The organism is Chlorogloeopsis fritschii PCC 6912, assembly GCF_000317285.1.
In the GTDB taxonomy this organism is placed as follows: domain Bacteria; phylum Cyanobacteriota; class Cyanobacteriia; order Cyanobacteriales; family Nostocaceae; genus Chlorogloeopsis; species Chlorogloeopsis fritschii.
The window spans coordinates 1-57671 of the sequence record NZ_AJLN01000040.1; the positions used below are offsets into that span (position 1 = coordinate 1).

Annotated in this window: 41 protein-coding genes and 2 pseudogenes (1 of these 43 running past the window's edge); 24 read left to right on the forward strand and 19 right to left on the reverse strand. The window is 42.9% G+C overall.

Translation table 11 applies throughout. From position 1 onward, the window contains the following. Nucleotides 1-466: 466 nt before the first annotated feature. Complete coding sequence (locus UYC_RS0103355) at nucleotides 467-940, reverse strand: hypothetical protein (RefSeq protein ID WP_016879249.1); 474 nt, start codon at nucleotides 938-940, stop codon at nucleotides 467-469. A 140-nt stretch (nucleotides 941-1080) separates the two neighbouring features. After that, nucleotides 1081-1731: a Uma2 family endonuclease gene (locus UYC_RS0103360; RefSeq protein ID WP_016873227.1), complete on the reverse strand. Its 651-nt coding sequence runs from the start codon at nucleotides 1729-1731 to the stop codon at nucleotides 1081-1083. Nucleotides 1732-2180: 449 nt separating this feature from the next. On the opposite strand from UYC_RS0103360, the gene UYC_RS0103365 reads away from it, so the two are divergent. From UYC_RS0103365 to UYC_RS0103380, 4 genes are all read left to right on the forward strand, one after another. Further along, nucleotides 2181-2864 (forward strand): Dps family protein, encoded by a 684-nt coding sequence (locus UYC_RS0103365; protein ID WP_016873228.1) that lies wholly within the window; start codon nucleotides 2181-2183, stop codon nucleotides 2862-2864. A 335-nt stretch (nucleotides 2865-3199) separates the two neighbouring features. Next, nucleotides 3200-3565 carry a Rieske (2Fe-2S) protein gene (locus UYC_RS0103370; RefSeq protein WP_235082870.1) on the forward strand — a complete coding sequence of 122 codons (366 nt, stop codon included), beginning with the start codon at nucleotides 3200-3202 and terminating at the stop codon, nucleotides 3563-3565. A gap of 62 nt (nucleotides 3566-3627) precedes the next feature. Then, nucleotides 3628-4572, forward strand: coding sequence for a pentapeptide repeat-containing protein (locus UYC_RS0103375; RefSeq protein WP_016873230.1), 945 nt, complete (start codon nucleotides 3628-3630; stop codon nucleotides 4570-4572). A 224-nt stretch (nucleotides 4573-4796) separates the two neighbouring features. Further along, nucleotides 4797-5072: a protoglobin domain-containing protein gene (locus tag UYC_RS0103380; RefSeq protein WP_016873231.1), complete on the forward strand. Its 276-nt coding sequence runs from the start codon at nucleotides 4797-4799 to the stop codon at nucleotides 5070-5072. A 2-nt stretch (nucleotides 5073-5074) separates the two neighbouring features. Here the strand turns inward: UYC_RS0103380 and UYC_RS0103385 are convergent, their stop codons facing one another. Beyond that, nucleotides 5075-5974: an alpha/beta fold hydrolase gene (locus UYC_RS0103385; protein WP_026087345.1), complete on the reverse strand. Its 900-nt coding sequence runs from the start codon at nucleotides 5972-5974 to the stop codon at nucleotides 5075-5077. Between the two features lie 123 nt (nucleotides 5975-6097). On the opposite strand from UYC_RS0103385, the gene UYC_RS0103390 reads away from it, so the two are divergent. The 5 genes from UYC_RS0103390 to UYC_RS0103410 all read left to right on the forward strand — a co-directional run bounded on the left by UYC_RS0103390 (nucleotide 6098) and on the right by UYC_RS0103410 (nucleotide 12692). Further along, the gene (locus UYC_RS0103390; RefSeq protein WP_016873233.1) at nucleotides 6098-6580 is read left to right on the forward strand and encodes a GNAT family N-acetyltransferase; all 483 of its coding nucleotides are present in this window, start codon (nucleotides 6098-6100) and stop codon (nucleotides 6578-6580) included. A gap of 704 nt (nucleotides 6581-7284) precedes the next feature. Continuing rightward, a complete protein-coding gene (locus UYC_RS0103395) occupies nucleotides 7285-8664 on the forward strand; it encodes a CmpA/NrtA family ABC transporter substrate-binding protein (RefSeq protein ID WP_016873234.1) in 1380 nt (459 codons plus the stop codon). Between the two features lie 61 nt (nucleotides 8665-8725). Continuing rightward, on the forward strand, nucleotides 8726-9568 hold the full coding sequence (gene ntrB, locus UYC_RS0103400) for a nitrate ABC transporter permease (protein WP_016873235.1): 843 nt from the start codon (nucleotides 8726-8728) through the stop codon (nucleotides 9566-9568). A gap of 101 nt (nucleotides 9569-9669) precedes the next feature. Next, nucleotides 9670-11673: an ABC transporter ATP-binding/substrate-binding protein gene (locus tag UYC_RS0103405; RefSeq protein WP_016873236.1), complete on the forward strand. Its 2004-nt coding sequence runs from the start codon at nucleotides 9670-9672 to the stop codon at nucleotides 11671-11673. A gap of 149 nt (nucleotides 11674-11822) precedes the next feature. Beyond that, on the forward strand, nucleotides 11823-12692 hold the full coding sequence (locus tag UYC_RS0103410; protein WP_016873237.1) for a nitrate ABC transporter ATP-binding protein: 870 nt from the start codon (nucleotides 11823-11825) through the stop codon (nucleotides 12690-12692). A 78-nt stretch (nucleotides 12693-12770) separates the two neighbouring features. Here UYC_RS0103410 and UYC_RS0103415 read toward each other — a convergent pair whose 3' ends face one another. The 7 genes from UYC_RS0103415 to UYC_RS0103445 form a co-directional block, all read right to left on the reverse strand. Continuing rightward, entirely contained in the window at nucleotides 12771-13508 is a 738-nt protein-coding gene (locus UYC_RS0103415) for a hypothetical protein (protein WP_016873238.1), read from the reverse strand. A gap of 521 nt (nucleotides 13509-14029) precedes the next feature. Then, nucleotides 14030-14407, reverse strand: a complete 378-nt coding sequence (locus tag UYC_RS0103420) for a response regulator (protein WP_016873239.1) — start codon at nucleotides 14405-14407, stop codon at nucleotides 14030-14032. A 1-nt stretch (nucleotide 14408) separates the two neighbouring features. Then, nucleotides 14409-19481 carry a PAS domain S-box protein gene (locus UYC_RS0103425; RefSeq protein WP_016873240.1) on the reverse strand — a complete coding sequence of 1691 codons (5073 nt, stop codon included), beginning with the start codon at nucleotides 19479-19481 and terminating at the stop codon, nucleotides 14409-14411. Continuing rightward, on the reverse strand, nucleotides 19478-21901 hold the full coding sequence (locus UYC_RS0103430) for a response regulator (RefSeq protein ID WP_016873241.1): 2424 nt from the start codon (nucleotides 21899-21901) through the stop codon (nucleotides 19478-19480). The genes UYC_RS0103425 and UYC_RS0103430 overlap by 4 nt, the downstream gene beginning before the upstream one ends. A gap of 369 nt (nucleotides 21902-22270) precedes the next feature. Next, nucleotides 22271-22447, reverse strand: a complete 177-nt coding sequence (locus UYC_RS38755; RefSeq protein ID WP_016873242.1) for a hypothetical protein — start codon at nucleotides 22445-22447, stop codon at nucleotides 22271-22273. 33 nt (nucleotides 22448-22480) lie between these two features. Then, entirely contained in the window at nucleotides 22481-23305 is an 825-nt protein-coding gene (locus UYC_RS0103440) for a GerMN domain-containing protein (protein ID WP_016873243.1), read from the reverse strand. Between the two features lie 86 nt (nucleotides 23306-23391). Beyond that, nucleotides 23392-24072 carry an Hsp20/alpha crystallin family protein gene (locus UYC_RS0103445; protein ID WP_016873244.1) on the reverse strand — a complete coding sequence of 227 codons (681 nt, stop codon included), beginning with the start codon at nucleotides 24070-24072 and terminating at the stop codon, nucleotides 23392-23394. A gap of 461 nt (nucleotides 24073-24533) precedes the next feature. Here UYC_RS0103445 and UYC_RS0103450 point away from each other — a divergent pair, with 461 nt between their 5' ends. After that, the gene (locus tag UYC_RS0103450; protein WP_016873245.1) at nucleotides 24534-24800 is read left to right on the forward strand and encodes a helix-turn-helix domain-containing protein; all 267 of its coding nucleotides are present in this window, start codon (nucleotides 24534-24536) and stop codon (nucleotides 24798-24800) included. Further along, entirely contained in the window at nucleotides 24797-30688 is a 5892-nt protein-coding gene (locus UYC_RS0103455) for a PAS domain-containing protein (protein WP_016873246.1), read from the forward strand. Before UYC_RS0103450 ends, UYC_RS0103455 begins: the two co-directional genes overlap by 4 nt. Nucleotides 30689-30692: 4 nt before the next feature. On the opposite strand, the gene UYC_RS0103460 is transcribed toward UYC_RS0103455, so the two are convergent. Further along, nucleotides 30693-31073, reverse strand: coding sequence for a response regulator (locus tag UYC_RS0103460; RefSeq protein WP_016873247.1), 381 nt, complete (start codon nucleotides 31071-31073; stop codon nucleotides 30693-30695). Further along, nucleotides 31070-35665 (reverse strand): response regulator, encoded by a 4596-nt coding sequence (locus tag UYC_RS0103465; RefSeq protein WP_016873248.1) that lies wholly within the window; start codon nucleotides 35663-35665, stop codon nucleotides 31070-31072. The genes UYC_RS0103460 and UYC_RS0103465 overlap by 4 nt, the downstream gene beginning before the upstream one ends. Before the next feature lie 340 nt (nucleotides 35666-36005). Here UYC_RS0103465 and UYC_RS0103470 point away from each other — a divergent pair, with 340 nt between their 5' ends. The 8 genes and pseudogenes from UYC_RS0103470 (at nucleotide 36006) to UYC_RS0103500 (ending at nucleotide 44659) form a co-directional block, all read left to right on the forward strand. Continuing rightward, nucleotides 36006-37301 carry an HlyD family secretion protein gene (locus UYC_RS0103470; protein WP_016873249.1) on the forward strand — a complete coding sequence of 432 codons (1296 nt, stop codon included), beginning with the start codon at nucleotides 36006-36008 and terminating at the stop codon, nucleotides 37299-37301. Nucleotides 37302-37431: 130 nt separating this feature from the next. Next, nucleotides 37432-39414 carry an ATP-binding cassette domain-containing protein gene (locus tag UYC_RS35280; RefSeq protein WP_051049977.1) on the forward strand — a complete coding sequence of 661 codons (1983 nt, stop codon included), beginning with the start codon at nucleotides 37432-37434 and terminating at the stop codon, nucleotides 39412-39414. 176 nt (nucleotides 39415-39590) lie between these two features. After that, nucleotides 39591-40172, forward strand: a pseudogene (locus UYC_RS40150) (ABC transporter permease); the annotation flags it as partial. Nucleotides 40173-40302: 130 nt separating this feature from the next. Beyond that, nucleotides 40303-40419, forward strand: a pseudogene (locus UYC_RS40155) (ABC transporter permease); the annotation flags it as partial. 45 nt (nucleotides 40420-40464) lie between these two features. Beyond that, nucleotides 40465-41751, forward strand: coding sequence for an ABC transporter permease (locus UYC_RS37465; RefSeq protein ID WP_321164236.1), 1287 nt, complete (start codon nucleotides 40465-40467; stop codon nucleotides 41749-41751). A 606-nt stretch (nucleotides 41752-42357) separates the two neighbouring features. Continuing rightward, nucleotides 42358-42840, forward strand: a complete 483-nt coding sequence (locus UYC_RS0103490) for an adenosine-specific kinase (protein ID WP_016873252.1) — start codon at nucleotides 42358-42360, stop codon at nucleotides 42838-42840. Between the two features lie 51 nt (nucleotides 42841-42891). Beyond that, on the forward strand, nucleotides 42892-43845 hold the full coding sequence (locus UYC_RS0103495; RefSeq protein ID WP_016873253.1) for a YihY/virulence factor BrkB family protein: 954 nt from the start codon (nucleotides 42892-42894) through the stop codon (nucleotides 43843-43845). 220 nt (nucleotides 43846-44065) lie between these two features. Further along, nucleotides 44066-44659: a DUF3611 family protein gene (locus UYC_RS0103500; RefSeq protein ID WP_016873254.1), complete on the forward strand. Its 594-nt coding sequence runs from the start codon at nucleotides 44066-44068 to the stop codon at nucleotides 44657-44659. Nucleotides 44660-44668: 9 nt separating this feature from the next. On the opposite strand, the gene UYC_RS0103505 is transcribed toward UYC_RS0103500, so the two are convergent. Together UYC_RS0103505 and UYC_RS0103515 are read right to left on the reverse strand one after the other, a co-directional pair. Further along, a complete protein-coding gene (locus UYC_RS0103505) occupies nucleotides 44669-46306 on the reverse strand; it encodes an alpha-amylase family protein (RefSeq protein WP_016873255.1) in 1638 nt (545 codons plus the stop codon). A gap of 965 nt (nucleotides 46307-47271) precedes the next feature. Then, a complete protein-coding gene (locus UYC_RS0103515; RefSeq protein ID WP_016873257.1) occupies nucleotides 47272-48111 on the reverse strand; it encodes a hypothetical protein in 840 nt (279 codons plus the stop codon). Nucleotides 48112-49005: 894 nt separating this feature from the next. Between UYC_RS0103515 and UYC_RS0103520 the strand changes: the two genes are divergently transcribed. Together UYC_RS0103520 and UYC_RS0103525 are read left to right on the forward strand one after the other, a co-directional pair. Continuing rightward, nucleotides 49006-49734: an AIM24 family protein gene (locus tag UYC_RS0103520; protein WP_016873258.1), complete on the forward strand. Its 729-nt coding sequence runs from the start codon at nucleotides 49006-49008 to the stop codon at nucleotides 49732-49734. Nucleotides 49735-49813: 79 nt separating this feature from the next. After that, entirely contained in the window at nucleotides 49814-50203 is a 390-nt protein-coding gene (locus UYC_RS0103525; protein ID WP_026087346.1) for a 6-pyruvoyl trahydropterin synthase family protein, read from the forward strand. A 26-nt stretch (nucleotides 50204-50229) separates the two neighbouring features. Here the strand turns inward: UYC_RS0103525 and UYC_RS0103530 are convergent, their stop codons facing one another. Continuing rightward, nucleotides 50230-50994, reverse strand: coding sequence for a hypothetical protein (locus UYC_RS0103530; RefSeq protein ID WP_016873260.1), 765 nt, complete (start codon nucleotides 50992-50994; stop codon nucleotides 50230-50232). Between the two features lie 362 nt (nucleotides 50995-51356). On the opposite strand from UYC_RS0103530, the gene UYC_RS0103535 reads away from it, so the two are divergent. After that, nucleotides 51357-52661 carry an HhoA/HhoB/HtrA family serine endopeptidase gene (locus UYC_RS0103535; RefSeq protein ID WP_016873261.1) on the forward strand — a complete coding sequence of 435 codons (1305 nt, stop codon included), beginning with the start codon at nucleotides 51357-51359 and terminating at the stop codon, nucleotides 52659-52661. Nucleotides 52662-53120: 459 nt separating this feature from the next. On the opposite strand, the gene UYC_RS0103540 is transcribed toward UYC_RS0103535, so the two are convergent. Both UYC_RS0103540 and UYC_RS0103545 read right to left on the reverse strand, forming a co-directional pair. Then, on the reverse strand, nucleotides 53121-53699 hold the full coding sequence (locus tag UYC_RS0103540; protein WP_016879255.1) for a DUF1997 domain-containing protein: 579 nt from the start codon (nucleotides 53697-53699) through the stop codon (nucleotides 53121-53123). An 86-nt stretch (nucleotides 53700-53785) separates the two neighbouring features. Then, nucleotides 53786-54268, reverse strand: a complete 483-nt coding sequence (locus UYC_RS0103545; RefSeq protein WP_026087347.1) for a thiol-disulfide oxidoreductase DCC family protein — start codon at nucleotides 54266-54268, stop codon at nucleotides 53786-53788. 156 nt (nucleotides 54269-54424) lie between these two features. Between UYC_RS0103545 and UYC_RS0103550 the strand changes: the two genes are divergently transcribed. After that, nucleotides 54425-55441, forward strand: coding sequence for an NAD(P)/FAD-dependent oxidoreductase (locus UYC_RS0103550; protein WP_016873264.1), 1017 nt, complete (start codon nucleotides 54425-54427; stop codon nucleotides 55439-55441). A gap of 146 nt (nucleotides 55442-55587) precedes the next feature. On the opposite strand, the gene UYC_RS0103555 is transcribed toward UYC_RS0103550, so the two are convergent. Then, the gene (locus UYC_RS0103555) at nucleotides 55588-56448 is read right to left on the reverse strand and encodes an alpha/beta fold hydrolase (protein ID WP_016873265.1); all 861 of its coding nucleotides are present in this window, start codon (nucleotides 56446-56448) and stop codon (nucleotides 55588-55590) included. 207 nt (nucleotides 56449-56655) lie between these two features. Here UYC_RS0103555 and UYC_RS36300 point away from each other — a divergent pair, with 207 nt between their 5' ends. Next, a complete protein-coding gene (locus UYC_RS36300) occupies nucleotides 56656-56859 on the forward strand; it encodes a hypothetical protein (protein WP_071588418.1) in 204 nt (67 codons plus the stop codon). A 251-nt stretch (nucleotides 56860-57110) separates the two neighbouring features. Here the strand turns inward: UYC_RS36300 and UYC_RS0103565 are convergent, their stop codons facing one another. Next, nucleotides 57111-57671, reverse strand: partial view of a tetratricopeptide repeat protein gene (locus tag UYC_RS0103565; protein WP_016873267.1) — the 3' end only. 2022 nt of this gene lie beyond the right edge of the window; 561 of the gene's 2583 nt are visible here — the last part of the coding sequence; its start codon lies off the right edge, out of view; it ends in the stop codon at nucleotides 57111-57113.

Here is a 57671-nt window from a genome sequence, read left to right on the forward strand (position 1 = left end):
CCTCCTTGCGGCAGAGGTGATTTTGAAGGTGAACTTAGGGGCAATTTGGCTTTAGCGATGAAGACATTGAAAACTTTCTGAAGTAAATTCAAGAGCGCGATCGCATTACTGAAGTATTCATCGGTTCTTGGATCATTGACATCTTACACCATTCTCAAGAAGAGCCAGAGGCTCTTAATTCTCGTTACCAGGTTCAACCTGGTAACGGGGGAAGACAAGCTTTCAGGATAAAATGCTTCTACGATCGCCTTCTCAACTTCACCCTTCAACCTTTGAACTCGGAATTTTGTCTTCAGAACTCGAAACGTCAGGTTTTTTACTCGGAGCTTCAGCTTCAGAACTCGAAATGTCGGGCTTTTTACTCCAATAATAAAGTTCAGAACTCGGAACGCCGAGCAATTTACTCCAACATCTGAGTTCTGAACTTCAACTTTGCACCTCAAAAGTGCAATTACCGAGCTATTTTCTACAAAACTGGCTCCTGAGACTTGCCCTTTCGAGATTTACGGGCGAAACGTTGCCCCATTTCCTCAACTACTGTATCTAATCCCGATCCTTGTCCACTGGCTTTAGCATAGTTATACACTTGCAAGGCTGCTGCATATGCTTCACTGCCAACTGCCAGAAAAGTATCATCTACTAATTCTTGCAACTGTGTCAGCGATAGTAATAGTGGATACAACGCTTCAAACAATTGCACATCCTTCCGCATTTCTTCCAAATCAAACGATCGCGGCAAAAAATCAGGATTCTGTGTTGCTGCCTCTAATGCCTTACTAACAAAAGCTCGACTCTTGTCTCCCATTTTGGGTAAAGCTTTACGCTCCTCGGCACTCAAATCAATTAAAAATGGTAGCTTTTCTTTAATTGTGGCGATCGCTTGCAACACAGCGTCTCTATCTTTTGTTGCCAGTGTTGCACTCACGGTAGTTCTGGACATAGAAGTAAATCTCTAGTATGGTTCTCTACACTAGAGTGCCCATATATACAAATAAAAGTATTATGTTCCAAACTCATCATTTATGCAGATCTGGTTTTGGTAAAAGGCGATCGCACCCTCACCCTACAATTAAACAACGCTCAACCCTCATTGTGCTGAAACTGGCTCAATAACCAAGTCCCAACTTCGGATTGGCTCATTTGACGGCTAAGACGTAAAGCTTCCTCTAAAATAGCGATCGCCAATCCAGGCAATACTTGAGATTCACGTATACGTTTACTGCCCTGATCTGCCATAGCATAGGCGATAATTTGGGCATTTTGTACATCTACTACCCAATATTCAGCAACACCAATATCTTCGTATAGCGATCGCTTTGTACCTAAGTCATCAAGCAGAGATGTTTTAGCAATCTCAATCACTAAATCTGGTGCAGGGTAGCGATCGAGGTTAACAATCCCTGTACCAGTTGGGATAGTTTGAGCGCGTTCTTTAAGATAATACGCCACATCAGGCTGACAGTCGTGAACACCAATTTTACGAAAAGTTGTGGTGTCTAAACCTGTGGCTAAAATCCCTTTCAGTGTCGCAAATAGAGTTACAGCAAAAATAATTACCACATGATCTTTACCATGATCAAAACTCACTGGTGGCATTTCCAGCCTCATATGTCCTTTGTAGTAGTAGCTTTTTCCCTTCTCGTTGAGCAAGTTGGTGACTATCTGCTCATACTCATCCCAACAAGTGTAAATCCATGTATCTGTGGGTAACTGGGTTTGTAACTCACTCATTTTCTAACCTTGTTTCTCGGCAAACTCTAAAAATGCACTTGCAATCTCATCTAAATCGCGAGCAATAAATGGTAGCTTTTCTTTAATGGTAGCGATCGCCTGAGACTCGACAATTAAACAACGCTCAACCCTCCTTTTGCTGAAACGATAGACTCTACAACTTTCTTTAAGATCTCTTGTAAGGCATACTCATATCGACTATGAATATTTATAAAATCTGATGATACTTTCTGGTTGATTCTTACAAAATTAAAGTAGGCAACACGATGGAGAAGGTAATTGACCTAATGTTGCCCAACTACGGTATATGTTTTTCTACGTAACCTGCGGTTTACCCAAATTGCCACTCTTAGGAGAACAGTGTATGGATAGGAGCGGTTACGGGGATGAGATTTACTACGTAGTAGTTTAGTTTAAAAAATGACTTTGAAAAAATAAGGAGGTTCACCATGGCTAAAGTTGCACAGCAGATGGTGGAGCAATCCGGAATTGATGTGAAGGAACTGGTAGAAAAGCTTGTCCGGGCGGCAGCAGCAGAATTTACAACATACTACTACTACACAATCTTGCGAGCCAATGCCATTGGCTTTGAAGGTGAGGGATTGAAAGAAATTATTGAGGATGCTCGACTGGAGGATCGCAACCACTTCGAGGCTCTGGTTCCGCGTATTTATGAGTTAGGTGGTGAACTGCCGCGAGACATTCGCGACTTTTCCAATGTCGCAGCCTGTCCTGATGCTTACCTACCAGAACGCGATCGCGGTAATGGTAATGAAAGTACATCAGCACGAGTCGGCTTTACCGGTGGCGGAACTGAGGAGGCAAAGCAAGCCATCTCAGAGGTCAAGCAGGGAGTAGAGCAAGGTAATATTAGGCCGATGTTGCAGGTATTGGTAGAAGCCGAGCGCTGTGCAATCAGGGTTTATACTGACATTTGCAATCTGACTTTCGGCAAAGATCATCGTACCTATGAACTGTCTCTAGCGATCTTGAATGAAGAAATAGAGCATGAAGCTTGGTTTAGCGAATTTCTCGGTGAAGGGCCATCAGGACACTTCCGTCGAGGCGTGCCAGGTGAATCACCTTATACCTCCCGGTTCTTGGTTGTGCCTAACGGTCATAACGGCAAATAAGTAGTTGGGCAAAATAAAATCATTCGTAGAGACAGGGAAAAGGGAACAGGGAACAGTTGACAGGGAATAGGGGGATTATTTCTCTCCCCACGCCAGGTGCTACAACCGAGCGGAGCCGGAGACTCCGAAAGCTCCGGGGAACCTCCCAAAGTTCTGAGCGGCGCAAGCCGTACCTACTTCTATCCGCTCCGCGTCTACCGCGTCTTTTGACTTCTCTTTGCAACGCACTGGCTCCTCTCCCCCTCCTCTTTCTAGCCCCTAGCTCCTATTTCCCCCTGTCTTCTTCTCATAAACAAACTTGATGTACAGGAGCAGTCAAGTTGGAGTCAGAGGCAGTGTCTTATGTAACAGTGGCAAAGGTAGAGGAGATTCCACCAGGACAAACACGGATGCTACAGGTAGGCTCATGTTCGATTGTACTTGTAAACGATTTAGGTGAATTCCACGCTTTACAAGGTCTGTGCGGACACCAAAATTTGCCATTAGCAGGAGCTAAGGTTTGGCAAGGAGTACTGGATTGCCCTTGGCATCATTTTCAGTATGATATCCGCACGGGAGAGAATCTTTACCCTAAACGCATCTATCCACTCAATGCTCTCCCCAAACTACGAGAGCAAATCTCCTCCCTACGTATCTATCCTGTGCAAATAGTCGATGGCAAAGTGCAGGTGAGAGTGCCGCAAAGCTGTGAGTTAGGCTAATAATATAGCCGATGAGGTGGAGAAGTATATCAGCCCAGAGGTAACGTTGAGAGGCAAATCATATGGACGCCGAGGATCTTCTGAGGCGCTATGGGATTGGAGAAAGGGATTTTCACACTGTAGATTTACGTGGAGCAAAGCTGCAAGAAGTAGATCTGAGTGGGATAGTTCTGAAGAAGGCTATCTTGTGTGAAGTAGACCTAAGTGGAGCAAACCTAGTCGGGGCAGATCTAAATGGGGTAGTTTTGCAGCGAGCTAACCTAAATAGAACACGTCTAAATGAGTCTCACTTAGTTGGGGCAGATCTATATAAAGCAAATCTAACTAATGCAGATTTAAATGGAGTTATTTTGTGGAGAGCAGTGCTAGAGAAAGCTATCTTGTCTCAAGCTGACTTGAGTAGGGCAAATTTGGATGATGCGAATCTGACTGGAGCAAACTTGAGTAAAGCAAACTTAAAGGCGGCAAAGTTAAGTAAAACAAACCTGAGCAAGACAAATCTAACCGAGGCAAACCTTTGTCGGGCAACTCTGATTGAGACGAAACTGATTTTGGCAGACTTACGTGGAGCAAATTTAGAGTTGGCAAATCTGACTAAGGCGAACCTCACAGAGGCAGACTTAAGTCGAGCTAACCTAGAGGGTGCTAACTTGAGTGGAGCAAATCTAAGTGGGGTAAACCTAAGTGGGGCGAAACTAACTGGAGCAAATTTACACAAAGCAAATTTAATTGAGGCCAAATTAATTTTGGCTGGTTTGCGTGGGGCAAATTTGGAACGAGCAGAGCTGACTAAGGCAAACTTAACAGAGGCAGATCTGAGTTGGGCACGTTTGAATGGTGTCAATCTCAGTGGAGCCTGCCTGCACCGAGCAATTCTCACAGATGTAAATCTGGATTCAGCGATTCTGCGTGGTGCTGACTTAATTGAGGCAAAGCTGGATCAAGTTGAGATGAATAACTTAGATCTAAGTTGGGTAACAATGCCTAATGGAGTAGTCTACTTCTGAGTTAAAAAGGAAAGAAAGTTTTTTCATGTGTTCTGGTGTACGCAGTTCATGGTGGCTACTTACATAGAAAATCAGGTGTTACTGATTTAAAGTATGATTTGCCTCACGCAGAGGAGCCACTGCGGTGGACGGGTTTCCCGGCATAAAGCAAGTGGCGTCCGCAGAGGCGCAGAGAGTAAGAGTTTGAAATGCCTGATTTTTAAATTTCATACCTCAATTCACTAATGCCGAAAATAATCTGGTTGCAACTGTTCGTGGAGGTTTCAATGGTATTGCAACTGCTCAAGCAAACGGTTTTGTTCACCGAAGAGGACGAAAAGTATCTGCGTCAGGCTGGTGAAGTGTTGGCAGATCAAATTACAGCAACAATTAAACCTTTCCTCGCAAAGAAAGGCCATAGTCTTGATGATGTGGAGAAAATGTATCAAGCTTGGTTTAAGTCGGTAGTCCTGCAAGTCACTTTGTGGTGTTACCCTTACGTGAAGGACGGTGATTTTTAAACTCACTGCTCAAGTAAAGGTAAAAATTTCCGAATCAAACCAATTGTCACGGCAGGAAGCTCCAATTGGGGAGTAAAACCTACATCATCTAAATGTAGAAAAATCCGAATCGCTTTAGGGTTCATTTCAGCGAAACGACGTCCTACATCAGGCCCAGTATACTTTGACTTTTGCCCCCATATGATAGCAGTGGGAACAGTTAATTGAGGAATGTATGTGGACAAATCAAAGGATAAATCTCCGCGCACAAAAGCAAGAGCAGCATACTCAGCATTAAACTGTTGGGCAGATTGCAGGTATGCTTCGACAATTTCGGGGTAAATTCTTTCTGGGCGGGCAAACTGGCGTTGTTCTAGAAAACTGCGAATGCCAAAGCTTGTGGAAACCCCAGTCATGTATAGTAGACGATCCAGCATCGGGATTTTGATGATTTGAGCAGAAAAGCTATTTTTGTAGTCTTCGCCAAATTCTTCAAGAGCTGCTGGTGTAACTAAAATCAATGACTTGAATAAATCAGGACGAGCGATCGCCGCACGAATGGTAAAAGCAGCCGTCAATCCCGAAGCGATCGCCACAGTCGGAATGCTATAGGTATTTTCGATAAACTCAATAATGGTTGTAATGTAGTCTTCAATCTGATAGCTGTGGGCTGGATGATCCGAGTGTCCCCAACCAATCAAATCTGGTGCCAAAACTTGATAATCTGGAGCAAAAGCCGGGTAAACTTTCGACCATTCATAGGCAGACGAACCACCACCAAAGGCGTGTAAAAAAACTAATTTGCGATCGCTTGATTTGGGGACATCCAGATCTACCCAAGGCTTTTCGTCAGCAGTATAGTAAACCATTCTGCCTAGCTTAGTCATCACGGAATTTTGGCTAAAGCCTGGTGGCACAAACATAAATTCAACCCCTATACGCACAATCAACTATAGGTCTATTATTTCGATCCTGCTGGCGATCGCCATAAAAGTGCATCATTCTCAAGTTGCATCCCATTCAATGAAGTGCGATGCTGCATAGACATGAGACTCACTTTTGATATCATTGACGAACAAACCGCTCGGTATATACTCACTTGGCGCTACGAACCACCTTATGACTTCTATAACTCAGATTCTGAGAAACTAGAGTCTGCTCTTACAACGTTGCTGAATCCAGAAAACTGTTACTACAGTATTTGGGATGAAAGCCGGGCTGTAATTGGATATTGTTGTTTTGGAAACGAGGCGCAGGTTCCAGGAGGAGACTACAGTCAGGGAGCGTTGGATGTTGGCATGGAATTGCGCCCAGATCGAACAGGTAAAGGACAAGGTACTCAAATTATTCAAGCGGTAATCGTATTTGCTCGGCAAAACTTCCAGGCTAGTAAGCTACGGGTAACGATCGCTGCCTTCAATCAACGGGCACTGCGGGCGTGGCAGAAGGCTGGCTTTGAGATTGTCAAAGAGTTTGTCAAGGCTGCGGATAGCCAAAGGTTTTTCATCTTGATGGGATATTTCGTTTAACTCAAAGCCGATCCAAACAAGAGCGATCGCCATTTCCAATCACAACCCCTGAAATCTGTAAAGGGGAATTGGGGACTAGGTACTTGTGACTAGGGGAAAGGAACCCTCAGGAAATTTGATTCCTCTGCGTCGCGCACCTCGACTCAAGGTCAGTAATACTTATTTATCTCTTATTTATCTCTTATTCATATCTTATTTGTCTTTGTCAACTAGCTTTATTAAGTTATATTGCACAGCTTCTTAAATACATAGAAATATGCTTGTAATTGTCATCATTTTTATCAATGCTTAAATCAAAAATCTGCTTTAGAAATGCAGAATTGAGAGCAAGCATAGATTTTTAATGATAGTCATGATAGTCATTTGACTATTGCATAATCATCCCAAGTAACATTTAGCCATTTATATAAACTTTTCCTTATATCAGTAATCTAATATTTATTTAATAATCACTGGTTTAGAATGAACTTTTTTGACTTAAAAGCTGTAAGCTATTGAAAAGAAACAGCGTAAATGATTTTTTTAAATACAAAAGCGTGATTGCAAATACAGAATTTTTATGATGTTTGCCATCTCCTTTGTTGATATCGGCTGATGGTCAACCTTACATAGCGTGAAATACGCCCTAGTAGAGCAAGAAACACCAATTTTTTCTTGCCCAGAATTGTCATATCTAAAAAACAAATTTACACACAGAGGTTATCATGTCTGAGCTTTTTAACCAATTTACTCGTCGGAAATTTTTGTTAACAGCAAGTCTGTCTGCAAGTGCTGTTTTACTCAAGGGTTGTTTGGGAAATCCACCAGAACCAGGGGGTGGTAGCGCTCAAACTCAGTCAGCAGTGCAGCCGGTTGCTAATATTAGTCCAGAACAAAAACCAGAAATTACTAAAGTTAAGCTGGGATACGTTCCGATTGTTGAAGCAGCGCCTTTAATTATTGCTAAAGAAAAAGGCTTTTTTGCGAAGTATGGCATGACTGATGTTGAACTTTCCAAGCAAGCTTCTTGGGGTTCGGCAAGGGATAATGTTGAAATTGGATCTGCTGGTGGTGGTATTGATGGCGGACAGTGGCAGATGCCAATGCCACATTTAATTACAGAAGGTTTAATTACCAAGGGCAATCAAAAAATTCCCATGTATGTTTTAGCGCAGTTGAATACTCATGGGAACGGAATTGCGATCGCAAGCAAGCACCAAGGCAAGGGTATTAGTTTGCAACTTGCTGGAGCTAAATCTTTATTTAGCCAACTCAAATCAACCAACACACCTTTCACAGCAGCTCAAACATTTCCCGCAGTCAACCAAGATTTTTGGATTCGCTATTGGTTAGCTGCTGGTGGTATAGATCCAGATGCAGATATAAAGTTGCTGACGGTACCGGCAGCGCAAACAGTCGCCAACATGAAGACAGGAACAATGGACGCCTTCAGTACTGGTGACCCTTGGCCTTATCGTATTGTTAAAGACAAAATTGGCTTTTTAGCAGCATTAACAGCAGAAATTTGGAAGAATCATCCTGAAGAATATCTGGCGATGAGAGCGGATTGGGTTGATAAAAATCCCAAGGCTACCAGAGCACTTTTAAAAGGAATCATGGAAGCGCAGCAATGGTTAGATAATTTTGAAAACCGCAAAGAAGCAGCAGAAATTCTCGGTGGACGCAACTATTTTAATCTCCCAGCAGAAATCCTTGCAGGCCCATTTCAAGGCAATTACGACATGGGCGAGGGTCGCACAATAAATGATAAATCAATGGCACCTTACTATTGGAAAGACGGAAAAGGTAGCGTTTCTTATCCTTATAAGAGTCATGATTTATGGTTTATTACAGAAAGTGTGCGTTGGAATTTCTTGCCAAAAGATTACATAGCCAATAATGGTGCTAAGGCTAAGGAATTAATTAATAAAGTCAACCGTGAAGATATTTGGAAAGAAGCAGCTAAAGAAGCAGGAATAGCAACTGCTGATATTCCCACAAATACATCTCGTGGTGTGGAAGAATTTTTTGATGGCATCAAGTTTGATCCAGAAAAACCAGAAGCATACTTAAAGAGCCTCAAAATCAAGAAAGTCAGTGTGTAGAACCACAACTCACAAGCAATCAACAAACCCCAAAAATCACCAGTAGAGGAGAGCAAAATCAATGACAGTAGCCAGCAGACGACGTCCTAACCCTAGTTTTGACAATAGCTTTATATCCCGCTTGCAAAAGCAATTTCCTGACCTTTTCCCTCCTGTTATTGCGATTATTATATTTCTAGCTGTATGGCAGCTGTTTTCTTGGCTTCCAGGGGCAACCCTACCAGGGCCAATTCAAGTTGTTCAAGACACTTGGATATTGATTTTATATCCCTTTTATGACAGAGGTGGAATTGACAAGGGTTTATTTTGGCAGATTTTAGCTAGTCTCAAGCGAGTAGCAATTAGTTACACCTTAGCTGCAATTTTCGGTATTGCTTTGGGCATTTTAATTGGTACTAATAAAACGATGTCCAAAGCGTTAGATCCTCTTTTTCAGTTATTGCGAACCGTACCTCCCTTGGCTTGGGTTCCTATTTCCCTAGCAGCTTTGCGACAAAATGAACCAGCAGCATTATTTGTAATTTTCATCACTGCAATTTGGCCAATTTTAATTAACACTGCTGTAGGGGTAAAAGAAATTCCTCAAGATTACAACAACGTTGCCAAAGTTCTACAACTTTCCAAAAAAGAGTATTTCTTTAATATTCTTATTCCTGCCGCATTGCCATACATTTTCACAGGCTTGAGAATTGCGATTGGTTTAGCTTGGTTGGCAATTATCGCAGCAGAAATTGTGATGTCAGGTATTGTCGGCATTGGCTTTTTCATCTGGGATGCTTATCAAAATAACAACGTCAGCGAAATCATCTTAGCCCTCATTTATATCGGTGCCGTTGGTTTGCTGTTAGATAAACTGATGGCTTGGATTCAAACATTAATTTTGCCACCTGCAGATCAAAAATAGTCAATAGCTAATGGCTAATAGCTAATAGTAGAAGTGCAATTAGCTATTAATTATTAGCAAGTCTTCTTTTCCCACTCCCTATTCACTATTCCCAAAGTGCCATGTCTGTATTTGTTGCAATTGACCAAATTGATAAGGTTTTTAATCTCAGCAATGGTGGACAATACATTGCCCTCAAAGGTATTGACTTACAAATTAAAAAAGGCGAATTTATTTCCCTAATTGGTCACTCCGGTTGTGGTAAATCTACATTATTAAATATGATTGCTGGTTTGGATTTACCAAGTGATGGTTTGGTTACTCTTGAGGGTAAACGTATCACCAAACCAGGGCCAGACCGAATGGTAGTTTTCCAAAATTATTCGTTGCTGCCTTGGCGAACGGTACGAGAAAATATAGCTTTGGCTGTAGATTCAGTCATGACGCATCTGCCAGCAAGCGAACGTCGCACCATTGTCGAACAACATATTGATATGGTGGGGTTGCGTCCTCATGCCGAGAAACCTCCAGCAATGTTATCAGGTGGACAAAAGCAAAGGGTAGCGATCGCCCGCGCTTTAGCAATTCGTCCCAAGTTACTGTTGCTAGATGAGCCATTTGGTGCTTTGGATGCACTAACGCGGGGTAATTTGCAAGAACAGCTGATGCAAATCTGCGAACAGAACGAAGTCACCGCTGTGATGGTTACCCACGATGTTGATGAAGCAGTGCTGCTTTCCGACAGAATTGTGATGCTCACCAACGGCCCAGAATCGAAAATTGGTGGCATTCTAGAAGTAGACATTCCCAGACCTCGCAAGCGGATGGAGGTGGTAGAACATCCCAGTTACTACAGCTTGCGCAGCGAGATGATTTACTTCCTCAACCAGCAAAAACGCATCAAAAAAATTCGGGCACGCAAAACCACAATTGTCTCGAAGCACGGTTTGGAAAAAGTCAATTTGGAAATTGGCTTTGTACCCCTAACTGCCTGCGCTCCCCTGGCAGTAGCAAAAGAGAAAGGCTTTTTCGCCAAGCACGGTTTAGATGATGTCAACTTGGTGCGCGAAACTAGTTGGCGCGGGATTGTTGATGGCATTGCAGGCGGATATTTAGATGCAGCCCAAATGCCCTCTGGAATGCCGATGTGGCTAACTTTGGGAGGCAATGAAAATCGACCTCTACCCATTGTTACCTCCCTGACGATGACGCGCAACGGTAACGCTATTACTCTTGCCAAACGCTTTTACGAACAAGGGATACAAACTGTCGCCGAATTCAAGCAGTATCTGAAAAGCACCCGCGACAGAGGGCATATTATGGGGGTAGTGCATCCTTCCTCAATGCACAGCTTGCTGCTTCGTTACTGGCTAGCAGCTGGTGGTGTCGATCCCGATCAAGATGTGGATATTAAAACCATCCCCCCCGCCCAGATGGTAGCTGACTTGCAAGCTGGGACTATCGATGGTTACTGTGTAGGTGAACCTTGGAATATCCGTGCTGCGGCTGAGAACGTTGGCTTTACAATTGCTACCGATTTAGAGGTTTGGTTGGGACATCCGGGTAAAGTTCTCGGTGTAAGAGAAGATTGGGCAACAGCTTATCCCAATACCTACATTGCATTGACCAAAGCTTTGTTGGAAGCTTGTTATTACTGCTCGTTGCCAGAACATGCTGAGGAAATTCGGGAAATTTTGGCGCGACGGGAATATGTCAGCACCAATATTGAGTATATCCAAATCGAAGATCCAAATAATGTCACTTGTGACTTAGATCATCCGATGCAGGAATATGCCCATCACCAATTTTTTGCGGAGTCTGCCATTAACCGCCCCAGCCGTACCGAGCAAATATGGATTATGACGCAGTTAGCACGTTGGGGTGAAGTGCCTTTCCCCAGAAATTGGGTGGAAATTGTAGAACGGGTATGTCGAGTCGGTATATTTAGCACCGCCGCACGAGAATTGGGTATGGATACAAGTTATACTCGTCAGCCAATTAAATTGTTTGATGGTACCGTCTTTAACGCTGACGATCCTATTGCCTATCTCAACAGCTTGAAGATTAAGCACGATTTTTCTGTTGCAGAAGTTATTCTCGATGCACCGACAAGACGAGCTGCCTAATTCCTCGTTAAAAAAGAAAGGCAGAAGGAATAATCAACAGAGGATTGTTAGCACTGAAGCCCCTAGCACGCCAGTCGCCTTAACGGAGCGGAGCCTCCGCACGGCGCTGGCTCCCCTAGTCCCTAGTCCCTTCTACTTCAAAAATCACCATGCAAAACCGCAGTTTTAAAGTTACCAACCCAACTATGCAGAGATTAGGAGTGCCTTTAGCCACTGCAACTTCCAATCGCAAGCCTTATTTGCAAATTCAAGACGTAACTAAAGTCTATCCAACAAAGAACGGGCCTTTTACTGTTCTGGATGGGGTAAACCTCAATGTTGGTGAAGGAGAATTTATTTGTGTCATCGGTCACTCTGGCTGTGGTAAATCTACTCTCCTAAATATGGTATCGGGTTTTAACTCTCCCACCTCTGGGCAAGTCTTGCTAGAGGGAAAACCCATCACTAAACCAGGCCCCGATCGCATGGTTGTGTTTCAAAATTATGCTCTGCTACCTTGGCGGACTGCTTTTGAAAATATCTATTTGGCTGTAAATGCCGTTCATCCTAGTAAACCAGAGGCAGAAAAGTCGGCGATCGTTCGCGAACACCTAGCAATGGTGGGGCTGGGGGATGCAATGGATAAAAAGCCCACCCAAATGTCGGGTGGGATGAGACAACGGGTTTCTATTGCCCGCGCTTTGGCAATTCGTCCCAAAGTTCTAATTTTAGATGAGCCTTTTGGGGCGTTGGATGCAATTACCAAAGAAGAATTACAGGAAGAGTTGCTGAAAATTTGGAACGAAAACCGCTGCACGGTATTGATGATTACTCACGATATCGATGAAGCGTTGTTTTTGGCAGACAAGTTAGTGATGATGACTAACGGCCCTCATGCCAAAATCGGTGAAGTCATGGAAATTCCTTTCTCCCGTCCACGCGATCGCGCTCGAATTATGGAAGATCCACAATATTACAAGTTGCGTAATTACGCCCTTGACTTCCTCTTCAACCGCTATGCTCATGATGACGTAGGTTAATCATTCGAGCTCCGTTAGATCCCCGACTTTTTAGAAAAGTCGGGGATTTGTGTTTTTAGGGCAAATATGAGCAGTAAACTAACTATCGAATAATTCAAATGAACTCAAAAAACCGTTTACAGCCTGTGTCGGTGCATTTGTCTTTGGATATTGAACTCCCAAAGTATAAACTTTTCCTTCAATCAAGTATGTTCGTACAGCGATCGCCTGATTCTTGTTTTCAAAAAGGAATTCCTTACCCGGATATTTGGACAACTTCAGGACATTTTCCTGCTTGAGGCGAAACTGATTTGCAGATGTGATCTTGTCCTTGATAGCGTTAAAGATTAGCTCTGGGGAATTGCGTTGTGCTTTTGTTAAGTTAGGGGCGTATGCTGCCATATAACGCCCTTGATTAGAGCTAGAAGACAGAGTGCGAAAACTTAGTTGCTCGGCTTGAGTATCCAGAATTAGTGTTTCCTGACTCAGAACTCCTGGTGGCATCCAGAATGAGCAGTTACCTTCTCGAAAGACGACTAGCTGCCAACTCCTGCCTTTTGGATCGATGCTGATGGCTGGATGAGAAGGGCGGTTGAATTGCAACCGATTCTCCGATCGCAATCGCCCTTCTTCAAAGAAGCTGGCAAAGTCATTTTGTTGAGCAATAATTATTTCTGGATTCGGGATATCTACTTGCATCAGGCGCATCCCGGCATCGAGTTCTGTTAATACGTTCAGTGCAGATAGTGCCGCTTGGTTAGTCAATGTTGTTGTCAAAACAACAGCAACACTAAACAAGACGACTATTGTACTGCTTTGAGACTGAGATTTATTCACAAGCAATTCCAGAAGAAGGATTTAAAAGAACCTCGGATAGAGAGAACAGGGTTGAGGAACGGAGAAAAGCTTGAAGCATTAATGAAGTGATAGCTTAAAGAAATAAGGAATTAATAAGAAAAAAATATGATATAAGTCAACTATAAGTAATACCGATTCAAAAAATGTTTGCAATACATCTTGATGTAGAGACGTGCCATGGCACGTCTCTACAATGTCTATCTGTCGCATTCTTTTTTCAAATTGGTGTAATTGCAGCAAATACTTCATTCTTTGCAACAAATGCTCTTCCATTGATAAGAAATGCTTAAATCATTGCAGCAATTATGCCGCTGAATTCATAAGTAGCCTCCGTACACCAAAACACATGAAAAAACCCTTTCACCTGTTCCCCGTTCCCTATTCCCCCAACCCTATTTTCAAGCTAGACGGTCATGTAATAAATCACACAACGCTCGTCATGAAAATCTCTCTTCTCTAGCCCCTAGCCCCTAGCCCCTAGCCCCTATTTTCAAGCTAGTTCACACCTGCCAGTCCAAAATTTTAGCTACTTGACTCCAAACTGTCATGGGATCAAATGGTTTTGTAATCACACCAGCAACCCCCATCTGTGCAAAGCGTTGGCGATCGCTTGGCAATACTTTTGCCGTCAGCAGTACTACTGGTATTGATTGGGTAGCTGTATCAGCTTGAAGTTGTTCAAAAAACTGAAACCCATCCATATCAGGCATTGATACATCTAAAAGAATCGCATCTAAGCTTTCGTTTTTAACTTTGAGTAATCCTTCTTGCCCCGATTCAGCCATGATTGCTTGCCAGCCAGCAATCTTTTCCAGAGAAATTTGAACAACTCTGCGAATATCTTTTTCGTCATCTACAACAAGTATACGTTTAGTCATCCTATTTCCTAGTAATTGGCAATGTGAAATAAAACGTGCTTCCTTCTCCTACACGGCTCTCTACCCAAATTTTGCCGCCGTGTTGTTTGACAATACTTTTGCAGATAGCTAATCCTAGCCCAGTGCCTCCTTTAGAACGCGAATCGGAGACATCCACTTGTTGGAAACGTTCAAAAATAGTTTCGAGCTTGTCTGAAGGGATGCCACGCCCTTGATCGCGGACAGTAAATAAGATGCAGGGGGAGCGGGAAGACGCGGAGAAATTATCAAAAATCTTCTCCTTGTCCCCTATTCCCTGTCCCCTATCCCCTGTCACCTGTTCCCTATCCCCTATCCCCTCCTCTGCGCTTAACCAAACAGTACTGCCAGCAGGCGAGAATTTAATAGCGTTGCTTAACAAATTGATTAGTGTTTGCACGATCGCATCGGGAGCTACCCAGATTTGAATATTTGAAAATTTTACAGAAAGTGTGATATTTGCTTCGTCGGCTATTGCCTGTACTGATTCTGTTGCCTGCTTCACCAAATTGGCAACCTCGCACGCTTCCATCACAAGTTTGACTTTGCCTGACTCCAGCCGTTCCAAATCGAGGATATCGTTAACAAGACGCATTAGGCGATCGCTGTTGTTGAGTGCAATTTGCAGCAATTCTTTGATTTGTTCAGGATCGTGATCTAAAACACCCGTTTCCAAAATTCCCAAAGAACCGCGAATTGCCGTTAATGGAGTACGAAGTTCGTGAGAGACAATCGAGACAAACTCATCTTTCATGCGATTAATCTTGTAGCGATCGCTAATATCCTGAATTTGAGCAATGAAATAAAGGGGTTGTCTTTGTTGATCTCTGACGAGCGATATTTTGAGCAGAACGTGAATCGTATTGCCTGATGAGTGTAAGTATCGTTTTTCCGCTTGATAGACACGAATTTCACCTGCCAAAATCTGTCGCCGACTTTCCAAATCAGGTTCGAGATCATCAGGATGAGTGATGTCCGCAAATGTCAGTGCCAGCAGTTCTTCCCCGTTGTAGCCAAGAATTTCACACAAGGAATTGTTCACTTTGAGGAATTGTCCTTTGAGTGACACCAATGCCATGCCGATTGGTGCATTGTCAAATGCCTTGCGGAACTGTTCTTCGCTACGGCGCAGTGCTTCCTCTGTTTGGCAGTGCTCAGTTAGTTCAATTTGTAACTGATTGTAAAAGTTTGCTTGTTGAATTGCGATCGCCAGTTGATCTGCTACTGCTATTGTCAAATCTACTTCAAACTGCTGCCAAGCAGAGGGCGGATCTTTAACTAAGGTTAGGCTTCCCCATATTTGCTGTTCAACTTTGAGAGGAACTATCAAACAGGCTCCTTGATATGTTTGGGCTATTTCCTCTTCTGAAGCAACATCGTTAATAATTTGGACAATCTCAAATTGCTTGATTTTTGTTGCTATGGGGTTACTTGTATCAGGGATTTCAAAGCCGACGGTGTTTCCTAAGCTCGGATCTTGGACATAATCTGCTGCACTCACCCAGATGCCACGCTCTGGTAGATACTGCATAATATTCACCCGCATTACTTGGAGAAGCAAACCCACTTCCGAGACTGTGGTTGCAAATATAGTATCCAAATCTAGAGAATTTCTAATTGCTTGCACTACTCGGTTGAGTGTTTGCTCTCGTTGGGCTTGCTGGCGAGTTTGCTGATATAGCTGACTTTGCTGGATTGCAATTGCTAATTGGTTGCTGATTTGCTGTAAAAAGTCTGCCTCTGATTGTTGCCACTGCCGATGCTGGGAACAGGCATGAACAATCAACAGCCCCCAAACTTTAGTTGATGAGTTTTCTGTTGTTTGCACAATCGGTGCAACTATTTTAGATTTAACTCCAATTTTTTGCATAAATTCTACGAGACAGGAGCTAAAATCCTCTGCAAACACATCACTAACAATGCGAGGTTGTCCTTGGCAGTAATACTCATAGCATTCCTGAGGAAAACACTCATCAGGAAAAAGCATTTGCTCGGTAACTGGGTATTCTGGACGTACAGCCTCCTGAATTACCTGCCCTGTGCCATTTCCGTGCAGGCGGAAAATCAATGCTCGATCCGATTGGAGTGTTTGCAGCACTTCATTCACGGTTGTAGCTAGAATTTGTTCCAAATCGAGTGATTGACGAATGCGTTGAGTAATTCCTCTGAGCAACTGCTCTCGTTTAGCCTGTAGCCGTACTGCTTCTTCAGCTTTTTTGCGTTCTGTCAGATCGCGAATTACTACTAAAACCTCATCGACATCCAGCGGCATCACTCGCACTTCTTGCCAGAGAGATTGTCCTTGAATTACGAATGGAAACTCGTAAACTTGAATTTCTCCTGTTTGCAGGGCATTTTCGATCGCAGCTATTCTTCGTTGTGCTACTTGAGGAGAAAGAACAGCTTGCACGTTTAGCCCTACTACTAGGGGTGAGGCAGAGGTGAGAAATGCAGTTGTTGGCTTGACATCTAAATAAGTTCCATCTCGGTGCATCCGAATAATTAAATCGGGTAGTGCATTGACAATGGCTCGATTCAAGGCTTCACTTTGACGCAGGGCTTCTTCTGTCCATTTGCGATCGCTAATGTCAACTGATGTACCAATGAGCTTGATAACTTGTCCTTGGGCATTAAACAAAGGCTCACCTCGATAATCGAGGTAGCGAATTGAACCATCAGGTCGTACAATTCGCAAATCTAAGACATAAGGAATTCCTTGGGCGATCGCTTGTTCAAAAAAGTAGTTGAGAATTTCTCGATCCTCAGGATGAACTCTTTTTAGCAGTTCGGTATAACTTGGTTCCTCTGGAGTGGAATCGAACCCCCAATGATAGAATGTTTCTTCTGACCAAGTCATCTTTTGGCTGTTTAAATCGAATTCCCAACTACCTACTTGGGCTACACGTTGAGCCATCGTCAAGCGGGCTTCGCTTTGACGCAGAATTTCTTCAATCTGCTTGCGATCGCTAATATCAAACGTCATTCCTAATATTTGCTGAATCTCGCCTTGTTCATCCAATAAAGGTACGTACTTGACAATAAATGTGGAGGGCTTCTGTTCAGGCAACTTAATCGTACACTCTCCGATTTGCAGTGTTTTTGTAGAGATAGTTTTTTGCAGAATCGGCAAATAAGGTGCAGTTACTTCCGGTGGGAACAAATCGTCGTCTCGATAACCGATGAAGTGATCAAGTGTCCATCCTGTTAGTTCTCGCGCTTTTTCGTTGACGTACAAAAAGCGGCGATCGCGATCGTAAATGACAAACACATCAGGGGCATGATTTACAGCCAATCGGAACCGTTCCTCGCTTTGGCGCAGGGCTGCTGTTTTTTCAGCAACCCGGCATTTTAGTTCCTGTTCGTAGTCTGTCCATAGTTTTTCTGCTTGGCGTCGTTGCGTAATATCTCGGAAGGCATTAATAGCATAGATGACATTGCTATCATCATCAAATACTGGAATCGTATGTACCTCTAAGGGTATCCGCCTGCCATTTACCTCAATTTCCATGTCATCAATCAACGCGGTTTCTCCCCGCAGCCCTCGTGTAGCTGGTAACTGCTCTGTGGGGTAAAGTTGGTCGGTTCCTGCCACGTAGATCTGATAAACTTCAGAGTGTTGAGCAAACGATATGTCAGATACTAGTCCACGTCCCAAAATTTCTTCACCGACTTTGTTGATCAAAACCGGATTTTCTTTGGCATCAAAAACGCTAATTCCAATTGGGACATTACTCAAAAGGGTTGCAAATTTTTGTTCGCTGGCTTTTAGCGCTCGAAACGAACTATCTAGTTGATTTGCCATTACTTGGAAACCTTGGGCTAGTTGGGCAACCTCACCAATGCCACCTGTTGCGATTGGATAATTCAATTGTCCTTTAGTAATAGCTTGGGCTGCTTTTTTTAAGCGACGAATTGGGCGAGCAATCCAACAAGCTGTGAGAATTCCCGTCCCAATTGCTAATAGTAGTGTAAACCCTGACAATAACATCATCCGCTGGGTGTTGCCATCAAGGTCTGCTATCAAATCAGACTCTGGCAATACTGTTACAATTAACCAATCAAGACCAAACCGATCTGTGAAGGGGTTGACTTGTAGAAATAATCTTTTACCTTTGACTTCAAACTGAAGTTGCTCTGGTGTTTTAATCTTGGTTAAGTCACCAAAGTAAGAAACCAAATGTTGGGCTGTAAAACGAATCAGTGGTTCTTGACTTTCAGTTGCCTTGAGTCGTATGGTTTGTCTTTGATTGCTACTGATAAAGAATGGTTTTTCAGAGGTTGAAGAAGCTACAATCAGCCCAGAGCGTTCTAAGATCAGAACTTTTCCTTGCGTGCCAATTTTCAGATTACTGAGGAATTGATTAATATTTGCCAGTGTTAAATCAGTTGATAAAACACCTTGGAGCCGATTTAGTTGATCGTAGAGAGGATAGCTAGCGGCAATCCCTAAACCCGTAGAAGCAGGAATGTAGACATAAATCGGAGTCCATATCGGTTTGCTTGCTTTGGCAGCTGCTTGATAAAAGGGTCGCTTAGTAGCATCATAATTTTGTTGATGAACAAATTGCTGTGTGCGCTTGCCTTGATTATCTACACCATATACATGAAGAGTGCCTCGGACAAAATTTTCTGTGAATGCAACTGACAAACCGCGTTCATCATTGCCGGCAGAAATGTATCCGCCTTGGGGGTTGCTAAAATGAATCCTGCTGACAGAATTAAAGGCTTGGATTTGTTGTAAAAAATGGCTTTCTAAACTATTGGGATCGTTGATATCTATCTGATTCAAGTCGGTGGCGTTAGCGTTGAGGCGATTAATGAGTTGGGGAGTTTCTAAATAATCACTTAGATAGTGCTGTACGCGATCGCCCACTTCTTTCATTACCTGGTTTGCGACTTTGTGCGTTGAGCGCTGCCAAGCTTCATAGCAAAGATAGCCAATTACTCCAACAGTCGCCAGAAGTTGCAAGACAAAGGGAACCACTAGCAGTAGCCACAGCGGAATTTTGGCAAAATATTTTTGCAGGCGTTGAGACGAATTTGCCGAGTCGATCATGATGGATACAAGCAGTAAGTATTGCCTCCTCTTGCTTTGGCAGCATACAGTGCTTGAGTAGCGATCGCAATTGCATTTTGGAGAGATTTTTCTGTTGTGGGAACAGTACTAGTGATACCCAGACTCAAAGAGATCTGGCGAGTTTTGTCTGATGAATTTTGGGAAATTTGTAGATTAGCGATTTTAAACTGAATTTGCTCTACAACCTGCAATGCTGCATTGGGGTTGGAATTTGGCAAAACGACGGCAAATTTATCTTCTCCATATCGAGCTAATAGATCGCTAGTGGGGTTAATGCATTCTCTGATTGCGTTAGCAATTTGTTGCAAACAAAAATTTCCTGCCTGATAACCATGACTATCGTTATAGAAGGTGAAATTATCTACATCACATATAATCAGGGAAAGAGGGGCTTGCTCGCCACTCAGATGTTGCCACACCTGGGCAAGAAATTCATGAAAATATTGCCCAGAAGCAACCTTGGTAAGCCCATCCTTGTTTATCTCACTCTGCCATGCTTGAGATTCTTCTGGCAGTATTTTTAGTTGTTGTTGCTGTGAGCGTGAATTGCCTCCACCAAAACTGCGCGATCGCTCAATTCGATTGATGACGCGACTAACTAAGTCTGAACCAACGATCGGCTTGCAAAGAAAATCATCTGCTCCTGCTGCCAATGCTTGTTGAATAGAATCTATATCGGTGTGAGCAGTCACAACTACAATCGGTAAATCTGCGTAAGCTGAATCTTGCCGCACCACACGACACAAGTCAATTCCGTCGAAAGTTGGCATCTTCAAATCTAACAGCAACACATCTGGTTCTGTAAATTTTAGGATATGCCAAAACATTTCTGGATGAGGAACAGTCGTCACTTGCAGTCCGCAAGGTTGTAGCAGAGAGGTGAGTGTTTTCAGCATGACTGGATCATCGTCAACAACCATCACCTTGGCATCGGCAACTATATTACGTGACAAAACTGTAGCTATTGTTTCCAATAACTCTTGTGCTGTTACTGGTTTGAGGAGATAACGGACATTCCGAAAGCGGGCAATTGCAACTCTTTCATCTAAACGATCCTGTTTCGCCAGGATAAGTACTGGTATCGCGGGAAACTGCACCTTCAAATTTTGAACTAGAGACAGTTCGTTTGCTTGCATTGAAGTCCCATAAAGACTCAATACAATTACACTTGGAGCCTCTGTTACATTCCAATGGCAATCAATTACTCTACTGGGAGCAACTTCCAGTCGAAATCCTCGCTTTGTTGCTGCTTGTTGCAATGCTTCTGTAAATGAACTATCATCATCAATCACCACAACCAATGGTGTGGAGGCAGTTTGTGGAGTTGTAATCGTTGAAGGAGTTGGTTGTTTGGCAATTTCTTGCTTGAGTTCTTCTAAGAGTTGGCAGAACTTTGTATAAAGCTCCTCTTTTGGAAGCAATCTCTCCACAAACAAATGTTCGAGCGATCGCGCCAATTCCGAACCCCTAATATATCCAAATGTTCCTAATCCACCTGCTAGTCGATGTGCTTCCTCTGTGACTCGTTCTATTTCGGAAGAGTCGAGATGATTTAGTTGCAGTAATGACTTAGCTCTATCTAAAACCTCAAGCCGTTTTTCTAAGGAAGCTTGAAAATCTTGGAGTGCTTCATCAAATAGAACTATCCCTTCTTGTTTAAGGTAACTTTCCTGTTGCTTTGTCCAATCTAGTTGTTCTTCGTTGTGTTTTTTGTCTGTTTGTGGTGGAACTCTCAACCGATATCCCAATCGGTACACCGTCTCAATCACATCCTCCGTGATGCCTGCCGATTTCAGCCTGCGTCGCAAATCTTTAATCAAATTAGTCACCGCAGCATCTGTAGGTGATTCATCAATCGACCACAGGTGATCGATAATGGCACTGCGGCTGAAAATGCGTTGAGGATGGCGTAAAAACAGCTCTAGTAAACTATATTCCTTCGGACTCAGGGTAATGATCTGTTGCTGATAAGTTACCTGAATCAAGCCTGGATCGAGACACAACGCCCCCCATTTCAAAACAGGAGATGAAACAGCACTTCCCTGACGGCGCAACAAAGCACGAATTCTTGCGATCAACTGAGAAGGCTCACAAGGCTTTGTCACATAAACGTCTGCTCCAGCATCAAGCCCAGTCACAATATCTTCATCTGAGTCTTTTGCTGTCAGCATCAATATTGGAGTCTGACACCCCTGACGGCGTAAATGACGGCATAAGCTCAGTCCATCTATTTTAGGAACCATAAGGTCTAGTAAGATGGCACCATACTCTCCCTGAGTAGCCAACTCCAACCCCAACTGTCCGTCTGCTGCAGTATCTACAGTATAACGATAGGCAGTCAAAGCATTTGAGAGAAATTGAGCTATGGACGGATCATCTTCAATTAATAATATCTTCATGAAGGAATGACCTTCACTCAAGTGAACTCCTAGTAATGGTAATGTCCAAGATTTCAAGAAATCTGGATTGAAGTCAATAATAGTTTTTTTGGGAATTACATCATCTTATATTCTTATCTACCTGTAACAGTATTTTTTAATCATCCCTGAGATAGATTTATACTTATGATTTCATAACAATTTTATTTGATTTACTATTATAATCTGTCGTTATACCTCTTGTTATATGGGGTAAAAGTGTGTAATTGGGACAGGGGGAAAAGAAGTTGAGGGAGGTGAGGAAGTAATAAGAGTAATGCTTCCTCATCTTCCCTATCTCCCTCATCTCTTCCTCATGTTCCTCTCACAATCTCCATTCGCCTGTCCCCTTTAATAGTCTTTCTTCTTTGGGGGTTCTCCTTCAAATGGTTGTACTCCTGTTTCTGGATAGTTGTCATCTCGAGGACTAAAAATTCTCACGGCTGCGCTAGAGACATAACGAATTATTTTCTGAGGAAATTCTAAAATTGCCTGCAAAATTCCATTTTGTTTTGTATTATTAGTCATACAATTTTCTCCTGATTTTTTGTACTTGAAACTTTATGCTTGAATGGCAAAATCTTGAGTAAACTGCTTTCGTGTGAGAGGTTCTGTCAGCATTATTCCTTCTCCACCCAGAGGATTCTCCTCATTTAGGAGTTGCCCTTCCACAGAAAGATATACTTTAGCTTCAGGCTCAATACTAGTGGCGGTATAGAGTACTTGTGCCACTCTACCAATCATGGAAGTACTGCCCCCTCCTTGAGTAAACTCTCTTGAGAGGTTCACATAAATTCCTGTTTCAGTAACTTGCAAATTAAGTAATCGAGTACCAGCAGGAATTGTAGTAGTCAAGTCGGAAGTTTTAGAACTGGTTAAAAGCTGATCGAGTGCAGCTTTGAGAGCAACTTCTTGTGAATCTTCTGGTTTAACAGCAACTTCGTGCGGTACTAAACGAATGTGCTCACCTGTAGCTTGCAACCAATAAGTTTGCGGTTGCAGTTGTGTTAATGGCTGATTGATTTTTGGTGTTGATGTCGCTATTGGTTTAGGAATGAAAGTTGGTTGTACCTTTGCAATTGGCTTTTGTGGTGGGTAAGGAATGACAGTTGGTTGTACCTTTGCAATTGGCTTTTGTGGTGGGTAAGGAATGACAGTTGGTTGTACCTTTGCAATTGGTTTTTGTGGTGGGTAAGGAATAACAGTTGGTTGTACCTTTGCAATTGGAGACTTTTCTACTCGTGAAGGGATAGGTGTTTTATTTACAGACTTAGGTGTTGTAGTTTGCCATGCCCACCATGCACCCCCTCCTACGGCAGCTAGCAGGAGTAGTGTAAAACCAACGATAGCCTCTTGATGAATTAAATGAATATGTTGGGTTTTCATAGCTATCTCCTGCTGATTAATAAACTTGAAAATTTTTCCAGAAATATCTATCTTTTTTCTGACAAGTTGCTGGTTAATAAAGACTTTTAAGTGGTGACATTTGGTGTGTTGACTTCAGCCGCTACACGAGTGTGCATCGTGTCTTGCAAGTGTTGTTCGTGCTGACGTTGTTCAACCAAAGATTCTCTCGCTTCTTCTTTAATGCTATTGCTAGTTTGTTTTTCTAATTCTTCTAATGTGCGAGCGTGCATTGTTTTTTGTAGGTGTTCTTCGTGTTGACGTTCTTTAGTCATTGCTTGCCGCGCTGCTTGTTCGCTACTGAAATCGAGTTTCACCACATTGCGTTTTGCTGCCTCGACTTTAGGAAGCGTAAGTGTGAGAACACCATTCTTAAATTCAGCTTTAACGCGCTCGTTTTGTATTGGTACAGGCAAAGGTACTATTCTTTGGAACTGTCCATAGCGAAATTCAGAGCGAATGAAGCTTTTGTCTTGTTCGCGCTTTTCTTGTTGGTATTCTCCAGTAATTAAAACTGCATCTGTGCTAACTTCTACATTTAGATCTTTAGCCTCAATACCTGGAATTTCAGCTTTAAGGATCATGTCTGTGTCTGTTTCTTTGAGTTCAATTGCCGGAGTCCAAGCTATATTTACTTTTGGCAATAAGTCTCCAGGGCGATCGCCATGCATCCACTCATCAAACAAATGATTCATTTGTTGTCGTAGAGTATGAAGTTCTCTTAAAGGTTGCCAATGAATTAAAGACATACCCTTTTCCTTTGTACGCTTTATAAAACTTCGATTTTGAGCCAGTAAAGTAACAGGGATCAACCTCTGTGAATTCCGGCTCTATCTTTAAGTTAAAAAAAGAGTTTGAGGAACTTGTGAAGATAAAAGGGAACAGGGAACAGGGAATTTCTCATTTTCTCGTTTCTCTTCTCGTTACCATGCTCTGCATGGTAATGAAAACTGGGAGGCTCCGCCTCCTAATTCTATTACAGCGTATTTCAAGGAGCGTGAGGTACAAAACTTTAGTCTCAAAGTCATATATAATGCCTGTTTTACTTCTGACTTCTGGCTTCTGACTTCTGACTTACCCTACACCCTGGCTTGATTGAAAACTTTTGTGTTTAATAAAATTAGCTTACTGTCTATCTGTGGGTAGATAGACATTGCATTACATCTGACCAAAATTGGTAGATATAAAGCTCTTTATACCTGTTGTTGCAATGACTCTGAAGGAAAAACGGCTGAGTCCAGAACAACCGCTGATCGGCAAGCTGGTTCGAGAATTGCGGCAAGCGATGAACTTATCTCAGGAAAAGTTTGCCCAGGAGTTGGGGATGACTTTCCCTACAATTAATCGCTGGGAGAATGGACACGCCACACCTTCTCCTCTAGCGCTGAAGCAAATTGATATTTTGCTACGACAGTTAGGCGATCGCGGTGAGGCATTGCGAATAAAATATTTTCCAGAAGGTACAGCAAAATTATGAGTGCAGGGGAACCAGGGGCGATCGCAGCAGGAATTTTTGTTGGCGACAGCGAGATGGCGGTGCTCATGCGATCGCACGATTGGTCAAAAACACCCCTTGGTTCTGTTGAAAATTGGTCACAGAGCTTAAAGATTGCAGTCAATATTTGCTTGAACTCGCGCTTTCCGATGGTGATTTGGTGGGGTGAAGAGTTAACCTTACTATACAATGATGCATGGCGACCGATTTTAGGCAACAAACATCCGCAAGCATTAGGTAAGCCAGGAAAGGAAGTTTGGTCAGAAATTTGGGATATTGTTGGCACACAGCTGCATAGTGTCCTCAAGACTGGCAAAGCAACTTGGTCAGACGATTTATTATTATTAGTCAATCGGTATGGATATACCGAGGAAGCCTACTTTACCTATTCTTACAGCCCTATTTTTTTAGAAACAGGAGAAGTGGGAGGAGCCTTCACTGCAGTTGCGGAAACAACCCAGCGAGTCGTAGGAGAACGTCGATTAGCCACCTTACGGAATTTAGCTGCTCAAACTGGGCAATCCAAAACTGTTGAGCAAGCCTGTCAAAAAGCAATACAAACCCTTTCACAAAATTCATCTGACATTCCTGTTGCCCTGCTTTATCTGTTGAATTCTGAGGCAACCAAAGCAACTTTACAAGCACAAACTCCTTCTCAAATTCAGCCTTTGATTGCCCCAGCAGAGCTTGATCTGACTCAACCTAGCAATTTGTTTACCCAAGCACTAGCCTCAGTTGTACACAGCAAGCAACTGTTTATATTAAAAAATCTAGTGCAATATTGGGGAAAATTTCCAGTTGGCCCCTTACACATTCCTCTTGGGCAAGCGATCGCCCTGCCAATTCGAGCTTCAACCCAAGACTCTGTGGTGGGGGTGCTGGTGCTGGGAGTGAATCCCTATCGAGCGTTAGATGATGCTCAATGTCAATTTTTGGAGATGACAACAGGGCATATTGCCAATGCGATCGCTAGTGCCCGCGCCTATGAAGAAGAACGCAAACGGGCTGAGGCACTAGCAGAACTTGATCGCGCTAAAACCACATTTTTCAGCAATATCTCTCACGAATTTCGCACACCACTGACGCTCATGCTAGGGCCTTTAGAGGAGATATTGGCGAAAGAAAGCTTAATTCCACCCGAACCACATCAGCAAATTGAACTTGTCTATCGCAACTCATTGCGATTACTAAAACTAGTTAACACCTTGCTTGACTTCTCACGCATTGAAGCTGGGCGAATGCAAGCGGTGTATGAACTCACTGATTTAGCCGCATATACAACCGAGTTAGCCAGTGTGTTTCAGTCGGCGATCGAGCAAGCAGGCTTACGGTTTAGTATCAGTTGCGAACCACTATCGGCAGAAGTTTACATTGATCGCCAAATGTGGGAAAAAATTGTTCTTAACCTGCTCTCAAATGCATTTAAGTTCACCTTCTCAGGCGAGATTGCTGTAACTTTAAGGCAAGTACACAACCAAGTTAAATTAACCGTGCGCGATACCGGCATTGGCATTCCCACCGCAGAATTGCCCCGTTTATTTGAACGGTTTCACCGGGTTGAGGGAGCGCAAGGAAGAACTCAGGAAGGTTCTGGAATCGGGTTGGCACTCGTGCAGGAATTAGTCCGACTTCATGGGGGACAAGTACAGGTTGAAAGCATTGAGGGAGAGGGCACAACTTTCACCATCACAATTCCGACTGGGATGGCTCATTTGCCCTCGGATCGTATTCAGACAGCACGAAGCCTGACTTCAAGTGCCTTAGGTGCAGTCTCTTACGTGGAAGAAGCTCTGCGTTGGCTGCCGGAAGAAGAGAGCAGGGGGAGAAGAGAAGCTGGGGAGACAAACTCAAAAACTATTTCGACGAACTCAGAAACTATTTTGCCAAACTCAAAAACTATTTCGCCAAACTCAAAAACTATTTTGCCAAACTCAGAAACTAGAACTTCTCCCCCAGAAGAGGCAAGGGAGCAAGGGAGCAGGGGAGCAGGGGAGAGAATTCACACAGAGGTTTCTCCTCTGCCCAGTTCTGCCCGTATCCTCCTTGTCGATGACAACACCGATATGCGCAACTATGTGAAAAGGTTGTTGTTAAGCCAGGGGTATGAGGTAGAGACTGCCGCAGATGGCATGGCGGCGTTAACGATCGCTCGGCAAAAAGTGCCCAATCTCGTCTTAACTGATGTGATGATGCCCGGCTTAGATGGCTTTGGGCTATTGCGAGAGTTGCGGGCAGAGCCAACTACCAGAGACATTCCGATTATCCTGCTGTCTGCGCGTGCGGGAGAAGAAGCCCGGATTGAGGGATTAGAGACAGGAGCAGATGACTACTTGACGAAGCCGTTTTCTGCCCGTGAATTGCTGGCGCGAGTGGAAGCAAACTTGAAGTTGGCACAACTGCGGCGAGAAGCAATGCAACGGGAACAGGCACTACGAATTGAAGCAGAAAGCGCCAAGCAAACCGTTGAAACCATTTTGTCGAGCATTAATGATGGATTTTATGTCCTCGATCGCAATTGGTGTTACACCTACGTCAACGATCGCTATTGTGAAATGTCGGGGATGGAGCGAGAAAAACTTTTGGGACAGGGCATTTGGGACTTGTTTGCTGATGCCATTGACACCGATATTTACGTTCAATTTCATCGAGCGATGAGGGAGCAAACGCCCTTGCAGTTTGAGTATCTCTACGCCACCTGGAATCGCTGGTATGAACACCGAGTTTACCCTTCGTCTCATGGGCTGACGATTGTGATTGCGGAAATTACTGATCGCAAACGAGTAGAAGCAGCCCTGCGTCGCAGCGAAGAGCGCTTCCGCATCAGTCAGGAACTGTCGTTGGATGCTTTTACGATTTTGGATAGTGTGCGAGATGAAACTGGAGCGATCGTTGATTTTGAATGGACGTATGTAAATCCCAAAGCTGCAGAAATTCTCCAGCATCCTGCCGATGAACTGGTTGGGCAAAGGTTACTCAAAGTGCTGCCAGGGAATCAACTCAACAGCGAATTATTTGAACGCTATGTGCGAGTGGTTGAAACCGGGGAACCGCACGATATTGAATTGTTATACAACGCCGATGGCATTACCGGCTGGTTCCGCAACATGGCAGTTAAACTGAATGATGGCATTTCCATTTTCTTTAGTGATATCACCCAGCGCAAACAAACCGAGCAAGCATTACGTGATACTGAAGAGCGGTTGCGCGTGGCATTGCAAAATGCCCCAATTACCGTGTTTAACCAAGATTGCGAACTAAGATACACCTGGATTCATAATCCAGTTATGCACGATCTGGATGAAATGATCGGCAAATGCGATCGCGATTTCTTGCCACCAGAAGATGCAGAGGTACTCACAGAGATTAAACAACGAGTTCTCAACACCGGGATTGGTGCTCGTCAAGAAATTAAAATCACCAGAGATGGCATCAACAATTACTACGACTTAACTGTAGAACCTTTACGCGATGCAAACAACGCTATTGTCGGTATTACCTGCGCTGCCATTGATGTTTCCGAACTGAAGCGAACCGAGATCGAATTACGTGAAAGTGAAGCCCGCTTCCGAGGCGTGGTGGAGTCGAATATGGTGGGCATTGCTTTCTGGGATGCGTCGGGTTGCATTACCGATGGTAACGAGATGGCGGTGCAAATGCTGGGCTATAGCCGCGAAGAAATGCAATCAAGACAGATTTTGTGGAAAGACATTACGCCACCAGAGTTTCATGAGATTGATGCGGCAATGCAAGCACAACTTCTGGCACAAGGGGTTTGTCCTCCGTTTGAAAAAGCCTATATCCGTAAAGATGGCACTCAGGTTCCCATCCTGATTGGAGGTGCATTGTTACCTGGCTATAGCGATCGCGGTGTAGCATATTTTCTGGATATTAGCGATCGCAAACAAGCAGAGACAGAACGAGAACAATTGCTTGTGCGCGAACAAGTTTTACGCTCTTTGGCAGAAGCCGCAGAATCGAAACTGCAAGAAGTTTTGGCAAGCATTCGAGAAGATTTTGTGTTGTTTGATCGCGATTGGCGAATTGCTTATCTCAATGCTCAAGCTGCCGAAACAATGAGAATGCCCCGCGAAGAGATTTTAGGCAAAAGTATGTGGGATCTCTTTCCCGATCTGGTTGGGACTGAGTTTTACGATCGCTTGCATCAAGTTATGCGTGACAAAATTCCGACTCAGTTTGAGTATTACTATCCCCTTTGGGATCGCTGGTTTGAAAACCGAGTCTATCCAGCTCCAGATGGCATTGTAAATCTTAGCATTGACATTACTGTCGCCAAGCGCCTCGAAGAGAATCGCAAACGCATTCAAGAAGAACTGCGGCAAAAGAATGCTATTTTAAATGTGATTAACGAGTCAGTACCAACGCCAATTTTTGTCAAGGATAGACAAGGACGGATCATTTACGCCAATCCCGCCACGTTGGAAGTACTGGGTAAAACTGCAAAGGAGGTGATTGGCTATCGAGATTGCGATCTCTATCCAAACTCTGAAGACGCAGCTAGAGTGATGGAAAACGATCAGCGGATTATGGAATCTGGACACACGGAAGTAGTTGAGGAATCACCCGATGGAGTTCGGACATTTCTGGGTATGAAAGCGCCCTACCGCAACGAGGCTGGGGAAGTGATTGGGTTGATTGGAATTTCCAGCGACATTAGCGAACGAGTGCAACTTGAACGCGATCGCGAACGGGTTTTGCAACAAGAACAAGCCGCACGAGAAGCCGCAGAGCAAGCAAACCGGATCAAAGATGAATTCTTAGCAGTATTGTCCCATGAACTGCGATCGCCCCTCAACCCGATTCTAGGCTGGTCAAAGCTATTACAAACGCGCCAATTTGATCCACAAGCAACAAAGCGTGCTCTACAAACAATTGAACGCAATGCCAAACTGCAAGTTCAACTGATTGAAGATTTATTAGATGTGTCTCGAATTTTGCGAGGCAAGATGGCATTAAACGTTTGCCCTGTCAATCTGGTTACCGTGGTTGAATCTGCCCTAGAAACGGTGCGACTGGCAGCAGAAGCCAAACAAATTCAAATCCGAACCACTATATCTGTGCAAAACACCCAGCTTTGTGGTGATGCTGCACGGCTGCAACAAATTGTCTGGAATTTACTTTCCAATGCTGTTAAATTCACCCCTGATGGAGGAGAAGTTGAAGTTCATTTAGATCAAATTGGTACTTATGCCCAAATTCAAGTCAAGGATACGGGCAAGGGTATCAAGTCAGACTTTTTACCCTATGTGTTTGACTGCTTCCGGCAGGAAGATGGCACAACGACTCGTAAGTTTGGAGGATTGGGCTTAGGTTTAGCGATCGTTCGTCATTTGACTGAACTGCATGGAGGAAGCATTGAAGTCCAGAGCTTGGGAGAAGGGCAAGGGGCTACATTTATTGTCAGATTGCCTTTAATGAATAAAGGGGAAGAGGCAGGGGAAGAACATTTAACCACCGCTCAATCCGTTGATTTAAGTCAACTGAGAATTTTAGTGGTTGATGACGATGAGGATATGAGGGAGTTGGTAAAGGTGATTTTAGAACAGCAGGGAGCGCAAGTGATGGTAGTTGCAACTGCTGCTGAAGTGCTGATGGCATTTGATCACCAACCCCCCGATATCTTCATTGGTGACATTGGAATGCCAGAAATTGATGGCTATATGTTGATGCAGCAAATTCGTGCCCGATCGCCCGAACAAGGTGGACTAGTAAAGGCGCTCGCGCTTACTGCCTATGCCGGAGAGTATAATCAAAAACAAGCAATAGCATCTGGATTTCAACAGCATATTTCTAAGCCTGTAGATCCAGAAGTGTTGGTGAGGGCGATCGCTACTTTGGTAAATCGCAAGTAAAAATTTACAAACTCCAACCCAAGGCTGTTGCCACTTGAGATGCTAATTCCAAAGGATTGAAAGGTTTGGCGATCGCTGCCTTCATACCCAATTGAGCATAGCGACGGCGATCGGAAGCTTGAATTTTAGCAGTCAACAAAATTACCGGAATCGATTTTGTTGCGGGATTATTTTGTAGTTTCTCAAATGTCGCTAAACCATCCATATCTGGCATCATCACATCCAAGAGAATCGCATCAGGTTTAACAATCTCAGCTTTGCTAATACCTTCTTTTCCAGAACTTGCTGTCAGTACTTTCCATCCTGCCACAGTCTCCAAGCAAATTTTGGCAACTTCTTGAATATATTCTTCGTTATCAACTACCAAAATTGTTTTATTAGTCATTCTGAATCATCCTGTGCGGAATTTTGAGTAATTTCGTGTAGTAGCGTCATTACTCGTTGCTCAAATTCGTGGGGTGTTACTTGCCCTTTGCTGAGAAATTCCGTATGTCCTAACTTCAATCGCGTTCTCTCAGATTCTTCCAATTCTTTAGCCGAATAAACCATCAGAGGAATTTTACAAAGACGTTTATGCTGTTGCAACCATCCCACAACACTAAAGCCGTCACCTTCAGGCAGAACTAAATCGAGAATGAGCAAATCAGGATTTACCTCCTGAGAGAGGTGGATTGCCTCCCGTCCAGTTTTAGCATGGAAAGTTTCAATATTATGATGTTCAAGCAAAGTTTGCAGCATTTCTGCTAAGTTGGGATCGTCCTCAACCAACAATACGCGAACTAGTTTGGAAGAATGTTGCAGTGCCTGTCGTAATGACTGAAATAGCAAGCTTTCTTCTAATGGCTTGCTCACCCAATCCACAAAATCCTGCTTTTTTTGGTTGGTATTGACAAGTCCACAGACACTACAAATAATAATCGGGATATTTTGAGTATCTGCTCGTTCCTTGAGAACAGCCATTGTTTCCCAACCATTCATGCCGGGCATCAGCAGATCTAGTACAATCGCATCTGGATGTTGAGCAGAGGCAGCGGTGATCGCCTCTTCTCCACTTGATACCGCAACTACCCGATAGTGCCGTTTCTCCAGCAGATTTTGCAATTCAGTGCGCACCTGTGCATCATCATCACAGACAAGTACCAAAGGAGAGTAGAGCGTAGGGGCAGTGCCTTGTGTCTGCCCAGAAGCAGTACCTTGGGAGCGCTCCGGCGTCAAAGACAGGGGGAGCGTAAAATAAAAAGCACTACCCTTGCCCAACTCGCTATCTACCCAAATTTGTCCGCCGTGTTGTTGGACAATACTCTTGCAAATAGCCAAGCCCAAACCAGTACCATCATGGTTGCGGGAATCGGAAGAATCAACTTGTTGGAAGCGCTCAAAAATACTTTCGAGTTTATCAGTTGGAATGCCACGCCCGCGATCGCGAACAGTGAATAAGATGTGGGGAGAGGAGGAAGACGCGGAGAGCACCAGACGCGGTGATGCGGAGAAAGAAATATTTTCCTTGTCCCCGTGTCCCCTATTCCCTGTCGCCTGTCCCCTGTCCCCTATCCCCTGTCCCCTATTCCCTGTCGCCTGTCCCCTGTCCCCTTTCTCCTCCTCTGCGCTCAACCAAATAGTAGAACCAGCAGGCGAGAATTTAATTGCATTACTCAAAAGATTTGTCAGAGTTTGGACAATGCGATCAGGATCTGCCCAGATTTGTTGAGATAAACTTGAAACCGATATGGTAACTCCTGCTTTATCTGCCAGGGGTTGCATCACGTTTACTGCTTCTGCAATCAAGTCAGCAACATCACACATCTGTTTTTCCATTTTGACTTTACCCGACTCGATCCGCTCAATATCCAGAATGTCGTTAATCAGTCTGACTAAGCGTTCTGTACTGTCTACAGCAATTTGCAGCAAGCGTTTTCCCTGTTCTGACTCTGGCTTAATTAAACCGCTGGCTAACATTCCTAAAGAGCCGTGAATTGAAGTTAGGGGTGTGCGGAGTTCGTGACTGACAACAGAGACAAATTCATCTTTCATTCGTTCCACTTGCTTGCGATCGCTAATATCTTGCAAGTAAACGGTATATACTGTCTCTTGCCCCAGCTTTAATTTAGAAATCGAAGCCTCTGCCGGAAACTCAGTACCATCTTTGCGCCTTCCGTAAATTTCGCGGCGCTCTCCCATCCGACGGGCGACTTTTGCAGAATTACCAAAGTCAGACACATAGCGGCGGTGTGATTGGATATACCGTAATGGTATGAGTAAATCTAGTGGCTGCCCAAGTACTTCCCTTGCCTCGTAGCCAAAAATTTTCTCGGCTCCTTGGTTAAATAAAGTAATATTTTGATTGCTGTCAATCGAAATAATTGCATCATCTGCAATTGATACAATTCCAGCAAACATTGCTTGGGAATTTCGCAGTTCTGACTGAGCGCGTTGGCGCTCGTTAAGTTCTGACTGGAGTTGCTCGTTAATTCGAGTTAACTCTGCTGTACGTTCTGCTACTCGCTGTTCTAATTCGTCTTTGGCTTGACGTAAAGCCTGCTCTGTATGTTGTCTTTCCAATGCTGCCGAAAGTATATTTGCAACAGATTGAACAAAATTAATATCGCGATCGGTAAAAGTCTGTTTTTGAGAAGAATATACTCCCAAAACTCCATAGGAACCATTTTGTTTGGGAATTGGTACACTCAAGCCGCTAATTATTCCATGTTCTTGGAGTAGCAAAGAAGGCTGAAATCGCGTTTCTGTGCGTAAGTCTTCGATAATTACTGGCTGTTGCACCAGTAATGTGTAACCAGAGCCAGAAGCATCTAAGTTAATAGTTGTTTTACCTACAATTCCTTCACGCCAGCCCACACCAGCACATAAAAGCATGGTATCTTCTTCAGGAAGCAGTTTCATGAGTTTGCAATATTCAACTCCCAAGTTTTGCACCACTAGTGTTACTGCTTCATCCATGAGGCTAGAAAGTTCTTTGCCCAAAAGAGCTGACTGTCCTAATTGAGCTACTGTGGCTTGTTGACGAAGGCGAGTGTTGAGTTTTTCTTGTGTTAGCTTATCTTCATTTTCTAGAAAGCGATCGCTTGGCTGCATTTGCCGTCGCAGTTTAATTCGTTCGAGACGATTGATGATCCGCGTTACCAATTCTGGGCCGATAATAGGCTTGCTCACAAAGTCATCCGCACCAACTGCAAACACCTGATTCACAATGTCAGCATCACTGTGAACTGTGAGAAATAAAATTGGCAGTTCGCTCCATTGAGGATCGTTACGTACTACTTGGCAAATTTCGATCCCGCTAAATTCAGGAAGCTCTACATCCAGAATCAGCAGATCGGGATTGACAGTTTGCAGAGTTTCCCAAAAACACTGCGGATCTTCTAAAGTTGTGACTTTGATGCCCCAAGGATTGAGCAAAGTTTGTAACAGCGCACCAATTTTTGGATCGTCATCTACAGCCAATATATGAGCTTCAGCATGGGGAGCTTCTTGTAATACTTGCGTGACTGCTTCTAGTACCTGGGTAATAGGCATGGGCTTTTGCAAGAAGGTATGCCCACCTTTACGAGCGACTTGCAAACGGTTGGTAAAATCACTTTGTTCAGTAAAAACTACTACTGGTACAGGCGGCTTGCGCTGTTTTAATTCTGCTAACAAACTAAAGCTGTCTTCAATATCTGAGGAAACATCTGGATCTAATAGCACTACACCGGGATGCTCTCGGTACAGCTTATTTTTAGCTCTTTCAATACTAGTAGCAATAGTAACTTTTAAGCCCTTGGTAAGAGATTCTGCTTGGATTTGTTCGGCGAGTAAGCGATCGCGATCTACAACCAATAATAAGGGATACTCATCTTCACTCTGTGGTGCAGATAATGTATTTTGCTCATTAGAGGTGATTTGTTGACGTAATTGCTCTACCCAATGCACAAATTGGTTAGTTTCGTCTTTTGTCAAAGTTTTATTCGCTTTGAGCAAATGCTCTATTTTGCGTGCCAACTTAGAGCCAGAAGTCAAGCCAAAAGTGCCTAAAGAACCTGCTAAAGTATGGGCTTCTTGTTGTGCTTGTTTGTGCAGTTTTTGATGCAAGGCTTTTTGGCGAGCAGCACTAGCTGCTTGCTCTAGCAGCGTTACTTGTTCCTCAACCCTGGGTTGAAAGCGATTCCACAATCCCGCAATTGCTTCGAGAGTCTGCTGTTGGGTAGAGGTGGTTTCAAAAGAGGCAGTTTGAGAAGACGCAAAGAGAGAAAAACTCCCCTTGTCTCCCCCTCCCCTTGTCCCCTTGTCCTCTTCTGCCGTTTCCTCTTTAAGTGGCTTCAGACGATAACCAATGCCATAAACTGTTTCAATCAAATCTGCTGATGCTCCCACAGCTTTTAATTTCTGCCGCAATCCTTTGATATGGGTGCGAACAGCTTCTTCTCCGGGAGTATCTTCGTAAGTCCACAGATGTTCTAAAATCATCCCACAGCTAAACACTCGCCGACTGTTTCGTAAAAACAGTTCTAACAGTGCATATTCTTTAGGAGTTAATGACAATAACTTCTCGGCATATGTGACTTCACAACTTGTAGGATCGAGCCGTAAATCACCCCATTCTAGAATTGGCTGGGATATTAAACTACCACGACGCAAAAGTGCTCGAATCCTGGCAACTAATTCCTCTTGATTAAAGGGTTTAACAAGGTAGTCATCTGCACCTGCGTCTAACCCAATAGCCTTTTCGTGGCTGCTATCACATCCCGTCAACAACAGAATTGGCATTCGCAATCCGTGGGATCTGATTTGACGACAAAGAGTAATTCCATCTATCTGTGGCAGGATGACATCTAATAGAATTACGTCATAATCGAATGTTTGTATTAAATCCCATGCTGCCTGACCATCTAAGGCAATTTCTACAGCATAATTGTAATTAGTAAGGACAGCAGCAAGTGCATGAGCAACAAACTCATCATCCTCAACAATTAATATCTTCATTGTAAAAAGTTAATTTATCTTGACAAGAGTTAGGAGTTGCGAGCCGAACAAATTAAAATCTAAATCTAACAATGTTGATCTTACAAACATATGCCAGATAGATGTAATTTTAGTTAATAAATATCTAACCGAGGTTTACAAATTTTAAAGAGTAAAAGGTATTGGGGACTGGGGACTGGTGATTAGGGATTGGGGATTGGCTTTAAAAGTTTGATGTTTTACCTTCTGCCTCTCCGCAGTCGCCACCCTGACGGGAAGCCGCCCTCCGGGCGTCTACAACGGAGGAGAACCTCCGCACGGCGCTGCTCTCTGCCCTCTGCCTTTCTTTGAGGTAAAAGCTATGACAACCCAGTTTGTTCCTAAACCCCAAAAAGGGGAGGAACCACAGCAGGTAGTAGTACCAAAACCGCATGAGCCACCAGTTGAGCCGCCTTCCGGACGTAAATCCAAGCTACCTTTGTTAATTTTAGGTGGAATTTTGATGGCGGTAGCGATCGCCACGCCAACTTGGTATTATTTATCTCGTCCGCAACCCTCTGGCTTGGAATTTAGCGGGCGGATAGAAGCTTATGAAACTGATATTGGGGCAAAAATTTCTGGGCGTGTGAATTTTGTGGCGGTGCGTGAAGGCGATCGCGTTACAAAAGGACAGGTAGTGGCAAAACTCGACGATGCGGAAATCCAAGCCCAACTCCAGGGTGCAAAAGCCAGGATCGTAGCTGCCCAACAACAAGCCGAACAAGCACGGATGCAAATCAGTGTAATTCAAGCCCAAATTCAGGAAGCACAATTCAACTGGCAACAAGCTCAAGACAACACTCAAGGTACAATCGCCGAAGCCAGATCTCAAGTTGCAGCAGCCGAAGCGCAGTTGAGTCAAGCTCAAGCCGATTTGCAGCAAGCAATTTCTCATGCCAGATTGGCGCAAATAAACCGCGATCGCGTCGCTCAACTACACCACGATGGTGCTTTTAGCCAACAACAATTTGACGAAGCTCAAACTAATTTAGAAACAGCCCAAGCTACCGTTAAAGCACGACAAGCAGCAGTTAACGCCGCACATAAAAAAGTCAAGGCAGCTGAAGGTGTTTTGGTACAAGCACAAACTACAAAGCTTAACCCGAATATTAGCAAAACCCGGATTGAAGCTTTACGCGAGCAGCAGAATATTGCCAAAGCGCAACTAGCAGCAGCCCAAGCCGAAGTCAAGAATGCCCAAGCCACCGAAAAACAAATTCTCGCTCAAATCGCTTACTTAAACGTGACAAGCCCTATAGATGGAGTTGTCACAGCCAGAACTGTAGAACCGGGAGCCGTTGTGGGTAGTGGCAAGACTTTGCTAACAATAATTGATCCGAATACAGTTTATATGCGTGGCTTCATTCCTGAGGGCGAAATTGCACAAGTTAGAATTGGGCAACCAGCTAAAGTTTGGCTTGATTCATTCCCCAACCAACCTTTGAGCGCCCGTGTCAGTGCTGTTGATACCCAAGCTTCTTTTACACCAGAAAATATTTACTTTAAACAAGACAGGGTAAAACAGGTATTTGGTGTCAAACTGAGTATCGATCAACCAGGTGGTTATGCCAAGCCAGGGATGCCTGCGGATGCAGCAATTGAGATTAAAAAGAATTAATTAACCACATAGACGCGCAAGCGGCTACTTTCGCTTATCCACTACTCTACGAGAAGCCGGACTACGTCCGTCTACGTGTCTACCCGCAGGGTAGGACACAAAGTACACAAAGGAGAAAAAGGAGGAGTTTATCAAAACTCATCAATATCCTGTTATTCAAGTCCAAGGATTATATAAACAATACAGTAAATTTACTGCTGTTTGCGGTATCGATTTTGAAGTCAACCGAGGAGAAGTATTTGGATTAATCGGCCCTGATGGAGCAGGTAAAACTACGACCTTTCACATCTTGGGTGGAGTAATGGAAGCAACTGCGGGTAACGTGAAAGTACTTAACCGCTCTCCTCAACAAGCGCGTCTGGGGACTGGTTATTTAACACAACAGTTCTCTCTCTACTTAGATTTGAGTATCGATGAAAACCTACGTTACAGCGCTGGGTTGCGTCAAGTTTCAGAACATCATTTCCGAGAGCGTCGCGCCAAGTACTTGCGATTGATGAGTCTAGAGAAATTTAGCAGTCGTTTAGCAGGGCAGTTATCTGGTGGGATGAAACAGAAGCTAGCTCTGTGCTGTGCTTTAATTTCTGAACCGGAAGTATTATTTTTGGATGAACCAACTACAGGTGTAGATCCGGTGTCACGTCGGGAATTTTGGGATATTTTGGCAGCTTTGTCTCAAGAGGGGGTAACAATTGTAGTTGCAACTCCTTATCTAGATGAAGCAGAGCGCTGTCATCGCATCGCTTTGATGTATGAAGGGAAGATTCAGCAAATTGGAACGCTAGCTCAACTGCGTTCTAGTTTGGGCTTGCAGCGTTTAGAAGTGCGTGCAAGTGATTTAGGAATTACTGAACGTGTTTTATTGGATGCCATAGCCAGTGATACAAGCAATATTGTCGATGTACAAACTTTTGGCGATCGCTTGGATGTACTAGTCAAAAATCTTCACACTGACATCGCTTACATTCAATCCATCCTCAATCAAAATCAAATTCAAGCTACCATCGAACCAGCACAACCAACCCTCGAAAACGTTTTTGTCACTCGCCTGCGCCAACAAGGCTCAGATCCAAAGTTTATTCCATTTCCCCGCAGTGAAGGAGGAGGGGGAGAGGAGGGAGCGAGGGAGAGGGGGGGAAGAAATTCTCCGCGTCTTGTTGTCGCCACATCTTCCACCGCAATTGGTGCGCGCAACCTCTGGAAAACCTTCGGTAATTTCCATGCAGTCAAGCAGGTAAATTTACAAGTTCGCTATGGGGAAATTTACGGACTTTTGGGTGCCAATGGTGCTGGTAAGACTACCATAATTAAAATGCTGTGCGGGTTGCTTACTCCTAGTTCCGGAGAAGTTTCACTAGCTGGTAAGATAAGTAATTTACGGAGTCCAGAGGTACGGCAGCGCATCGGTTACATGAGCCAAAAGTTTACGCTCTACGACGATCTCAGTGTGATTCAAAATTTAGAATTTTATTGTGGTGTGTACGGTATACCCCGTTATTTAAAACATAAAAAAATTGACTGGGTATTAGAAACTTGCGGTTTAGTTGAGCAAGAAAATATGCTGACAGGAAGTTTACCGGGAGGTTGGAAGCAGCGAGTCGCTTTTGGCGCTTCGGTAATGCATGAGCCGGAGATTTTATTTTTAGATGAGCCGACATCCGGTGTCGATCCCTTAGCGCGGCGTCAGTTTTGGCGCTTAATTGAAGACTTTGCCCGTCATGGTACAGCAGTTTTGGTGACAACCCATTACTTAGAAGAAGCAGAACACTGCCATCGCATGGGGTTGATGGTAGCAGGTGAAATGGTTGTTCAAGGTTCACCCACACAGATTAAAGCCCAACAGCCAGGGCAATTGATAGAAATAATCATCGATCGCTTAGAGATTGCTTACGATTTGCTGAAATTGCAATTTCAGCCGTGGCAAGTATCGCTATTTGGTTCTAAGCTACACCTAGTCTTGGAACATCCCGATCCAGAACTTGCCGAAGTGCGTTCAGTACTCCAGTCTGCGAATTTAGAAATTCAATCTCTGCGTCGCATTCCCTTCTCTCTCGAAGATGCCTTTATTGGCATTGTCAAACGCGCCCAAGCAGAAGGAATGGAAAATGGCTAATGGTTAATGGTTAATGGAAGGCTGGCAATTAACAATTAACAATCAACAATTAACAATCAACAAATGACTATTGACTAATATCTATGAAACGCATCCTCAGCCAGTGTATGAAAGAATTAGTGCAGTTTCGGCGCGATCGCCTGACTGTAGCACTGGCTTTTGCATTACCTCTTGCTATGTTGCTTCTATTTGGTTTTGCGCTCAGACTAGAAGCAAAAAATATTCCTCTAGCTATTCAAGATTTTGATCGCACTCCCACAAGTCGCGCCTACATTGAGCGTTTATTTGCTACTAACCAATTTCATCCTACTAGCTTGCATGGCAAACCAGAAGAAGTAATAGCAAGTGGGCAAGCAAAAGCAGTGGTAATTATTCCACCAGATTTCAGTCGCAATATCAATGCAGGTAAACCCAGTTCTATCCAAGTCTTAATCGATGGCACCGATGGTAACAATGCGCGAGTGATTCAAAACAGCATCCGCGCCACAACAAGATTTTTCTTGCAAACTAGTGGATTGCAATCTTTTACCAATCCGGTTATTCCTCGTATTCGGCTCTGGTTTAATCCCGGCAGAAAAGAATCTCTGTACATTGTGCCTGGAGCTTATGCTGTCATTCTCTGGATTTTTCCGTCGTTGCTGATGGCGATCGCTATGGTGCGGGAAAAAGAACAAGGGACGATTCTACAAGTTTACACCACCAGCATGAGCGCCACAGAATTATTACTTGGTAAAGGGCTTGCTTACTTAATTATCGGTCTTGGTCAGGCTATTTTTCTACTGCTATTAGGTTCGCTCATTTTCGGCTTGGGTTTGGCTGGAGATCCAACACCCCTGCTCATTGGCACACCACTTTTTTTTAAGCGCCGCTGTGATGTTTGGCTTATTGATGGGTGTACGCACGAACACTCAAAGTGCAGCTGTTCAGGCAGTAGCAACTATTGGTTTTTTGACTGCTTTTTTGCTTTCTGGTTTTATTTATCCAGTAGAGAATATTCCTTTCCCCCTATCATTGATTTCCTATTTCGTTCCTGCTCGTTACTATATCGAATTGACACGAGATGCTCTTGTGCGGGGCACTGGTTGGGCAGGAGTTTGGTATGTACCACTGGTACTGTTGTTATTTAGTGGATTGTTCTTTGCTGTTGCCCATCGACAAATTTGGCGAATGCAACTACCACAAACAGCAAGAGCAACAACCACGGGTGTTGCAGATATAAAATTAATAGGGCGTCTTTTAGATAGCCGTTTTTGGTCTTTAGCAGTAAAAGAAATTAACCAAACTCTGGGAAATAAACAACTTATCTTTATGTTAATCTTCCCAGTGACGATACAGCTGCTCGTCTTTGGCTTTGCTCTCAGCCCTGATGTCAATAATTTGAAATTAGGCGTTGTCGATTATTCCAAAACGCCAGCGAGTCGGGAACTAATTTCTGCTTTGACTGAGAATGGTATTTTTGTTGTCAAAAGCTACAGCAATAGTCAGCAAGAACTCGGAAATTTAGTGAGAGCAGGGCGTATCACTACCGGGCTAGTCATTCCCCCAAAATTCAACCATAACTTACGTTCTGGGCAAACCGCCGAAATCCAAATTTTGATTGATGCAGTGGATGCCAATACTACTGGAATTGCTAGTGGTTACGCTGCTCAAATTATCAATAATTACAGCCAACGACAAGCAAATCAATCTCCACCGTTAATTCAGCCCAGAGTTCGTTTTCTTTACAATCCTGGTTTAATTAGTAGCTGGTTTTTTATTCCGGGTGTATTGGGATTAGTTTTAACTCTGATGAGTTCTTTGGTAGCTGCTGCTACAGTGGTGCGCGAAAAAGAAACAGGCACGTTAGAACAGTTACTAATGACGCCTGCTGCCGACTGGGAAATCCTGCTAGCTAAAGTTGTACCTCTGTTCATATTGTTGATTGGTGATGTTTTGCTCGCGTTGGGAATAGCACGTTTAGTATTTAACCTGCCCTTCCGTGGTAGTTTTTCCCTGTTCATGATGCTTTCGGGCGTATCTATCTTTGTCGGAATTAGCATTGGTATTTTGCTAGCAACGGTTTCACCCAACCAAATTCGCACTCAGCTCACTGCTTTTTTTATCAATATGCCAGTCAATACTCTTTCTGGAACTGTTACGCCTATTGAAACTATGCCCGTATTCTTTCAGTATTTGTCTTGGTTAAATCCGCTACGACATTACGTCGCTATTTCACGCGGTTTACTCCTCAAGGGAGTTGGCTTAGAAGTACTATGGCTCAATGCTCTTGCTTTATTAATCTTTGCAATCATACTTTTAGGGATAAGTAGCCATCTATTTCGCCGTCAACTAGTTTAGTTCAGTAAAAAGCCCACTTCCAAGAGTGGGCAGAGAAAATTTAGTCTGAGTCAATAATAACGTTGCACCCGATATCTTAAAAATAAGGTATTGTTATCTTAATATTAAAGTGAAAAACTTGGTTTTAAGGCTTAACTTTAGACTTTTGTATAATTCTCAATTGCCTGCAATACAATCAAAAAAATTTAATAGTTAGCAAATGTTATCTTATTTTTTGTTATTACATAATTGTAGTAATTCAGAAGCATTACTTCTTTAATAATGAGTTATCACCGTTTGTGCCTCTCGAATTAATAAGGATTGGTTAAAAGATGTACGCAACTATTTCTGTAGAGATACGTTCGCCTTTTTTTATCAATATTTATTGAGTAAAACATATGCAACAAACTTTAAACTGCATATCTCAAATATATAGGCTTTACTAGAATTAAATATATGGAAATCATTAAACATAAAAGTCTGAGAAATGATTTAACAAGTAAACCTTAAACTGTAGTTGTCACGCCAATAATCATCCGGTACCTTAAGGCTGTCATTCTCTAAATCTCTCAAATCCTTGCATAGTCGTAACACACTCTACTAGATAGATATTAGGAGAAAAATAAGATGGAACTCAACTCAGTAGCAATGGAAATTCCTGAAGGAAGCAACATCATTATTGGTCAAACCCATTTTATTAAAACAGTAGAAGATTTATATGAAATCATGGTGGGAATATCTCCCCAAGTTAAATTTGGCATCGCCTTTTGCGAAGCTTCTGGCGCTTGTCTAATTAGAGTCACAGGTAACGATCAAAGTTTGGAAGAAGTAGCAATAAAAAATGCAAAAGCTTTGGCTGCTGGGCACAGCTTTATCATTCTCTTAAAAGAGGCTTATCCTATCAACTTTTTGAATGCTATTAAACAGTGTCCGGAAGTTTGTAATATCTACTGCGCCACAGCCAACCCAGTACAGATTATCGTTGCTCAAACGGAACAGGGTTGCGGTATTTTGGGTGTTGTCGATGGATTTTCACCCAAGGGTGTAGAAAGTGCTGATGATGTGAAAGCACGTCAGGAATTATTGCGTAAGATTGGCTACAAACTTTGAGTTGAAGTGCTTCCTGATTAAACTCGCAACTGTGAATCAGAAATCATTCTTATGATTCAATATATTCGAGCCAATATCCTACCCTCAAAACCAGCTCAACTACTGATTAAGACAGGGCAGAAGTGGGAAAAAGACAATTGCTCTAATATGGCAGCTGCCCTATCGTACTATGCCCTATTCTCACTGTTTCCGATGCTATTGGTGATCCTGAGTGTAATTGGTTCGGTGATAGAACCTAATTCTGAAGCGTTTCTATACATAAGAAATGTGGTAGAGCGGTTTCTGCCTCCTGAAGTTCACGCTCTGGTGAAAGGAACTGTGATTGCCCTCAACCAAAATAGTGTCGGAGCCGGAATCATTGGATTTGGCTTACTTTTATCCGCAGCCAGTACAGTATTCGCCGTTTTGAGGAGTTCAGTCAATCAAATTTGGCGATCGCATCATCCAGCTTCACAATCAGCATCAGTTTATAAGATGATACTTTCCTTTATTCTTAACCAACTTCTATCTTTTCTGTTGGTTTTTGCAACTGCCTTACTGCTGCTGACTTCATTACTCTCCAATATTGCCATTAAGACAATCTTAAAGCTGGTCGCAACCTTTCGAGAAACCTTCTCTTTTATCCAGGTTGACGAACTGCAATTATCTCAAGGGCTTCATGTCAGCTCGTCTTTTTTTATTCTGGCTCTAGCTGCCTGCATTCTGTTCAAAGTCTTGCCATCTGTTTATGTAGGTTGGCGTGATGTCTGGTTGGGTGCTCTACTCACTGCCTTACTCCTGGTGGTGCTGCAACAATTAGTCAGCAATAGCATCATTTCGATCGGTAGCCATTTCTTATCCTATGGGGCGATCGGCAGCGTCATGATTCTGTTGTTGTGGATTTATCTGACGTGCCAAATTTTTCTTGTTGGCTGCGTGTTTTCCTATGTTTACGCGCATCTTTTTGGTAGCCGTCGCGGAACTGTAATGAATAAGGTAAACAAATCTCCTTCTGCTTCAGTTTAAAACTTTCTTTCCAAACAACCTATCCTATAAGACTCATATTTGATTTTGGAAAAAATTAGTACATCTCTAACTACCTTCTAAACTGTTCCCTGTTCCCTATCTCTACGAGTAATTCAGTAATCAAATCAGCCATTCACACCCGGTTTTGGCACAACCAAGTATGAAAACACCTCTTTGTGTTCCCTGTTCCCCCAACCCTATTTTCTAGCTAGATTCCTATATGTTTGACTTCCTCAAAACTGAAACTGCTAGCTCTACTCCCCAACAGATTGCTAATTCTATGCGCTGGTTGGGATGGGCTGGCTTCTGGTTGCAAGCCCTGCTAGGATTTATTCCACTGTTGGTAGTAGTCACATCTGTGCTGTTTAATCCTAGACAACGGCAGGGTGGATTTTCCTTCGGTATATTCTTGGCGATCGCTTGTTTAGTTATTCTTATCTTCAGTATTTACTGGTGTTTTCGCTATACACAACTGGCAAACAAGCTAGTAATTAGAGAACTACGCCCAGCCAAGTCTCAGGTGAGCCGAGATCTGAAGTTGGGGCTGCTTGCCAATCTCAGTATCATGGCGATCGCAGTGCTGATTGCCTTATCGCGAGTTGGTGAATTGAGCTTCAAAATGTTGACTCTACCTCAAGGTTCGACTGTGATTACTCCCAATCCAACCGCGACGATGGTAACCCAGGGGGCAACGATCGCACCATCCACTATCATCGCCATCCAAGCAATGGTTAATGCGATCGCAGCCGGATTAGTTGGAGCCATTGTGGCAATAGTGTTGCTCTATCAGCTTGGGCAAAATCGCAATGATTAATTATTTTTGTTAGCCGAATGAAAGCATACTGTTAACTCGGAACCAACGATAACCGTATGCTGATAAGGGTATAGAGTGAACATCACCTTCGAGTGGTTCGTACTGGCAATTACAAAACAAATCGATTAAATGTTGGTACTGCGGTGATTTAAGCGTAACGTTACACACTTTGTCTGCTAAGTTATGAACTGCGATTACCGCATTGCCATTCCACTCGCAACAGTGAGCAAAGACGCTAGGTTCATCTGTTTCTAGAATATGCCATTGACCCCGCCCTAACTCCGGACATTGCTTGCGCATCCTGATTACCCGTTCCATCCAGTTGATTAAAGAGTCGGGTTTACGCTGCTGGGTAGCAACATTGACATTTTCATACCCGTATTCACCCTGAGAAATCACAGGATGGGGCAAAGAAGAAGCTGGAGCAGTAGAAAAGCCTCCATTATCTTCATTTGACCATTGCATTGGAGTACGAACACTGCTTCTACCTGGTAATGATAAGTCATCGCCCATACCAATTTCTTCTCCGTAACGTACTAAAGGCGTACCAGGTAAACTAAACAACAGGCTGTAAGTTAATTCTATGCGACGGCGATCGCTTCCTAACATGGGTGGTAGTCGGCGACGGATACCCCGCCCGTAAATCTGCATATTTTCTTGAGGCGCAAAAGCAGCAAATACTTCTTGTCGTTCAGCTTCCGTAAGTTCAGATAAAGAAAGCTCATCGTGATGGCGGACAAAGTTTACCCACTGTGCAGTGTGGGGAATATTTGGTAGAGACTTGAGGGCATCACATAAAGGTTTTGCATCTTCACGGGCAAGAGCCAAAAACATATACTGATTCAACCAAAAGTTGAACAGCATTTGCATCCGATCACCTTCTCCAAAGTAGGTGACAAGTTTGTCGGGTGTAACGTTTGCTTCTCCTAGCAGTACGGCATCACCATGACGAGATGAAACAAACTCCCGCATCTCGGATAAGAAATTTTCTAAATCGGATGCTTCTGCACCTGGAATGCCCATTCCTTCGATCAAGTAGGGAGCAGCATCCACCCGGAAACCAGATACGCCCAATTCCAACCAAAAGCCCATGATTTTGCAAATTTCTTCTCGCACCGCCGGGTTAGCAATATTGAGATCTGGTTGTTCTTTATAAAAATGATGCAGGTAATAAGCTCCTGCTTGTTCATCGTACTCCCAAACACTTTCTTTTTCCCCAGAAAAAATCACCGTGTGAGAGTCTACCTGGGGTGGTTCTTCCGTCCAAACATAATAGTTGCGATACTTAGAGTTGCGATCCGATCGCGCTGCCACAAACCAGGGATGGCGATCGGAAGTATGGTTAACTACTAAATCCGCAATCACGCGAATACCCCTTTCTCGCGCTTCGTGCATGAACTCTACAAAATCTCCCAAAGTCCCCAATCGAGAATCGACATTGTAGTAATCCATGACATCGTAGCCATTGTCACGATTGGGCGAAGGATAGAATGGCAATAACCACAGACAAGTAACTCCCAGCCCAGCCAAATAATCAAGTCGGTTCGTCAGCCCCGGAAAATCACCCACGCCATCTCCATTAGAGTCCACAAACGTCTCCACGTCTAGAGAATAAATAATTGCGTTTTTATACCACACGTGTTCCATCGCAGCCAGATTCCTATCTTGATACAACTTAATTAATAACTACTATTGCCATAGGCGATCGCACTCTACATGATTATTTTGCTACCTCCTGTTACGAGTAAGTTTCAATGTTTTCAACAGTTTGTAGAGGCAATCAGAAAACACAGAGCATTAACTGGGTGTACACCTTTGACTAAAACAGAACCAGAAGCAGCGATCGCTCCAAATGAAGATGATGAAGAGATAAAACCAAATAAACCAGCCAAAGTGGCTTGTTTCCAACTGCGCTAAAATACTAGCACTGGCGAGCAGGGCTTGGATGATTTGATCGAGCATTGCATAGCCTATAGTAGCTAGATTTGATCTATAAAAGTCTTGCACCTCATCTCTCTCTAGCACCCCTGTAAAAGCTTGTCAAAGTTTTGACAAGGCACGGCTTTAAACTATTAGGACAACAGGACAAGATGCAAGACCTAAACCTGGAGAGTTTTCTGCCCAATAGTCATGATTGTGGTGATTTTAAAAATGTTACTCACCTACCTTTAGGTAGAAATAACTTGAACTTAACTTTGACAAAAAGAAGGTAATTGTTTCTAACATTGCAGTTTGGATAATTGACTGAGAATAATTACCAATTACAGTTAGTGCAGGCAAACTTTTTCAAACCACTATCCACTTCTAAAGCTTTTTCCTGGCAAGCAACTTTTGTAGTATTTATCCAAGCTTATTGTATCTTCGTATTATGTCAGTAAAGTTTCACTCCTACGCAGGCAAAGCGATAATATTTTGCTGCCAGGCAAGTTCCAAACCTTGCTTATCCCAGCTGAGGGGGAATGGATCTACTTTTTACTGACTATTATCATTACCAATCTCATTATATAAGTAAAAAGACGCAAGGAAATTTTTTTTTCGTGTTTTATATCACTGGTGGATAAATTTAAACTGTAGAAGTGGAGAGTCGAGCGATCGCTCAACTAAAGAAATTTCTAAATCCCTGAAGGGTATATAGCTTGGGCAATTAATACGGGACTGTTATTATATTGTGCTTCTAACTGTCTTTTCACCTGCAAATCCCAAGTTACCTTGTAGTCTCGTTCAATTTCAGCCACAACAAACGGACGAACGACACCTACTACTGCTATTGTCTGTCCTTTGTTAATAGCTACCTTTGGTGGTGTGTTTAATAAAATTGGCAAATTCTGCCCGCCAAACAATCGGTTTTCCTGAAGCGAGAACAAAACTGGACTTTGAATATTTTCAACTTTACCCGTTACCGCTAGTTTTTTGCCAGAAAATGTGCTGATGTTGGCACGAATTTGAGCGGGTGTAGGTGCAAGCGTGATAGAGCGAGCAATAATTACAGGCTTGTTGATGCTATCTCTATAATTTTCATCCTGCAACTGAAGCTTGAACTCCCGTTCTATTTCTGCAATTACAAGGTTGCGAACCTCACCCGTCACTTGAACTGCAACATTGGGATCGTCGGGTAAGTCAAAAGCTTTTCCAGAAGCATTCACAACTACGATTGGTTCTCCGCGAAAAAATCGGCGATCGCTAACTGTAAAGGAACTTAAACCAACTGTTTGTAGTGGTTTACTTTTAATCGTCACACTTTTACCAATTAATTCTTCAGTGTTGCTAACCACCTCTGTAGTGGATACTAACCCTAGCGGTGCTGGTTGTTGAGCATGATTGTAACAAGCCCTCAACCCCACGGCTAACACTACTATCCCTACTAATACTTTCGCTTTCCACAGGCTTTGAAGTATGCCATGTTTTCGAGAACTGGTATTATCTGTATTTTGCTTTTCGTCTATTTTTACCATAATTAAAATAACTTACGATTTATTTTTTATAATTTTTAAAATGATAAATGTTAAAAACATACATGATTATTTAATTATTTTTGTATCTTACAATATTTCTTGCTTCAAAAAAAATTAAAAATTGACATCATTAAATTTTGAAAATCCGGTTATATCTTAATAATAAAAGTTAATAAATTCTTCCATCTTAAGCAATACAATGAATATCAAATTACACTTATTGACTCTACCATAGACAGGGCCAAATAAATCTATCTCAATGAAGTTAGCAGTAATTAATTTCTAGTTTAAGAATAGATTAAGTACCCTGATAGCAGTGTGGTGCTGCGATCCTCTATACTGCTTGTCCGGTTATTAAGCGTTTGTTAATCTCCAATAAAAAAGCTCCTAATGCAGGAGCCGATGCATTCAAGCGAGTGTGTAAACGTGCCATGAATATCAGTCTAGTCATTAATTGATTAACTAAACCCTATCTAAAGGTTGATAAGTGGTTAGGCAAAATCAAGGTTATGGATGGAGGCAAGAAACGCTTAATTGGAAAGGGAAACAAGAAATAGAGAACGTGTAATTAATTTTGTTTACTGAGATATTGCACCTTTCTCAATTACCGTAGTGGCGTGTCAAGCCAGTAGGGCGGGCATTGCCTATAACGTCAAAATAAGGTTTTGAGTCAAATCTAAGCAATGCTCCGAAGTTCCCTGGGCGTGGGAAACCCGCCGTAGGGACTTCTCTCCACCTTACAAAAATCGCAATCAAACAACTGGTGCAAGATGTAAATAAATTTTTCACGAATGATTTAGGATTGCTATATAAGATTATAAATTATTACAAGTATTGACAAATACTAGAAAAAGTTTATACACCTAAATTTAATCATTAATAGAGATATGAATTATGCATCATGAAGTAAAAATTTTGGAACCAACTGATTTATGGTATTTGCAAAATAATATTAATAAAGACACAAATAAATATTACCATCCTACCAAAAATATTCCCCTGGTTCAGCAAGTTGAAATTAGACTAGAAAACTCTGGAGTAATTATTCAAAAAGGCACATTGCACAGTTGTGTTGGAAAATTAACTTATGATGTTTATAAAACTGATAATAGATTGAGAGATATATGGGTGTCTTTAACAACAGAAATAGAATTTAATGCACCTGTATATCGAGGTTTAGGTATGGTTTACCTAGAACCTAGACAAAAAGGTTATTTTTTACATTACACTCCAATTGAAGTGTCAGAGCAAGAACAATGGGAATTTGATGATGGTGTATTTCAATTTTGTTCTGACAATGTCGTGATAGGAGCAAAAAAATTAAAATTCCGCCAAATGGCTGCCTCTGGGGATGGAAAATGGAGAATTGCTCTCAAAGCTTTACCAGGGCAAATAGCAAGAGTGATTACAGGTACTTTAGCACCTGCTAAAGTCATTACATTAAAAAGAGGAGAAACTTTAATTGCCGATTATGACATGGTCAAAGGATATACAAATGGTGTAACAGAAGATTATCGAAAATTAGGTCATTTTGGTAAAGGTGGTGGGGAGGGTTTTATTTGGATTTATAGTGGTGAGGGTAAATTATTAGTATCTGAAACTGATAGTTTGGGTCTTGGATAATTAGCAGCGATCGCCTAGTAAGGAAAGTATACGATCAACATAGAGTATATTCACGATTGGCTCCGAGGCGATATTGAAGATGCCCAGATGGAAACTAGTAACAGAATTCTCGTTTGATAGTGCTCATTTCATTAAAGATTATGATGGCCCCTGTGGTAGGTTGCACGGGCATACTTATAAGGTACGAATTGAAGCAACATCATCTAAGTTGCACTCCTCACAATATTGTCCGCATCCAGTAATGGTGGCTGATTTTAGAACTTTGCGTTGGGCAAAGCAGGATGTATCTAAAGGAGGACTGGATCATTGCGTTCTCAACGAAGTCTTGCCTCCAGAGTATGAAACCACAGCTGAGATGATTGCTAAGTTTATCTATGACGAAACCAAGAAACGGGTGCCACAGGATATACAGTTAAAAGTTGCAGTGTCAGAAACTCCAAATTCTTGGGCAGAATATGAAGACGACTAAAATTTAGCTGTATTGATTGAGTTGTCTCACAAAGCCAGTAAGAGAATGGTGTAAGCTGCTGCACCTAACACAAATGCCCAAAAGCAGCTTTCCCGCTCTTCTGGTAGTTCTTCTTTGAGGACATTGAGCACAACTCCCCCTGCTAAAAACGCAAATAAAACAGCGATCGCGCTGGCTTGAATTTCTGTACCGCTACCAAGCACCCAACCGACAATAATTGCTGCTGCTAGTATCCAGCGCCCGATGCGATCGTAAAGATGCTTATGGTGTTCGCGCAAACTATCGTCATTCACAACAAAGTGTAGTGTCATGGCTATACCAAACAGTAGCAAACTTGTAATATCCTGCTCTTCGCGATGTAGCAGCAGATAGCCAATCAATGCATTGTAAATAGCAAATGAGATGATGTGCAGCCAAAATATGGATCTACTGGTTATATCACCTTGTCCTTGTCGTTGTAATCGGTTACGAGAGGACATTGCTAAACGTTCCAGCCCGTAGAATATAGTTAAACCTAGTAAAGCTATTAAATAGACGTGGTGTTCTATGTATGGAATTATCCCCTTTCCTAAGTCTTGTAACACTGTTTGGTGTTGACTTAATTCCGGCAAAATATGCACAAAAACATAAGCCACCGATACTCCACCAGCAGCACTCAACCAGCGACTACGAGGAATTCTCTTGAATCTCAACCTCCCAGCGTACAGGTGTGCCAGTGCTAAACCGATAGCAATCAATGCTGATAAAATTAATACGCCTTGGGCAGATGAAAAAGATACTGGAATGGCCATTACGCTACTAGTGACTCATAAAAATCATTTAGTTTGATTACTACTATTACTAATAAAAGTAGCTATTAATATTTTTAGCGCTTCTACCAGAAGCTGAATGCAAATTATTACTAAGGGGTAAATATAAAAAGCAAGTAAAAATTAAAGAAATAGTTTTATAAATCTGTCCATACTATTACTAAATTAAGTACAACTATTAAAAAAATGCATAAAAACATTATAAATATATTACTTTTGATAATTTATAATAAATAGCTCTCTTTCGATAGAGGTAAAAAATCCAAAAACGTATCAAAATCGACAACAGACATACTTGATTAGATAACTTATATCTAAATGAAAGACTAAGCATGATGCAGAGAATGAGCAGAAAAAATATTCAGAATACTTCCGATTTAAACTTTTACGCTCGGCAAAAACAACCAATCAAGTTAGAGAAAGAAGCTTTGAAAACAAACTATTTTCTAGGCAAAGTCTTATGGCATAAAGAAGCAAAACAGTTATTCCTATCCCTCATAGCCACAGGCATAGGTTTATTGAGTGGCTGCACAGTTGAAATTCCCACAACAAGGACTCCTGAAAGTAACGTTACCCAACAAGTTCAGCCGCCAACACCCACAAACAATCGCCCCCTAGAACCAACTCCTGAAGACACCAATTTTGTAGTTGCAGTTGTAAACAAAGTAGAGCCATCAGTAGTGCAAATTAACACTGCTCGCACTGTGCGCACTGAAGTACCAGACATTTTTCAAGACCCATTTATTCGGAGGTTTTTTGGCGATCGCGTACCGACACAACCACAAGAACGTGTCGTGCGTGGTGTTGGCTCTGGTTTTGTCATTAGTGCAAATGGTCAAATTTTGACTAATGCTCACGTTGTTAACAACGCTGATAGAGTAACGGTTACCTTTTCTGATGGTCGCAGATTAGAGGGTAAAGTACTGGGAACTGATCCCATTAGCGATGTTGCAGTTGTACAGGTTCCTGCCAATAACTTACAAGTAGTAGAGATGGCAGATTCCAAGCAGGTACAACCAGGACAGTGGGCGATCGCGATCGGTAATCCCTTAGGTTTGCAAAGAACTGTTACAGTCGGTGTAGTTAGTGCTATAGACCGTTCTGTGAGCGATTTAGGAATTTCTGAGCGTGGTGTTGGTTTTATTCAGACGGATGCAGCCATTAATCCTGGCAATTCTGGTGGCCCTTTGTTAAATGCTCGCGGGCAAGTCATTGGCGTCAATACTGCTATTATCCAAGGTGCTCAAGGAATTGGCTTTGCCATTCCCATTGAGACAGCCCAACGCATCGCCCAACAATTAATTACCGAGGGCAAAGTTGAATATCCTTACATCGGTATTGAGATGGTAGCCCTCACACCAGAAATTAGGCAACAAATCAACAATCTTCCCAATAGCAATATTCGGGTTGGCACAGATACAGGTGTTCTAATTGTTCGCATTGCCCAAGGTTCTCCAGCAGCCAGAGCTGGGCTGCGCCCAGGAGATGTTATCCAGCAAATCAACAATCAACCAGTGACAACAGCCGAACAAGTTCAGCAGGCAGTTGACAAAAGTGGGGTAAATAGCAATGTACAAATGCAATTACTACGCAATGGACAAACTGTGCGAGTAACTGTACAACCTGCACCCCGCCCAGCTAGAACCTAATAGATTGGGTTTATACCAATTCTATGTGAGTCTGCACTGAATCGCGATCGCTGGCAGAGTGACTATCGAGTTGTATCAGATATTACCGATAATAATGCTTCTATCAGCACTCTTGCTTCGTTTGTAGTTTTAAATGGGCAACCGGACGCACAACAAATCTAAGAGAACTCTGACTTCTTTCAAAAGATGTAGAGACGCGATATATCGCGTCTCTACGAGGGTTTTGGCATTACGCAAAATTAATTTCATACGTTAAATCAGCAACGCCAACACATGATCTCTGTTGGCATGAACTGTGCGACTTCATTGCCATTACAAAAGCCCGGCGATTATAACCGGGCTTTTGAGTGGGGATATATTCCCCAGAGGTTTAGATATAAGAGGTTAAGTATAAATCGTTAATTTGTAGGCTGATAATGACTACGAAACTTGGGCTGTTGATTTCGGAAAAAAGTTGATCTAAGTAACTGGATTTGTGATGGGAATCATGGTAGAGGTATCTGCACTAACTTGCATCGACTTAGCCCAAGCTTGATAATCCCGTGCTAGTTGACGTTCCAAGCGGTGCTTCATAGTCAAAAGAATGCCATGGAGAAATGTATTACCGGCAGTTTCTAAAATTGACTTGGGTGTTAAGAACAAGGCAGGGGGTAACTCAACTTGTACCGTCAGATCTGCTCTTCCCTTGAGCAATGTGGCAGTTCCCCTACTTTCAGGCGACAGATTACCCGTGAGATTGAATTGGAAAGACTTTTTTAGGTACTCAACTCCATGAATCTCACAAGCAAGCGATCGCAGATTGATTGTTCCGTCTGCTTGCGCCCAAACCTGCAAATCAACTGTTGGTTGAAAACTGAACATCATAAAATTTAGAGGGCGAAGCTTGAGCCGAAACTCTGATGGACTCAATTGTTCTACTTGAGTGCGATCGGTGACAGCCTGAACCAAACGCTGTGGTTGACGCAGATAGTGTTCAATTGGAACTGCCTGATTAGGCACGTTCATTGTCAAGTCTTGAGATGCATGGAACTTAAGCATAGGTAAAATTCCGTTTTCCCTACGAAAGATACTTAATAAAGTAGGTATAAAATTTCAGAAAATCAGTTAAAGCTGGTTGTAAGTACTTACTCACTTAGTTGACAGCGCCCCTGCGTGCTACACTCGGTACGCTTGTTGCGATCGGCAATAATTGTCGCTAAATCAGGTCTTCCAGTCAAAGTGAGTCGCCAGCCAGCCCAAATTCCATACAGCCTATCGACAATAGGGCCAATCACAGGCCACTTGGTTGCAGCGTATACCCATCCCATCCCTAAGGCTTCGTAAACTCGACGAAAGACTTCGACATTTTTGATTACACTACCGTCGGGGAGAACAGCGTGAATACGCCCCATCGCCGTTTCAAAGTCTACACCTCCATGCTCTTGGGGATTATAGTTTTCGTCCGCAATATCTACAAATGCTACTAAGCCTCTACCTGCATCCCGCTTTTTCAAGAAGTTGACTTCTCGCATACACAACGGACACTCACCGTCATAGAGTAACTTGATTTGCCATGACGGTATTGCAGTTCCAACGGCTTCATGGGACTGAGTTTTTGAAGAGGACATAAGTATTTCTCAATTAATTTATGTCTTAAGCGAGGCTAAAAAGCCACATTAATTATTTTAATTAAATTTAATAAAATTTAACAACTGTTCTTTGGTGGGAAAAATCTCAGTCAAATTCGAGATATCCTTAAGCAGGTATTATGCATATTTTTCTTCATGGCTGAAAAGTCTTGTCAATCCTCTTGCCTAGTGATTGGAGGTGGAATTTCTGGTTTAATTGCTGCTACAGTTCTGCAACGTCACAATATTCACGTTACTGTAGTTGACAAAGGTCGAGGAATCGGCGGGAGAATGGCGACTCGTCGAATTAGACATCCTGAGTACGGTGAAGGTGTCTTTGATTACGGCGCTCAATACTTCACTGTTACTGACTCCAAGTTTCAGTCTTGGGTTGATACTTGGATTCAAGAGGGAGTTGTTCAGGAATGGACACGAGATTGCTTCAGTCATAATCAACACTTAAGCAATGGTGAAGTTTACTATCGGGGAGTCAATAGCAACCGCAGCATTGCCCAACATTTAGCTCAAAACTTGAATGTTTATACAAATACAAAAGTAGTCAGTTTTGAATGGCAGGGCGATCGCTGGCAAGTAAAGACTGAAAACAACGAAACCTTTTCAGCAGATGCGTTAGTGCTGACACCACCGATACCCCAAACTCTAGAACTACTAGAGCGTTCACAAATTCAACTAGCACCCCAATTGAGACATAGATTGGAACAGGTAGTCTACCATCGCTGTATTGCGGTACTTGCTCTATTAGAGCAGCCCTCTATGATTCCAAGTCCTGGCGGTATAAAGTTGGATGGAGAACCTCTAAGCTGGATTGCCTGCAATTACAAAAAAGGAATTTCACCGCAAGGCAATGCGGTTACACTCCACGCAAGTTCCAAGTTCAGCGAAACTAACTGGGAAATGGACAATTTAGCGATCGCCAATCAACTTCTAGAAGCTGCATCTGAATGGCTAGGCTCGCAGGTAATAGAGTTTCAGGTGCATCGATGGCGCTTCAGTCAACCACAGACAGTATATGGTGAGCCTTTGCTTGCATTAACAAAGCCAGGATTGCTGGTGATGTCGGGAGATGGTTTTATTCAACCGAATGTTGAAGGCGCTGCTTTATCAGGTTTAGCTGCTGCCGAGTATTTGCTGAAAAATTTTCAATCTAAATAGCAGAGCCTCGAAACCCTCGTTACCAGGTTGAACCTGGTAACGAGAACTAGAGCCTCTGGCTCACCAGAACACATGAAAAAACTTTCTTCCCTTCTGCCTACTTTCGCTTATCCGCTCCGCGTCTACTGCCGTCTGCCTTCTTCTACTTAACGTTTATAAACCAAAAAACCAGCGATCGCATCTAGCAGTGCTTCTTTTTCATCTGCCCGAATCAGGTGAGCGCTATTTTCAAAGATTCTTAAGTCAGAATTCTTGATGGCTTGAGCTATCTCTTCAGAAAATTCTGGAGGACAAATCCAGTCATGCCGCCCTCCAATGACTAAAGTCGGTATGGTAATTTTGTGTAATTGGTCAAGTAGATTATAGTTGCGCAGAAAGCCACCAAAGGCAACATTAATGGCATCAACCGACAGAATCGCCCGATCCCAAGTTTTGCTAGATACACCAGGATCGTAAGTTAGCGAATACATTGGCCCCATGACTTTAAAATATTCTCGTAGCTGTTCTTCATTTTCAAAGGAGCCATCCCAGAGTCGCTGGGCAATTTTCTTTTGTTCTTCGGTTCCCCGTTGTGCCAAAATTTCTTGCGCTCGTTGTAGAAAGCGAGAGCTAGCTGCTGTAGCAATCACAATCAAATGCGATACGTGCTGAGGATAGCGAACCGCATAAGATAAAGCAACCATACCACCATAGGAAGTGCCAATAACAACGATTTGATCGAGTCCTAAGTAACGGCGCAGCGCTTCCATGTCTTCGACATTATTATTTAGAGTGTAGGTTTCTTTGAGTCCGCGAGCAGAACGCCCTTGCCCTCGATGATCGAAGTAGACTAGTTGTAGTTTTTGAGCAAGAGGAGAAAAAGCAGGTTTATATGAAGTATGATCTGCACCAGGGCCACCGTGAACCAAAAAGGCAACTGGTTTGGTGTGAATGCGATCGCCATCTACTACTAAAGAAGAACCTTCTACGTCAAAGAAAATCTCTGTATCTCTGATTTTTGCTCGCATTTTTCACTCCTACCCGGCATACTCATTTTCTCCGAAAAATTAGGATAGTACTACTTGCGATCGCATAGGTAGCAGTTTCTGGGGGATTCTAATTACACCAGCCCCAACAGCCACCAGGCAAACCCTCGAAACCCTCGTTACCAGGTTGAATTTGGTAACGAGAACCTGGAACTGCAAGCCAGCCGATAACCAATAAGGATTTTGCCGATGTCAGATTCAATCAACTGCCAACAAATACTGTGTAAGACTATATGTAATGAATGTGCTTTTCATCTGTTGGTAGAGGGCGTTGTGCAATGCATTCATCCGGATGAAGCAGATGTTAATTGTGGTACTATAGCTTTCTGCAATTCTTTCCAACCGATCCGAGAAGTTGATAGTCCTTGTGTAACATACGATAACGATGAATGATGAAGCTGTTGCACCTTAAGTGCGATCGCTCCCACTCAAACTTAAAAACCTAAAATACGTGGCGAATAGAATTCGCTGCTACACAAACAAAGCCTTCCTTCGTAGGCTATGTATTACTCAGTCTTTATTTTCCTGATTTTATTGATGAACGATACATTCAACAACACCCAAGAATGGTTCACTGTGTTAGGCTACCTGAGCTTTACTATTTTCATTGCGTGGTGTGTATTTGCTACACAGAAAAAATGAATCTACGCTCGCACATTAGTGTTTGCTACTAGCTCCTGAAAGCGTTTATCTGTGGCAATTAAATCAAAATCTATGTCAGCTTCTGCTTGTTGTCTGTATCTGGGATTGAGATTAACAGCCTGTTGTAAATTTTCCAAGGCTAATTCTACTCTTTCCTGCAAAGCATAACAGGTTGCCTTGTTGTAATAAGCGTTGGCATAGTCAGGTTTAATTTTTAGGGCTTTGTCAAAGCTTTCAAGTGCTTCATCGTCATAACCCAGCATGACTAGTGCATAACCCCGATTATTCCAGGCTTTATAAGAATTAGGATTGAGTTTAATCGCTTGATCAAAAGATGCGATCGCATCTTCATATCGTTCTAAATCTTCCAATGCCAATCCTTTGTTTAACCACGCTACAGCATCATTCGGGTTAATTTTCGTGGCTTTATTAAAAGCAATCAAAGCTTCTTTTTGTCGCCGCAAATATCCTAAGGCAACACCTAAATCACACCAAGCTTGATGATAATCAGGTTTAATTTTTAGGGCTTTTTCATAGGAGGCGATCGCGTCTTTGTATTGTTT

Coding starts and splice junctions, on each gene's coding strand:
- UYC_RS0103355 (WP_016879249.1), bottom strand. CDS start 940: ATGTCCAGAACTACCGTGAGTGCAACACTGGCAACAAAAGATAGAGAC.
- UYC_RS0103360 (WP_016873227.1), bottom strand. CDS start 1,731: ATGAGTGAGTTACAAACCCAGTTACCCACAGATACATGGATTTACACT.
- UYC_RS0103365 (WP_016873228.1), top strand. CDS start 2,181: ATGGCTAAAGTTGCACAGCAGATGGTGGAGCAATCCGGAATTGATGTG.
- UYC_RS0103375 (WP_016873230.1), top strand. CDS start 3,628: ATGGACGCCGAGGATCTTCTGAGGCGCTATGGGATTGGAGAAAGGGAT.
- UYC_RS0103380 (WP_016873231.1), top strand. CDS start 4,797: ATGCCGAAAATAATCTGGTTGCAACTGTTCGTGGAGGTTTCAATGGTA.
- UYC_RS0103385 (WP_026087345.1), bottom strand. CDS start 5,974: ATGTTTGTGCCACCAGGCTTTAGCCAAAATTCCGTGATGACTAAGCTA.
- UYC_RS0103390 (WP_016873233.1), top strand. CDS start 6,098: ATGAGACTCACTTTTGATATCATTGACGAACAAACCGCTCGGTATATA.
- UYC_RS0103395 (WP_016873234.1), top strand. CDS start 7,285: ATGTCTGAGCTTTTTAACCAATTTACTCGTCGGAAATTTTTGTTAACA.
- ntrB (WP_016873235.1), top strand. CDS start 8,726: ATGACAGTAGCCAGCAGACGACGTCCTAACCCTAGTTTTGACAATAGC.
- UYC_RS0103405 (WP_016873236.1), top strand. CDS start 9,670: ATGTCTGTATTTGTTGCAATTGACCAAATTGATAAGGTTTTTAATCTC.
- UYC_RS0103410 (WP_016873237.1), top strand. CDS start 11,823: ATGCAAAACCGCAGTTTTAAAGTTACCAACCCAACTATGCAGAGATTA.
- UYC_RS0103420 (WP_016873239.1), bottom strand. CDS start 14,407: ATGACTAAACGTATACTTGTTGTAGATGACGAAAAAGATATTCGCAGA.
- UYC_RS0103425 (WP_016873240.1), bottom strand. CDS start 19,481: ATGATCGACTCGGCAAATTCGTCTCAACGCCTGCAAAAATATTTTGCC.
- UYC_RS0103430 (WP_016873241.1), bottom strand. CDS start 21,901: ATGAAGATATTATTAATTGAAGATGATCCGTCCATAGCTCAATTTCTC.
- UYC_RS38755 (WP_016873242.1), bottom strand. CDS start 22,447: ATGACTAATAATACAAAACAAAATGGAATTTTGCAGGCAATTTTAGAA.
- UYC_RS0103440 (WP_016873243.1), bottom strand. CDS start 23,305: ATGAAAACCCAACATATTCATTTAATTCATCAAGAGGCTATCGTTGGT.
- UYC_RS0103445 (WP_016873244.1), bottom strand. CDS start 24,072: ATGTCTTTAATTCATTGGCAACCTTTAAGAGAACTTCATACTCTACGA.
- UYC_RS0103450 (WP_016873245.1), top strand. CDS start 24,534: ATGACTCTGAAGGAAAAACGGCTGAGTCCAGAACAACCGCTGATCGGC.
- UYC_RS0103455 (WP_016873246.1), top strand. CDS start 24,797: ATGAGTGCAGGGGAACCAGGGGCGATCGCAGCAGGAATTTTTGTTGGC.
- UYC_RS0103460 (WP_016873247.1), bottom strand. CDS start 31,073: ATGACTAATAAAACAATTTTGGTAGTTGATAACGAAGAATATATTCAA.
- UYC_RS0103465 (WP_016873248.1), bottom strand. CDS start 35,665: ATGAAGATATTAATTGTTGAGGATGATGAGTTTGTTGCTCATGCACTT.
- UYC_RS0103470 (WP_016873249.1), top strand. CDS start 36,006: ATGACAACCCAGTTTGTTCCTAAACCCCAAAAAGGGGAGGAACCACAG.
- UYC_RS0103490 (WP_016873252.1), top strand. CDS start 42,358: ATGGAACTCAACTCAGTAGCAATGGAAATTCCTGAAGGAAGCAACATC.
- UYC_RS0103495 (WP_016873253.1), top strand. CDS start 42,892: ATGATTCAATATATTCGAGCCAATATCCTACCCTCAAAACCAGCTCAA.
- UYC_RS0103500 (WP_016873254.1), top strand. CDS start 44,066: ATGTTTGACTTCCTCAAAACTGAAACTGCTAGCTCTACTCCCCAACAG.
- UYC_RS0103505 (WP_016873255.1), bottom strand. CDS start 46,306: ATGGAACACGTGTGGTATAAAAACGCAATTATTTATTCTCTAGACGTG.
- UYC_RS0103515 (WP_016873257.1), bottom strand. CDS start 48,111: ATGGTAAAAATAGACGAAAAGCAAAATACAGATAATACCAGTTCTCGA.
- UYC_RS0103520 (WP_016873258.1), top strand. CDS start 49,006: ATGCATCATGAAGTAAAAATTTTGGAACCAACTGATTTATGGTATTTG.
- UYC_RS0103525 (WP_026087346.1), top strand. CDS start 49,814: ATGCCCAGATGGAAACTAGTAACAGAATTCTCGTTTGATAGTGCTCAT.
- UYC_RS0103530 (WP_016873260.1), bottom strand. CDS start 50,994: ATGGCCATTCCAGTATCTTTTTCATCTGCCCAAGGCGTATTAATTTTA.
- UYC_RS0103535 (WP_016873261.1), top strand. CDS start 51,357: ATGAGCAGAAAAAATATTCAGAATACTTCCGATTTAAACTTTTACGCT.
- UYC_RS0103540 (WP_016879255.1), bottom strand. CDS start 53,699: ATGCTTAAGTTCCATGCATCTCAAGACTTGACAATGAACGTGCCTAAT.
- UYC_RS0103545 (WP_026087347.1), bottom strand. CDS start 54,268: ATGTCCTCTTCAAAAACTCAGTCCCATGAAGCCGTTGGAACTGCAATA.
- UYC_RS0103550 (WP_016873264.1), top strand. CDS start 54,425: ATGGCTGAAAAGTCTTGTCAATCCTCTTGCCTAGTGATTGGAGGTGGA.
- UYC_RS0103555 (WP_016873265.1), bottom strand. CDS start 56,448: ATGCGAGCAAAAATCAGAGATACAGAGATTTTCTTTGACGTAGAAGGT.
- UYC_RS36300 (WP_071588418.1), top strand. CDS start 56,656: ATGTCAGATTCAATCAACTGCCAACAAATACTGTGTAAGACTATATGT.